52 protein-coding genes (2 of these 52 running past the window's edge) are annotated in these 57,193 nt (G+C 72.8%); 14 read left to right on the top strand and 38 right to left on the bottom strand.

Going from position 1 to position 57,193, the window contains the following annotated elements; all coding sequences use genetic code 11:
- Positions 1-167 carry the beginning of an aldehyde dehydrogenase family protein gene (locus OHS58_RS14360; protein ID WP_328648553.1) on the bottom strand. Its footprint begins 1,270 nt before the window's first position, so the window shows 167 of its 1,437 coding nt (coding positions 1-167); its start codon is at positions 165-167; its stop codon lies off the left edge, out of view.
- Positions 168-302: 135 nt separating this feature from the next.
- Between OHS58_RS14360 and OHS58_RS14355 the strand changes: the two genes are divergently transcribed.
- Positions 303-1,712, top strand: coding sequence for a GMC family oxidoreductase (locus tag OHS58_RS14355; protein ID WP_328648552.1), 1,410 nt, complete (start codon positions 303-305; stop codon positions 1,710-1,712).
- Here OHS58_RS14355 and OHS58_RS14350 read toward each other — a convergent pair.
- Genes OHS58_RS14350 through OHS58_RS14340 form a run of 3 tightly spaced genes read right to left on the bottom strand, consistent with a single transcriptional unit; the run spans position 1,696 to position 4,605 of the window.
- Complete coding sequence (locus OHS58_RS14350; RefSeq protein WP_328648551.1) at positions 1,696-2,547, bottom strand: alpha/beta hydrolase; 852 nt, start codon at positions 2,545-2,547, stop codon at positions 1,696-1,698. The two genes, OHS58_RS14355 and OHS58_RS14350, sit on opposite strands and share 17 nt — an antisense overlap.
- Positions 2,544-3,494, bottom strand: coding sequence for an aldo/keto reductase (locus tag OHS58_RS14345; protein WP_326953498.1), 951 nt, complete (start codon positions 3,492-3,494; stop codon positions 2,544-2,546). The genes OHS58_RS14350 and OHS58_RS14345 overlap by 4 nt, the downstream gene beginning before the upstream one ends.
- Before the next feature lie 10 nt (positions 3,495-3,504).
- On the bottom strand, positions 3,505-4,605 hold the full coding sequence (locus OHS58_RS14340) for a zinc-binding dehydrogenase (protein WP_328649808.1): 1,101 nt from the start codon (positions 4,603-4,605) through the stop codon (positions 3,505-3,507).
- Between the two features lie 23 nt (positions 4,606-4,628).
- On the opposite strand from OHS58_RS14340, the gene OHS58_RS14335 reads away from it, so the two are divergent.
- Entirely contained in the window at positions 4,629-5,954 is a 1,326-nt protein-coding gene (locus OHS58_RS14335; RefSeq protein WP_328648550.1) for an amidohydrolase, read from the top strand.
- Here OHS58_RS14335 and OHS58_RS14330 read toward each other — a convergent pair whose 3' ends face one another.
- Positions 5,955-6,677 carry an SDR family NAD(P)-dependent oxidoreductase gene (locus OHS58_RS14330; RefSeq protein ID WP_326949383.1) on the bottom strand — a complete coding sequence of 241 codons (723 nt, stop codon included), beginning with the start codon at positions 6,675-6,677 and terminating at the stop codon, positions 5,955-5,957.
- 46 nt (positions 6,678-6,723) lie between these two features.
- On the opposite strand from OHS58_RS14330, the gene OHS58_RS14325 reads away from it, so the two are divergent.
- Positions 6,724-7,638 carry an aldo/keto reductase gene (locus OHS58_RS14325; protein WP_328648549.1) on the top strand — a complete coding sequence of 305 codons (915 nt, stop codon included), beginning with the start codon at positions 6,724-6,726 and terminating at the stop codon, positions 7,636-7,638.
- Positions 7,639-7,693: 55 nt separating this feature from the next.
- On the opposite strand, the gene OHS58_RS14320 is transcribed toward OHS58_RS14325, so the two are convergent.
- From OHS58_RS14320 to OHS58_RS14300, 5 genes are read right to left on the bottom strand one after another with little or no spacing between them, the layout of a single operon-like run.
- Positions 7,694-8,416 (bottom strand): alpha/beta fold hydrolase, encoded by a 723-nt coding sequence (locus OHS58_RS14320; protein WP_442875534.1) that lies wholly within the window; start codon positions 8,414-8,416, stop codon positions 7,694-7,696.
- A 12-nt stretch (positions 8,417-8,428) separates the two neighbouring features.
- Positions 8,429-9,346 (bottom strand): ABC transporter permease, encoded by a 918-nt coding sequence (locus tag OHS58_RS14315; RefSeq protein WP_328648548.1) that lies wholly within the window; start codon positions 9,344-9,346, stop codon positions 8,429-8,431.
- Entirely contained in the window at positions 9,343-10,287 is a 945-nt protein-coding gene (locus tag OHS58_RS14310) for an ABC transporter permease (RefSeq protein ID WP_328648547.1), read from the bottom strand. The genes OHS58_RS14315 and OHS58_RS14310 overlap by 4 nt, the downstream gene beginning before the upstream one ends.
- Entirely contained in the window at positions 10,284-11,867 is a 1,584-nt protein-coding gene (locus OHS58_RS14305) for an ABC transporter substrate-binding protein (protein WP_328648546.1), read from the bottom strand. The genes OHS58_RS14310 and OHS58_RS14305 overlap by 4 nt, the downstream gene beginning before the upstream one ends.
- Positions 11,864-13,627, bottom strand: a complete 1,764-nt coding sequence (locus OHS58_RS14300) for an ABC transporter ATP-binding protein (protein ID WP_328648545.1) — start codon at positions 13,625-13,627, stop codon at positions 11,864-11,866. The genes OHS58_RS14305 and OHS58_RS14300 overlap by 4 nt, the downstream gene beginning before the upstream one ends.
- A gap of 227 nt (positions 13,628-13,854) precedes the next feature.
- Here OHS58_RS14300 and OHS58_RS14295 point away from each other — a divergent pair, with 227 nt between their 5' ends.
- Both OHS58_RS14295 and OHS58_RS14290 read left to right on the top strand, forming a co-directional pair.
- Positions 13,855-14,841: a methyltransferase domain-containing protein gene (locus tag OHS58_RS14295; RefSeq protein ID WP_328648544.1), complete on the top strand. Its 987-nt coding sequence runs from the start codon at positions 13,855-13,857 to the stop codon at positions 14,839-14,841.
- Positions 14,842-14,980: 139 nt separating this feature from the next.
- A complete protein-coding gene (locus tag OHS58_RS14290) occupies positions 14,981-15,901 on the top strand; it encodes an alpha/beta hydrolase (protein ID WP_328648543.1) in 921 nt (306 codons plus the stop codon).
- Positions 15,902-15,947: 46 nt separating this feature from the next.
- Here OHS58_RS14290 and OHS58_RS14285 read toward each other — a convergent pair whose 3' ends face one another.
- From OHS58_RS14285 to OHS58_RS14270, 4 genes are all read right to left on the bottom strand, one after another.
- The gene (locus OHS58_RS14285) at positions 15,948-16,535 is read right to left on the bottom strand and encodes a TetR/AcrR family transcriptional regulator (RefSeq protein ID WP_328648542.1); all 588 of its coding nucleotides are present in this window, start codon (positions 16,533-16,535) and stop codon (positions 15,948-15,950) included.
- 65 nt (positions 16,536-16,600) lie between these two features.
- Positions 16,601-18,211, bottom strand: coding sequence for an amidohydrolase (locus OHS58_RS14280; protein WP_328648541.1), 1,611 nt, complete (start codon positions 18,209-18,211; stop codon positions 16,601-16,603).
- 3 nt (positions 18,212-18,214) lie between these two features.
- The gene (locus OHS58_RS14275; protein WP_328648540.1) at positions 18,215-18,958 is read right to left on the bottom strand and encodes a MoaF C-terminal domain-containing protein; all 744 of its coding nucleotides are present in this window, start codon (positions 18,956-18,958) and stop codon (positions 18,215-18,217) included.
- A 7-nt stretch (positions 18,959-18,965) separates the two neighbouring features.
- The gene (locus OHS58_RS14270) at positions 18,966-20,831 is read right to left on the bottom strand and encodes a primary-amine oxidase (protein WP_328648539.1); all 1,866 of its coding nucleotides are present in this window, start codon (positions 20,829-20,831) and stop codon (positions 18,966-18,968) included.
- Between the two features lie 113 nt (positions 20,832-20,944).
- Between OHS58_RS14270 and OHS58_RS14265 the strand changes: the two genes are divergently transcribed.
- Positions 20,945-21,640 (top strand): SDR family NAD(P)-dependent oxidoreductase, encoded by a 696-nt coding sequence (locus OHS58_RS14265; RefSeq protein WP_328648538.1) that lies wholly within the window; start codon positions 20,945-20,947, stop codon positions 21,638-21,640.
- 13 nt (positions 21,641-21,653) lie between these two features.
- The gene (locus OHS58_RS14260) at positions 21,654-22,445 is read left to right on the top strand and encodes an SDR family NAD(P)-dependent oxidoreductase (RefSeq protein ID WP_328648537.1); all 792 of its coding nucleotides are present in this window, start codon (positions 21,654-21,656) and stop codon (positions 22,443-22,445) included.
- A gap of 62 nt (positions 22,446-22,507) precedes the next feature.
- Here OHS58_RS14260 and OHS58_RS14255 read toward each other — a convergent pair whose 3' ends face one another.
- The 8 genes from OHS58_RS14255 to OHS58_RS14220 all read right to left on the bottom strand — a co-directional run bounded on the left by OHS58_RS14255 (position 22,508) and on the right by OHS58_RS14220 (position 30,037).
- Positions 22,508-23,200 (bottom strand): ABC transporter ATP-binding protein, encoded by a 693-nt coding sequence (locus OHS58_RS14255; protein ID WP_328648536.1) that lies wholly within the window; start codon positions 23,198-23,200, stop codon positions 22,508-22,510.
- Positions 23,197-24,897: a branched-chain amino acid ABC transporter ATP-binding protein/permease gene (locus tag OHS58_RS14250; protein WP_328648535.1), complete on the bottom strand. Its 1,701-nt coding sequence runs from the start codon at positions 24,895-24,897 to the stop codon at positions 23,197-23,199. Before OHS58_RS14250 ends, OHS58_RS14255 begins: the two co-directional genes overlap by 4 nt.
- A complete protein-coding gene (locus OHS58_RS14245) occupies positions 24,884-25,744 on the bottom strand; it encodes a branched-chain amino acid ABC transporter permease (protein ID WP_328648534.1) in 861 nt (286 codons plus the stop codon). The genes OHS58_RS14250 and OHS58_RS14245 overlap by 14 nt, the downstream gene beginning before the upstream one ends.
- Positions 25,745-25,754: 10 nt before the next feature.
- Positions 25,755-26,927 (bottom strand): ABC transporter substrate-binding protein, encoded by a 1,173-nt coding sequence (locus OHS58_RS14240; RefSeq protein ID WP_328648533.1) that lies wholly within the window; start codon positions 26,925-26,927, stop codon positions 25,755-25,757.
- Positions 26,924-27,319: a nuclear transport factor 2 family protein gene (locus tag OHS58_RS14235; protein WP_328648532.1), complete on the bottom strand. Its 396-nt coding sequence runs from the start codon at positions 27,317-27,319 to the stop codon at positions 26,924-26,926. Before OHS58_RS14235 ends, OHS58_RS14240 begins: the two co-directional genes overlap by 4 nt.
- 11 nt (positions 27,320-27,330) lie before the next feature.
- Positions 27,331-28,098 carry a MoaF C-terminal domain-containing protein gene (locus tag OHS58_RS14230; RefSeq protein ID WP_328648531.1) on the bottom strand — a complete coding sequence of 256 codons (768 nt, stop codon included), beginning with the start codon at positions 28,096-28,098 and terminating at the stop codon, positions 27,331-27,333.
- 57 nt (positions 28,099-28,155) lie between these two features.
- A complete protein-coding gene (locus OHS58_RS14225; RefSeq protein WP_326949403.1) occupies positions 28,156-29,103 on the bottom strand; it encodes a helix-turn-helix domain-containing protein in 948 nt (315 codons plus the stop codon).
- Between the two features lie 82 nt (positions 29,104-29,185).
- The gene (locus OHS58_RS14220; protein WP_328648530.1) at positions 29,186-30,037 is read right to left on the bottom strand and encodes an ankyrin repeat domain-containing protein; all 852 of its coding nucleotides are present in this window, start codon (positions 30,035-30,037) and stop codon (positions 29,186-29,188) included.
- A gap of 114 nt (positions 30,038-30,151) precedes the next feature.
- Here OHS58_RS14220 and OHS58_RS14215 point away from each other — a divergent pair, with 114 nt between their 5' ends.
- From OHS58_RS14215 to OHS58_RS14205, 3 genes are all read left to right on the top strand, one after another.
- Positions 30,152-32,380: a helix-turn-helix domain-containing protein gene (locus OHS58_RS14215; protein WP_328648529.1), complete on the top strand. Its 2,229-nt coding sequence runs from the start codon at positions 30,152-30,154 to the stop codon at positions 32,378-32,380.
- Positions 32,381-33,079: 699 nt separating this feature from the next.
- The gene (locus OHS58_RS14210) at positions 33,080-37,630 is read left to right on the top strand and encodes a HAMP domain-containing protein (RefSeq protein WP_328648528.1); all 4,551 of its coding nucleotides are present in this window, start codon (positions 33,080-33,082) and stop codon (positions 37,628-37,630) included.
- Positions 37,631-37,643: 13 nt separating this feature from the next.
- Complete coding sequence (locus OHS58_RS14205) at positions 37,644-40,010, top strand: SpoIIE family protein phosphatase (protein ID WP_326953474.1); 2,367 nt, start codon at positions 37,644-37,646, stop codon at positions 40,008-40,010.
- Here OHS58_RS14205 and OHS58_RS14200 read toward each other — a convergent pair.
- The 9 genes from OHS58_RS14200 to OHS58_RS14160 all read right to left on the bottom strand — a co-directional run bounded on the left by OHS58_RS14200 (position 40,000) and on the right by OHS58_RS14160 (position 47,917).
- Positions 40,000-40,857, bottom strand: coding sequence for a cobalamin-binding protein (locus OHS58_RS14200; protein ID WP_328648527.1), 858 nt, complete (start codon positions 40,855-40,857; stop codon positions 40,000-40,002). The two genes, OHS58_RS14205 and OHS58_RS14200, sit on opposite strands and share 11 nt — an antisense overlap.
- Entirely contained in the window at positions 40,857-41,951 is a 1,095-nt protein-coding gene (locus OHS58_RS14195) for a calcium:proton antiporter (protein ID WP_326949409.1), read from the bottom strand. The genes OHS58_RS14200 and OHS58_RS14195 overlap by 1 nt, the downstream gene beginning before the upstream one ends.
- Positions 41,952-42,034: 83 nt before the next feature.
- Positions 42,035-43,216: a mycofactocin radical SAM maturase gene (mftC, locus tag OHS58_RS14190; RefSeq protein WP_328648526.1), complete on the bottom strand. Its 1,182-nt coding sequence runs from the start codon at positions 43,214-43,216 to the stop codon at positions 42,035-42,037.
- Positions 43,213-43,488: a mycofactocin biosynthesis chaperone MftB gene (gene mftB, locus OHS58_RS14185; RefSeq protein WP_328648525.1), complete on the bottom strand. Its 276-nt coding sequence runs from the start codon at positions 43,486-43,488 to the stop codon at positions 43,213-43,215. The genes mftC and mftB overlap by 4 nt, the downstream gene beginning before the upstream one ends.
- A gap of 10 nt (positions 43,489-43,498) precedes the next feature.
- The gene (gene mftA, locus OHS58_RS14180; protein ID WP_326949412.1) at positions 43,499-43,600 is read right to left on the bottom strand and encodes a mycofactocin precursor MftA; all 102 of its coding nucleotides are present in this window, start codon (positions 43,598-43,600) and stop codon (positions 43,499-43,501) included.
- A 23-nt stretch (positions 43,601-43,623) separates the two neighbouring features.
- Entirely contained in the window at positions 43,624-44,736 is a 1,113-nt protein-coding gene (locus OHS58_RS14175; protein WP_247051566.1) for an NDMA-dependent alcohol dehydrogenase, read from the bottom strand.
- 95 nt (positions 44,737-44,831) lie between these two features.
- Positions 44,832-46,445, bottom strand: a complete 1,614-nt coding sequence (locus OHS58_RS14170; RefSeq protein WP_328648524.1) for a sigma-54-dependent Fis family transcriptional regulator — start codon at positions 46,443-46,445, stop codon at positions 44,832-44,834.
- A gap of 103 nt (positions 46,446-46,548) precedes the next feature.
- Complete coding sequence (locus OHS58_RS14165) at positions 46,549-47,031, bottom strand: NUDIX hydrolase (protein WP_326949415.1); 483 nt, start codon at positions 47,029-47,031, stop codon at positions 46,549-46,551.
- A gap of 34 nt (positions 47,032-47,065) precedes the next feature.
- Complete coding sequence (locus OHS58_RS14160; RefSeq protein WP_328648523.1) at positions 47,066-47,917, bottom strand: urea carboxylase-associated family protein; 852 nt, start codon at positions 47,915-47,917, stop codon at positions 47,066-47,068.
- A gap of 156 nt (positions 47,918-48,073) precedes the next feature.
- On the opposite strand from OHS58_RS14160, the gene OHS58_RS14155 reads away from it, so the two are divergent.
- Both OHS58_RS14155 and OHS58_RS14150 read left to right on the top strand, forming a co-directional pair.
- Positions 48,074-49,030 (top strand): hypothetical protein, encoded by a 957-nt coding sequence (locus tag OHS58_RS14155; protein WP_328648522.1) that lies wholly within the window; start codon positions 48,074-48,076, stop codon positions 49,028-49,030.
- An 89-nt stretch (positions 49,031-49,119) separates the two neighbouring features.
- Positions 49,120-49,788: an HNH endonuclease family protein gene (locus OHS58_RS14150; protein WP_247051571.1), complete on the top strand. Its 669-nt coding sequence runs from the start codon at positions 49,120-49,122 to the stop codon at positions 49,786-49,788.
- On the opposite strand, the gene OHS58_RS14145 is transcribed toward OHS58_RS14150, so the two are convergent.
- Positions 49,785-50,546, bottom strand: coding sequence for a fructosamine kinase family protein (locus OHS58_RS14145; protein WP_328648521.1), 762 nt, complete (start codon positions 50,544-50,546; stop codon positions 49,785-49,787). The genes OHS58_RS14150 and OHS58_RS14145 overlap by 4 nt on opposite strands.
- Between OHS58_RS14145 and OHS58_RS14140 the strand changes: the two genes are divergently transcribed.
- Positions 50,545-50,925, top strand: a complete 381-nt coding sequence (locus tag OHS58_RS14140) for an MmcQ/YjbR family DNA-binding protein (RefSeq protein WP_326949419.1) — start codon at positions 50,545-50,547, stop codon at positions 50,923-50,925. The genes OHS58_RS14145 and OHS58_RS14140 overlap by 2 nt on opposite strands.
- Here OHS58_RS14140 and OHS58_RS14135 read toward each other — a convergent pair.
- The 5 genes from OHS58_RS14135 to OHS58_RS14115 all read right to left on the bottom strand — a co-directional run bounded on the left by OHS58_RS14135 (position 50,850) and on the right by OHS58_RS14115 (position 56,574).
- Complete coding sequence (locus tag OHS58_RS14135) at positions 50,850-51,707, bottom strand: GNAT family N-acetyltransferase (protein ID WP_328648520.1); 858 nt, start codon at positions 51,705-51,707, stop codon at positions 50,850-50,852. The two genes, OHS58_RS14140 and OHS58_RS14135, sit on opposite strands and share 76 nt — an antisense overlap.
- 41 nt (positions 51,708-51,748) lie before the next feature.
- A complete protein-coding gene (locus tag OHS58_RS14130; protein WP_328649806.1) occupies positions 51,749-53,824 on the bottom strand; it encodes a putative Ig domain-containing protein in 2,076 nt (691 codons plus the stop codon).
- Positions 53,825-53,931: 107 nt separating this feature from the next.
- The gene (locus OHS58_RS14125; protein WP_247051576.1) at positions 53,932-54,153 is read right to left on the bottom strand and encodes a hypothetical protein; all 222 of its coding nucleotides are present in this window, start codon (positions 54,151-54,153) and stop codon (positions 53,932-53,934) included.
- 212 nt (positions 54,154-54,365) lie between these two features.
- A complete protein-coding gene (locus tag OHS58_RS14120) occupies positions 54,366-55,940 on the bottom strand; it encodes an acyl-CoA synthetase (protein ID WP_328648519.1) in 1,575 nt (524 codons plus the stop codon).
- Positions 55,941-55,983: 43 nt separating this feature from the next.
- On the bottom strand, positions 55,984-56,574 hold the full coding sequence (locus OHS58_RS14115; protein ID WP_328648518.1) for a hypothetical protein: 591 nt from the start codon (positions 56,572-56,574) through the stop codon (positions 55,984-55,986).
- Between the two features lie 71 nt (positions 56,575-56,645).
- Here OHS58_RS14115 and OHS58_RS14110 point away from each other — a divergent pair, with 71 nt between their 5' ends.
- The gene (locus OHS58_RS14110; RefSeq protein ID WP_328648517.1) at positions 56,646-57,008 is read left to right on the top strand and encodes a DUF488 domain-containing protein; all 363 of its coding nucleotides are present in this window, start codon (positions 56,646-56,648) and stop codon (positions 57,006-57,008) included.
- Positions 57,009-57,019: 11 nt separating this feature from the next.
- On the opposite strand, the gene OHS58_RS14105 is transcribed toward OHS58_RS14110, so the two are convergent.
- On the bottom strand, positions 57,020-57,193 hold the final stretch of the coding sequence (locus OHS58_RS14105; protein WP_328648516.1) for a glycoside hydrolase family 2 protein. Its footprint extends 2,217 nt past the window's final position; the window shows 174 of its 2,391 coding nt (coding positions 2,218-2,391); its start codon lies off the right edge, out of view — the gene reads right to left on this strand; its stop codon occupies positions 57,020-57,022.

Raw genomic sequence — 57,193 nt, 5'->3', positions numbered from 1 at the left:
GCCGGCGCGGTCAGCGCGCGCCGGGCGGCCGCGACGGCGGCGTCGACGTCGGCCCGCGACGCGGTGCCGACCTCATCGAGCACGCGGCCGGTGGCCGGGTCGAGCGTGGGAAGGGCACCGCCGCCGGCCTCGGTCCACTGGCCGTCGATGCACAGGCGTGTCGCCATCCCGGGTTCCTCCTTCGTGGGGTGGACCGAGTATCGGGCGCGAGGCGGCCGGGGGTCTTGTCCGCTCACGCATGCCGGTTGACTGACGGCGAAGGGATCCGCGCCGGCGGCCGGGACGCGCGTCAGGCTGGGCCCATGGACGTGATCGTGGTGGGCGCGGGTTCGGCCGGGTGCGTGGTGGCCCGGCGGCTGGTCGACGCGGGTGCGGCGGTGACGCTGCTGGAGGCGGGCGGCCCGGACGTCAACCCCGCCGTCCACGACCCGGCGCGGGCCGGGGAGCTGTGGCACGGCCCGGAGGACTGGGACCACTACACGGTTCCGCAGCCGCACGCGGCGAACCGGCGGCTGCACCTGCCGCGGGGCAAGGTGCTCGGCGGTTCGCACGCGCTCAACGCGATGATCTGGGTCCGCGGCGCGCCCGCCGACTACGACGGCTGGGGTGTGCCGGGCTGGACCTGGGACGACGTCCGCCCGGTGTTCGAGCGCGTCGAGAAGGACCTTCTCGCGATCGCGCCGAACGAGCCGCTGCACCCGATCCAGCAGTCCATTGTGGACGCGGCGGTCTCGGTCGGCTTGCCGTTCAACCCGGACTACAACGGTGCCACGCAGGACGGCGTCTCGGTCGAGCGGATCACGGCTCGCGACGGCCGCCGTGTCACCACTTGGCGCGCCTACGCTTCGCCGGTGGCTTCCCGGATGACCGTCCACACGGGAGCACTGGTGCACCGGGTCGTGTTCAAGGGCTCGCGCGCCACCGGGGTGGTCGTCTCGATCGGTGGTGCGCTGCGGGAGCTGTCCGCCGATCTGGTCGTGCTGGCGGCGGGCGCGCTGGCGTCGCCGGCCATCCTGCTGCGCAGCGGCGTCGGCCCGGCGGACGAACTGAACGTTGACGTCGTCGCCGATCTGCCCGTCGGGCGCAACCTGCAAGATCACCTGCTCGCACCGGTGATCTTCGCGACGGATCGTCCTGTCGAGCCGCCAGTGGCGGGCCGGTCGGTCACGCAGGTCCACTGGTTCTGGCGCAGCCGTCCGGGCCTGGCCGTGCCGGACACCCAGCCGATCTGCTTCAGCGTGCCGATGTACGAGCCGTGGATGACCGGGCCGCCGACCGGGTTCTCGCTGATGGCGGGCATGGTGACGCCGGAAAGCCGCGGCAGCGTCCGGCTGTCACCGGACGGCGGGTTGCTGATCGACCTGGGCGCGCTGTCCGCGCCGGCGGACTTCGAGAGCCTGGTGGCGTCGGCGGAGCAGTGTCTCGCGGTCGGCCGAGCCCCGGCCCTGGCCGCCGGGTGGGGCGCGCGGCAGCTGTACCCGGCGCCGGGTGCCGACGTCGGGGAGTACGTCCGCCGGACGGCGATCACGTACCACCACCAGGTCGGCACCTGCGGCATAGGGACCGTGGTGAGCCCGGACCTGAAGGTGCACGGGCTGGAGAGGCTGCGGGTGGCGGACGCGTCGGTGCTGCCCCGGGTGCCGACGGGCAACACCAACGCGCCCGCGGTGCTGGTGGGGGAGCAGGCGGCGCGGTTCATCCTCGGCCCGTAGCGCCCAGCAGCCGCCGCAGCCACGACGACCGCGCCGTGAGGGCCGCGCGGGTCACCTCCGCGTCCGGGGCGAAGCGGTCGAAGCCGTGGTGGGCGCCGGCCCAGACGTGCAGTTCCGTCGGGACCCCGGCCCGGGCCAGCCGCTGGGCGTACGCGACGTCTTCGTCGCGGAAGATCTCCGCCCCGCCCACTTCGACGAACGCCGGGGGCAGGCCGCCCAGGTCCGTCATCCGGGCCGGCGCCGCGTAGGGCGACGTCTGCCCGGCCAGCAGGCTTCGCCAGCCGAAGTCGTTGGCCTCGCGGGTCCACACCGCGTCCGGGACGTCCACCGCCGTGCGGTCGTCGAGCATCGGGCACAGCAGCAGCTGCCCCGTCAGCGCCGGACCGCCGCGGTCGCGGGCCAGCAACGCGCACCCGGCGGCGAGCCCGCCGCCCGCGCTGCCACCCGCCACGACCAGGCGGTCGAGGCCCACCTCCGCGGCGAACCACACGAGGCCCGCGTAGCAGTCGTCGAGGGGCGCGGGGTGCGGGTGTTCCGGCGCCAGCCGGTACTCGACGGTCGCGGCCACGAACCCGAACTCCTCGATCAGCGCGACCAGCCGGGGCAGGTCGGCGAACCGGTCGTCCATGACCATGCCACCGCCGTGGATGCTGAACAGCGCGGCCTTCGGTTCGCGCGGCCGCAGCACGGTGACGACGACGCCGGTGCCGGGCACGACGTGGTCCGACCAGGTGATGTCCCGGTCGCCGACCGCCTCGGCGCAGGTCGGGTTGCGCATCGCCTCCCGGATCGCGGGCAGCGTCGACGCGGACAGCGGCAGCTGCGGGCCGGTCACGGCCCCTCCGGGTCGACGGCGTCGCGGTCGGCCCAGAACGGCTCCACGAGCGCCCGCAGCTCGGTGGCACCCACCCGCTCCAGGAGGCCGACCGCGGCCAGGTTGTCCTCCAGTTGCCGGACGCTGGTGGCGCCGAACAACGTCGTCGTGGTGGCCGGGTGGGTGAGGGTGAAGGCGAGGCACAGCTGGGCGGCCGTCGCACCGAGGCTTCCGGCGACCTTCCGGATGCCCTCGGCGGAGTCGGCGATGCGCTGCCGGACGTCACCCGGGTCGCGCCCGACCTGGCGGCCGCCCTTGCCGAGCAGCACGCCACCCTCGAAGACGTCCGACGCCTGGAGCGTGACGCCGAGGTCGTCGAACACCGCGGCGAACGGCGCACCGTCCGGAATGGACCGTCGCGCGACGCTGTACTTCAGCTGGGCGATGGCCGGCCCGGGCACGCCGTCGGCGAGCGCGAAGTCGTGCACCGCGCGGATCGTCGAAGCCGACCAGTTGTTGACACCCCACTGCCGGATCAGCCCGGCCTCGTGCAGCTCGGCCAGATCGCGGACGAGCGCGTGCAGGTCCGTGTCATCGCGGCGCAGGTCCCCGAGGATCACGAGGTCGGCGTGCTCGACGCCGGCGCGGAAGAACGCGTTCTCCAGCTGCTCCCGCAGGCTGTGCCCGGGATAACCCTCGAGCCACAGTTTCGAGGACAGCAGGTAGTCGTCGCGGCGCAGGCCCGCGGCGCGGACCATCGCGGAGAACAGCACGTCGGTGAACACCGGGTCGCTGCCGGGAAAGCCGTAGACGCCGACGTCGAACAGGGTGATCCCGGCGTCGACGGCGGTGCGCAGCAGCGTCACCGCCTCGCGGAAGTCCATCCGGTCGTAGGTGTGCCACGAGCCGAGCGACAGGACGCCGGTGTGCGGGCCGTCGCGGCCGATGCGGCGCTGGGGAATGCTCACGAAAACCCTCCTAGGGCAGTCGGGGGTCGATGACGGCTTTGAGCTCGCCGAGCCGGGACATCGACTCGACGGCGTCGGACGCGCCGGACAACCCGACGGGCGGGCTGAACAGCTCGTCCCACGGCATCCGCCCGGCGAAGGCGCGGAAGAACCCGACCGAGCGGTGGTAGTCGGCGATGTCGCCGTTGAGCGAGCCCACGATGGTCAGTTCCTTGCCCATCACCGTGCCCAGCGGCACGGGGGCGGGCGCCGGACCGGTCGACCCGACGATCGCGACCGTGCCGCGTTGCGCGGCGAAGGCGACCGCCTCCTCGCCGATCGTCGGGCCGCCGGCGAAGTCGAAGACGTGGTCCGCGCCGCGGCCGCCGGTCAGTTCCTTGACCCGCTCGATGCGTTCTTCGGCCGAGGTGTCGACGGGGATCGTCGCCGTGGCGCCGAAGCGCACTGCCGTCTCCAGGCGGCTCGCCGGGCCGCCGACGGTGAGCACCGTGCCCGCGCCGCACAGCCGCGCGACCGCCGTGGCGAACACGCCGAGCGCGCCGGCGCCTTGGACGACGACTGTCGCGTTGGGACGGATCCCGCCGGAGCGGGCGACGGCCCGCAGCACGGTCTTGCCCGCGCAGCCCGACATCGACGCCCAGGTGTCCGCGACGTCGTCGGGCAGCAGGAGCTTCGCCGCGCCGGGCGTGACGTAACAGTGCCGCGCGAGCCCGCCGGTCGCGTACGGGAACCGGTCGGACCGCTGGAGGAAGCCGTAACCACGGGACTCGCAGGCGACGGGCTCGCGCAGGATCGTGCAGCCGAAGCACTTCCCGCAGACCGACTCCGACCAGCCGATCCGGTCGCCCGGCTTGATCTCCCGGCCGAGCGTGTCGGTGGTGCCGGCTCCGGTGGCGACGACCTCGCCGACCATCTCGTGCCCGAGCACCATCGGGAGCATGCCGGGGAAGCTCATCTGCCCGGCCCACAGGTGGACGTCGGTGCCGCACAACGTGGTGCAGGTGAGCCGGACCAGCGCGGCGCCGGGTTCCGGTTCCGGCAGGGGGAGTTCGCGCAGTTCGAGGGGCGCGTGGTGGCCGGTGAGGACCGCGGCCTCGGTGCGGGTGGGCAGTGCCATCTTTTTAGTCTACAGTCGTGGAAGAAAAAGTCCAGATCCGGGAGGAAACCATGACGAGCCAACGGATCCACCCGGCGGAGCTGGTCGTGCGCGGCGGCACCGTGCACACCTTCGACCGGCTCGGCACGGTGGCGGACGGCCTCGCTGTCCACGGCGGCCGGATCGTCGCGGCCGGTGCCGACCTGACCGCCTGCATCGGACCGGACACCGAGGTCGTCGACCTCGCCGGGCGCACGGTGCTGCCCGGGATCAACGACGCCCACCTGCACGCGACCTGGCTGGGCGCCCGCTGGCCGCACCCGCTGCTCGGCCCGCCGCACGACGAGGCGCCGGTGACGACCTCGGCGGAGCGGCGGGCGGCGATCCTGCGCGCGGGCGACCTCTGCGCGTCGCTGGGCATCACCAGCTACACCGAACCCGGTCTCGGCCCCGGCGAAACCGGCTGCTTCTCGGCGGCGGTCCTCGACGAATACGCCGCTCTGCAGCGGGAAGGGTTGCTGCGGGCACGGGTCACCGTCCTGCGTCTGTTCGGGCTCTTGGACGGCGTCAGTTCGCTGCCGAACTTTAAGCGCGGTCTCGAAACGCCCGTGCCGCGGGCGGATCCGGAGTGGCTGGCCGTCACCGGCGTCAAGATCTTCGCCGACGGCATCCCGCCGATGGGCACGGCCTGGACACACCACTGCTACGCCGACGGCGGCCACGGCGCCCTGCTCGTCGACGGCCCGGACGACGACGCCCGCGTAGGCAACCTGGGCGCGATGATCAGTGCGGCGCACGATGCCGGCCTGGTTGTCGGCGTGCACGCAACGGGGGAGCGCAGCATCGAGACCGCGCTCACGCACCTGCGCCGCGGTGACCACCTCGTGCACGGCGACCTCGTCACGCCGGCGCAGCTGCGCCGGATGGCGGCCCGGGGTGTCGGCCTGACCACCCAGCCCGCCATCGCCACGGCCATGCGTCCGATGGTCGCGGCCGCGCTGGGGGCCGACGTCGCCGCGAACGCGTGGCCGCTGCGGGAGATCCTCGCGTCCGGCGTCCCGCTGACCCTGAGCAGCGACGCGCCGGTCGTCACCCCGGACTGGCGGGTGCACCTCGCCGCGGCCGGCGACCTGCTGGGGGCGCGTGGGGTGACGCCGGACCTGACGGCACGGTTGCTGCGCTGTTACACCACCGAAGCCGCGGTGCAGGACGGGTCCGCGAGCTGGAAGGGGACCCTCGCGCCCGGGATGGCCGCGGACTTCTGCGTCCTGGCGGCGGACCCCCTCGACGTCGCCCTGGCCGACCTGCCGGCGGTCGCGGTCGAGCTGACCGTGACCGCCGGCCGGATCGTCCACAAGGGATAGTCAGGTGAGCAGCTGGCCGCCGTCGACCGCCAGGCTCACCCCGGTGATGTGCCCGGCGGCGGGCGAGGCCAGGAACACCACCGCCGGCACGACGTCCTCGACGGAGGCGATGCGGCCCAGCGGGATCCGCGACTCCCAGGCCGCGCGGGCCGCGGTGTCGGCGGCGAACCCGGCGGTCATCGGCGTGAGCACCGGGCCGGGCGCGACGGCGTTGACCCGGATCCCGTGCGGTGCCAGTTCGAGGGCCGCGGACCGGGTCAGCGCGTCGACCGCGGCCTTGGTGGCCTCGTAGTGGCCCAGCCCGGGGGTCGGCTGGCGGGCGCCGATGGACGAGACGTTCACGATCGCGCCCCGCGTGCCCGCTTCGGTCATGTGCGCGCCGACCGCGCGTGTCATCAGGAAGGTGCCGCGGAAGTTGACGCGCACGCAACGGTCGAACACCTCGACGTCGAGTGCGGTCACCGGGCCGCCGCCACCCGCCAGCCCGGCGTTGTTGACCAGCACGTCGATCGGCCCGAACTGCCGCGTCACCAGCGAAACCGCCGCGTCGACGGACGCCGGGTCGGAGATGTCGAGCTCGACGTGGTCCCGGCCGGTGTCGTGGGCCGCGCGGGCGTCGACGTCGGCGACGATCACGCGGTCGCCCGCGGCGAGGAAGCCTTCGGTGACGCCCCGGCCGATCCCGCTCGCGCCGCCGGTCACCACCACGATTCGCTGTTTCATTCTACAATCGTAGACTAAAGATAGGTTGCCGGAGAAGGGAAACAGCATGATCGGCAGATCGGCCTTCGGGCTCGGCTCGTGGAACACCTGGGACCGGATGGACTTCGGCGACGCCGTCGCGCTGCTGCGGACGGCCGTCGACGCCGGCGTGACGTTGTTCGACGTCGCGCACTACGACATGGGCCCGCACGCCGAGGGTTCGGACACCGACGTGATCTTCGGGAAAGCCGTGCGGGAAGCGGGGATCGCCCGCGAGGACTACGTGCTGTGCGGGAAGCTCTGGCTGTGGGACCACCCGCGGACGGGGTTCGCGCGGCAGCTGGAGACGTCGCTCGGCCGGATCGGCACGGATCACGCGGACCTGGTCGTCGTGGGCGACTACCTCGACCGCCCGGACGTCCCGCGGCTCGTCACCGAGGTCGCCGAGCAGGTGCGGGCCGGGCGGATCGGCGGCTGGGGCGTCAACAACTGGCGGGCCGACGACCTGGATGCGGCCCTGGCCTTCGCGGACCGCGAAGGCCTGCCGGCGCCGGAGTTCGCCCAGCTGAAGTACTCGATCGCCCGCCGGTCCATGGCCGAAGGTCCGCACTACGGCAAGCACTGGGGCCGGCTCGCGCTGCAGGCGTCGGACGTCTTCGAAGGCGGCGTCCTGCTGGGCAACCACGCGCCCACCCGGAAGATCGGCGCGGACGTCGGCGGCATCCGGGCGTCCATTGTGGACGCTTCTGCCGAGCTGGCCACGATCGCCGCGGAGTTCGGCGCGACCCGGGCGCAGCTGGCCGTGGCGTTCTGCCTGGCCTACGAGCCGGTGGCGAACGTCCTGTTCGGCGCGAGCCGCGCGGAGCAGCTGACGGACAACCTCGGCGCCCTGGACCTGGCCCGCACCCACGGCACCGAGATCCGCGCGGCGGTCAACCACCTCCAAGCCGACCGAGGAGTAAGCCCCGACGGATCCTGGTGAGGCTTGTCGTGAGTGGTAATGAGGGTTCTAACCCGCATTACCACTCACGACCGGGTCAGGGCGTGTCGAGGAAGGTGAGCACCGCGGTCTTGAAGGCGGCGCCGCGCAGGGCGCCGCCGTGGTCGCCGGGCACCAGGAGCAGGTCGCTGCCCGGTACCAGCGGGACCAGGGTCTCGATGCCCTGGCTGATCGGGTCGTCCCGGCCCGCGACGAACCGCGTCGGCACGCCGATCGTGCCCACCTGGGGCGCGAACGGCTCCCGGCGCAGGCCCTCGACGCACCGGAGCAGGGCCGCGGGGTCGCGGCCCGGCGCGGTGATCATCCGGGCGATCGCCGCGGTCAGCGGGTCGGCCGGCAGCCGCCCGCCGTCGGCGAAGGCTCGCGCGGCCTCGACGTCGACCGAGCCGAACGGCTCGTGCGGGCTGATCCCGGCCAGCACCAGCCGCCGGACGGGCAGCAGCGCGGGCAGCTCCCAGGCCAGCCGCGCCCCCAGCGAGTAGCCGACGACGTCCACTTCGGACACGTCGCCGACCGCGAGGACGAGCTCCTCGGTGACGGCCTTCGGGGTGGCGTCGGCGAGTGCCGGACTCGAGCCGTGACCCGGCAGGTCCGGCACGACGACCGGGCGGCCCGCGGCCGTGAGGGCCGCGGGCCAGCCGGTGCCGATCCAGTCGGTCGGGCCGTCGGAGGCGAACCCGTGCAGGAGCAGCACCGGCGGACCGGCGGGCGCGCCGTCGGGGGCGAACCGGCGCACGGCCAGGGAAGTCGGGACGGTCAAGGAGATCCTCTCTCACGAACGGGCGGGACGGCGGACGCGCAGGCGCTGCAGCTCGCCGAGGGTGCGGGCGCGGGGGTCGACGGCGATCCGCAGCGCGGAGCCGATCAGGTTGAGCAGGAGCACGCAGAGCACGATCGTCACGCCCGGCACGAGCATCAGCCACGGCGCGACGACCAGGTACGAGCGGCCTTCGGCGATCATGTTCCCCCAGGTCGGCGTGGGCGGGGCGATGCCGAGGCCGAGGAAGCTCAGCGCGCCGTCAACCAGCATCGCGGCCGCGGCCAGGATGACGACCTGGACGAGCGCGAGCGGCAGCACGTTGGGGAACACGTGCACCAGCAGGATCTTGCCGCGGCTCATCCCGGACACCCGCGCGGCGCCGATGTACTGGCGCCCGGCGACGCCGAGCACGCGGCTGCGGATGACCCGGGCGGTGAACGGCGTGAAGATCACCGTCAGCGCGATCAGCTCGGTCCAGATGCTGGCGCCGAGCGCGATGGCCAGCGCCATGGCGAGGATGATCGCCGGGAAGGACATCCACGCGTCCATCAGCCGCATCAGCACCGCGCCCGCGGTCCGGTAGAAGCCGCTGACCAGGCCGATGACCATGCCGGAGAACGCCGCGCACAGCGTGATCAGCGCGGACAGCCCGAGTGACGCCCGCCCGCCGGACACCAGCCGCGCGAGGACGTCGCGGCCGTAGGAGTCCGTGCCGAGCAGATGCCCCGGCGACGGCGGCAGCAGCCGGTGCACCGGGTCGGTGGCGCTGACGCTCGGCAGGAAGACCGGCAGCACCACCACCGCCAGGACGATGAGCCCGAGCAGCACCGAGCAGACGACCAGCGTCCGGTTGCGGCGGAACACCCGGGCCACGCGCCGCGGCGGGGGAGTGGCCACCGCGGGCGCCTGGTCCACGAGGGCGAGGCTCATGCGACACGCACCTTCGGGTCGAGCAGCGCGTACGACAGGTCCACCAGCAGGTTGACCACGACGAACAGCACCGCGACGAACAACGTCACGCCCTGGATCAGCGGGAAGTCGCGGGTGGACACCGCGCCCATGAGCAGGTGGCCGAGCCCGGGCACGACGAAGATCGACTCGATGATCACGATCCCGCCGACCAGCATGGCGAAGTTGCTGCCCAGCTGGGTGATCAGCGGCATCAGCGCGTTCGGCAGCACGTGCTTCAGCAGCACCCGGCGTTCGGGCAGGCCCTTGACGCGCGCGGTGCGCAGGTAGGCCAGCGGCAGCTCGCCGAGCACGCTTTCGCGCAGGGTCAGCACGAACAACGCCGTCTGGCCGATGACGAGCACCGCCAGCGGCAGCACCAGCGCCGGCACCGCGCCGGCCGGGTCGGTCAGCAGGTCGTGGTAGCCGCTGGAGGGGAACCAGCGCAGCGTCACCGAGAACACCAGCACCAGGACCAGCGAGATCCAGAAGTCCGGCAGCGCCATGCCGAGCGACGAGAGCCGGTCGAGCGCGCGGGCCACCGGGTTGCGCGGCGACACCGCCTGCCACGCCGTGATCGCCACGGACAGGACGAAGCTGATGACCGTCGACAGCACGGCGAGCGTCAACGTCGGGACGATGTGGCCGGCGACCACGTCCAGCACCGGCTGGTGGTAGGTGATCGACGTCCCGAAGTCGCCGCGCAGCACGTGACCGGCCCAGGTCAGGTACTGCTGCCAGAGCGAGCCGTCGAGGCCCATGCTCGCCCGCAGCGCGGCGACGTCGGCCGGCCGCGCGGTCGGGCCCAGGATGGCCTGGGCCGGGTCGCCGGGGATGAGCCGGATGACGAAGAACATCATCGTGCCGACGATGACCAGGATGATCGCCAGGTCGCGCAGCCGGCGCAGCAGGACTCCGGTCATGCCGCCGCCAGCCAGGAGTTCCAGAAGATCCGGTAGAAGTCGCCGTAGCCCTTCAACCGCGGCGTGTAGGCCGCGTACAGCTTGGACTGGCTCAGCGTGATCACCGACAGCTGCTTCCACGTGTACGCCTGCAGCTTGTCGATCACGGCCTTGGCCTGCTCCGGCGTCGTGGCCGCGTTGAACTCGGTCAGCAACCCGTCCATCTCCGGCGACGACGACCCGTTGAGCGTGCCCAGGGTGAGCGCGGGCATCTGGGCGGGCGAGGACAGCGACGAGTCGAAGAACAACGTCGTGATGTCCCAGCCACCCGGGTCCTTGGTCAGCGTGCCGAGCATGGTGGCGAAGTCGTAGGTGTCGATCTTGGCGGTGAGCCCGATCTTCGACAGCTCGTCCTGGATGAGCACGGCCCACTTGCCGAACTCGGGGTAGGAGTTCGTGGTGACGATGTGGACGGTCGACCCGGCGGGGACGCCGGCCTCGGCGAGCAGCTGCCGCGCCTTCTCCGGGTCGTGCTGCCGGTAGACGTCGTCGCCGGCGGCCGAGTAGGACGCCTTGTTGTCCGGCGAGGCGAACGCGCCGGTCTCGATCGTGAGGTCCTTGCTGCCGCCGGTCGCCGCGTTGATCGCGGGCTTGTCGAGCAGCAGGTTCAGCGCCTGGCGCGCTCGCGGGTCGGCGAACTTCGAACCCGGGTTGAAGTTGGGGATGATGACGTTCTCGTTGCCGCCCGGCAGGTTGTGCACGACCAGGTTCGGGTTGGCCTTGAGCGTCTCGTACTGGTCGTTGGCCGGCATCGCGTGGTCCCACTGGCCGGTCTGCAGGCCGCTGATCAGCGCGTCCTGGTCGCCGACGATCTTGTAGGTGATCGTGTCGAGGTAGGCGTGCTTCGCGCCGGCCTGGCCGCCCCAGTTCTCCTCGGTGCGCGACTTGTAGCCGTCGTAGCGTTCCAGGACCAGCTGCTGGCCGATGTCCCAGCTCTTCAGCTTGTACGGCCCGGTGCCGATCGCCTTGTCCTGCCCGAACCCGGTCGCGGGCAGCCCGGTGAGGTTCTTCGCCTCGTAGATCTCGGTGCCCGCGCCGGCCAGCTCGTCGACGAGCGGGTAGCGCGGCCGCTTGAGGTGGATGCTCACGGTCGCCGCGTCCGGCGCGGTGATCGTGTCGATGTCCGGGGTGACGAGCTGGCCGGTCCGGTGGCTCTTCTGCCAGCGCTGCAGGCTCACGACGACGTCGTTGCCCGTGAGCGGGTTGCCGTCCTGGAAGGTGACGCCCTGGCGCAGCTTGAACGTGTAGGTGAGCCGGTCCGGGCTGGTCGTGAACGTGTCGACCAGCATCGGCCGCGCGACGAAGCCCTGGTCCACCTCGAACAGCTTCTCGTACATCATGTTGCCGATCTGGGCGGTCACCTGGCCGGGGTTGGCCACCATGTCCAGGGACTGCGGGTCGGTCGGGACGGCGACGGTCAGGTTGCCGCCGCGGACCGGTGGGCCGTCCGCCGCGGCACCACCGGTGGCGGTGGCGCCCATGCAGCCGGCGAGGAGCGCGCCCGCGGCGGCGAGGGCGGCGAGCAAAGGAGTTCGTTTCATGGGCGCGTCGATCCTGTGTGGGGGAGGGCGGGCAGGTCGGGGTTCGCGGCGAGGAGCCGCCGCGTGTAGTCGTGGCGCGGGGTGAGGCGGACGGCGTCGGGGTCGCCGACCTCGATGAGCTCGCCCCGGTACATCACGCCGACGCGGTCGGCGACCGACAGCACGAGGCTGAGGTTGTGGGTGATGAACAGCAGGCTGAGCGTGCGGGTGCGGCGCAGGTCGAGCAGCAGGTTCAGCACCTGGCCCTGCACCGAGACGTCGAGGGCCGACGTCGGCTCGTCGGCGACGATCAGCTCCGGCTCGGCGGCGATCGCGCGGGCGATCGACACCCGCTGCCGCTGCCCGCCGGACAGCTGCGACGGGAGCTTGCCCGCGGTGTCGCGGGGGAGGCCGACCTCGTCGATCAGGTCGGCGACGCGGCGGTCCAGCTCGGCGCCCCGCAGCCCGGTCAGCTCCTTCAGCGGCTCGGCGATGATCCGCGCGGCGGTGTGGCGCGGGTCGAGGGAGCTCTGCGGGTCCTGGAAGATCAGCTGGACGCGGCGGCGGAACGCGCGCTCACCGCCGTCGAGCCCGGACGCGGTGACGGTGTGCGGGCCGAAGGTGATCGTGCCCGACTCCGGCGGCTCCAAGGCCGTCACCAGGCGGCCGAGGGTGGTCTTGCCGGAGCCGGACTCGCCGACCAGCCCGAAGAACTCGCCCGGCGGGATGTCGAGTGAGACGTCCCGGACCGCGCGCACCTCGCTGCTCGCGCGGCCGAACCGTCCTTTTCGGCCGTACACTTTGGACACTCCGGCGATGCTGAGCGTGGCGCCTTCGTGGTCCTTCCGTGGCGACGGCTTCAGCGTCCGGGTTTCGACGGCTTCGGTCGTTTCGCCCGCCATGGCGGCGGCGAGCCGGGTGGCGGAGATGGTCGGGAAGCCGTCGCGCCGGCTGACGCCCAGCTGCGGCACGCAGCTCAGCAGCGCCCGGGTGTAGGGGTGCCGCGGGCGCGTCAGGACGTCGTCGCGCGAGCCCGTTTCGACCAGGCGGCCGCGGTACATCACCGCGATCCGGTCGGCCACCTGTGCGGCGACGCCCATGTCGTGGGTGATGAACACGCACGCCGTCCCGTGGTCGCGGCGCACGCGGTCGAACAGCGTCAGGATCTCCGCCTGCGTGGTGACGTCGAGCGCGGTGGTCGGCTCGTCGGCGATGAGCAGGTCCGGATCGGCCATCAGCGCCAGCGCGATCATCACCCGCTGCTGCATGCCGCCGGACATCTGGTGCGGGTAGAGCCGCAGGACCCGGTCGGTGTCGGTGAGGCCGACCTCGGTGAGCAGCTGGCGGGCCTTGGCCTCGGCCGTCCTGTGCAGCGGGCTGCCGCGCCGGGCCGCCTGGCCCGGCAGGGAACCGGGCTCGCGGTAGGCCTCGACCAGCTGCCCGCCCACCCGGCGGCCCGGGTTCAGCGAGTCCAGGGCTTCCTGGAAGATCATGCCGATCCGCGGGCCGCGGTAGGCGCGCATGGCGTCGGACGGCAGCTTCGTCACGTCCACGCCGTCGATCGCGATCTCGCCGCGCGTGCGGACCGGGGCGACGAACTCGAGCAGGCGGATGATCGACAGCGCGGTGACCGTCTTGCCGCTGCCGCTCTCGCCGACCACGCACAGTGTCCGTCCCTCGTCGAGATCGAAGGACAGCTCCCGCACGAGTTCGCGGTCGGCGTCTTCGGCGTCCTTGGTGACGACGCCGACGGTGAGGTCCCGGATTTCGAGCAGCGTCATGGGTTCCCCTTCCTCGCGCCCGCCGCGACGGGCGGGCCGGACTGCCGGTACCGGCAGGGGTAGTTCTACGCATGTTGACACTCCCGTCATGCGCTGTCAATGGTTTTATTCTACGAACGTAGGAAGTTGAAACACGACGGATTTCCCTTGCTGCGCGTGGGAAATCGGCGCTGGACTCTTTTATCTACGGATGTAGAGTGTCCCAGTCGAACAGAAGGAGGGTCACCGTGACCGGGACGGAAACACCAGCCACGCCCCAGCGCATCGTGGACGTCGCCGTGGGCTACATGGCCGCCGGGCAGTTGTTCGCCGCCAACCGCATCGGCCTGTTCCGCGCACTCGCGCCCGGGCCGCTCGACGCGGCGGAACTCGCGGAACGCACCGGCCGGCCGGAGAACATCACGCGCATCCTCGGTGACGCGCTGTCGTCACTGGGCCTGCTGTCGCGAGTGGACGGCCGGTACGCGCTGACGCCGGACACCGCCGCCTACCTCGGCGGGACGGGGGAGGAGCCGGACCTCGCGCCGTTCCTCACCTTCCTCGAAACCATCAGCTACCCCCACTGGCAGCAGTTCCCGCACACCGCCGACACCGGCGAACCCGGCGAGCTCGACCTCACCGGCGACCGCTGGACCACCTTCATCGGCGGGGTCATGGTGTATAACGCCCTACACGCTCGGGTTTTGGCGCAAGCGTTCGATTTCGGGTCGGCCAAGCGGTTGCTGGACCTGGGCGGCCTGTCGGCCGCCTTCGCCCTGGAAGCCCTGCGGGCCAACGACGTCCTGCACACGACGTTCGTCTACGACCCGCGGTCGGTGCCGTCGGTGACCGAGGCGGTGGCGGAGTTCGCGGACCGGACGCGGGTCGTGGGCGCGCCGACCCCGGAGGCCGAGCCCGACGGCGAGTACGACCTCGTCATGGTGAACCACGTCCTGCACCGGTTCGGCGTCGAGGAGAACCGCGCGATCCTGCGGCACGCGCGGGCCGCGGCGGCGCCGGGCGCGCGTCTCCTGCTGCTGGACTTCTTCCTGGACGACGACGCCGTGCCGCGGTCGCTCGACGCGCTGCACGCGGGGGAGTACCTGGTCATCGACGGCACGGTCGTCTACCCGGAGGCCGACGTCCGGGGCTGGCTGGCGGACGCGGGGTGGCGGCCGGTGGACCGGCTGACCCTGCCCGGATCGCCGCGCGTCCTCGTCGCCGAGGCGGTGTGAGCATGGCGGGTTCTCGTGGCCGAGGAGGTGCCCGCACGGCCTTCGCCTTCGCCGATCCTCGTCGCCGAAGCGGTTCCCTGGCGAATCTTGATCCGGCAGCGCTCGAGCTGCCCGGTCTTTCCACCAAGGCGGTGTCCGCATGACCCTCGACCCCGCGGTTCAGGAGCTGCTCGCCCTGGCCGCCGACGCGCCGGTGCCCGAACGGCCGCCGACGGCGGTGGAGCTGCGGGCCGCGTTCGCCGCGTCCCGGCCGGCGCCGGGGGCGGTGGCGCCGGTCGCGGCGGTGACCGAACGCCGGGTGGGCGACCTCCGGGTCCGGCTGTACCTGCCGGAGGCGGCCGGGCCGGTGCCGGTCTTCCTGTGGATCCACGGTGGTGGCTGGACGATCGGCTCGGTCGACGAGAACGAGGTCGCCTCCCGCGCGGTGTGCGCCGGGGCGTCGGTCGCGGTGGCCGCCGTCGAGTACCGGCTGGCGCCGGAAGACCCCTACCCGGCCGCGCCCGAGGACTGTTACGCCGTGCTGGAGTGGCTGGCCGCGGGCGGCGCGGGTCCGGCGGTCTCGCCGGAGCGGATCGCCGTCGGCGGTGAGAGCGCCGGCGGCAATCTGTCCACTGTGGTCTCTCTGATGGCCCGGGATCGGGGCGGGCCGTCGATTTCCGCGCAGGTGCTGATCTGCCCGGTGTTCGCCCACCCCGACGACGGCTTCGCGTCCTACGTGGACTTCGCGACGGGCTACGGCATGACGGCCGACGCGATGCGCTTCTTCTTCGCCCAGTACGCCCCGGACCCGGCCCGCCTGACCGACCCGTACCTGCTGCCGTCACGCTCGAAGGACCTGAAGAGCCTGCCCCCGGCCTTGATCCTGACAGCGGAGTACGACGTCTTGCGTGACGAGGGCGAAGCGTTCGCGCGGCAGCTGACCGACGCGGGCGTGGCCGTCGACCTCACCCGCTACGCGGGCCAGATCCACGGCTTCTACGGCCTGTACACGGACCTGCCCGCGTCCCCGAAGTCCCACGCGGAGGTGGCGGCCTACCTGCGCGGGATCTTCACCGCGTAGCGCATGAGGGGCACCTTCATGGCTCTTGACGCCCTGAAGGTGCCCCTCACGGCTTGGTGAGCCGGGCCAGGAACGACTCCAGGTGGCGGTGCTGCAGGGCGACCGTGGAGAACTCGCTCGCGACCAGGCTCATCACGTTCGCGCCCGCGTTGACCAGGATGACCTCGTCCACCAGTTGCTCGTCCGGCGTCTCGGTGACGATGTCGCCGTCCTCGCGGCCTTCGGCCAGGAAGCGGTGCAGGAGCCCGCGCCACTCGCGGACGTGCTCGAGGTACTTGTCGTGCATCCCCTGGTCCGACAGGGACATCTGCCAGAAGATCAGCAGCACGCGCCCGGCCGTGATGCGGGCTTCGTCGATCGGCATCGAGGACACGCACAGCTCGCGCAGCGCGGCCAGCCCGCGCAGGCCGTCGAGGGCCACGTACTCGCGCATCATGTCCAGCGCCCGCTCGTAGGTCGCCGCGATGATGTCTTCCTTGCCGGCGAAGTACAGCTTGAGCGCGCCGTTCGCGAACCCGGCCGCCGCGGCGATCTCGCGCATCGTGGCGGCTTCGATCCCGCCGCGCACGATCAGGTCCCAGGTGACGTCGACGATGTCCCTGCGCCGCTGGTCGTGGTCGATGATCTTGGGCACCGGCACCTCCCGCACTGGTTTTCTCTACCAGTGTAGGAGAAACTACCCGGAAGCACCGGATCGGGTCAGCGCCGGAACACCCGCCGTCCCGCGAACCAGGTCTCGGCGACCTGCGTGCCGGCCACGTCGGCGGTCCGGAACGGATCCCGGTCGAGGACCACGAAGTCGGCCGAGCGGCCCGGGGTCAGCGCCCCGGCGACGTCGTCGAGGCCGCACGCGCGGGCCCCGCCGAGGGTGAACACCTCGATCGCCTCGGCCAGGGTGATCGCCTGCTCCGGCCAGAGCGCGCCCGGCCGGCGACCGTGCGGGTCTTCGCGCGTGACCAGGCCCGCGATGCCCTCCCACGCGTTCGGCGACGCGCTGACCGGCCAGTCCGAACCGCCGGCCACGAGCGCGCCGCTGTCCAGCAGCGCGCGGTTCGGCTGCATCCGGGCCGCGCGGGCCGCGGGCAGCACCCCGGCGATGGCCTCCGGAATGACGCCGGGCACCCAGAGGAACGGCGAGATGTCCGCCGCGACACCCAGTTCGGCGAACCGCGGCAGGTCGTCGGGGTGCACGAACTGGCCGTGCGCCACCTGGAACCGCACGTCGGTGTACCCCTCGGCGCGCAGCTTCGAGACGGCGTCGAGCAGCAGCCGGACCGACGCGTCGCCGGTACAGTGCACCTTGGCCGACAGGCCCGCGGACGCCGCTGTGCGCAGCCAGCCCGTCAGCTCCTCGGCGGACATCGTCGTCGCGCCGTGGAAGCAGCCGCCGTGGACGTCGTCGGGCAGGTAGGGCTCGAGGAACGCGGCCGTGCGGGTCGGCGGGACACCGTCGAGGAAGATCTTCACGAAGTCGGGCCGGTGGTGCTCGGTCCGGTAGCGCCCGGCGACCTCCAGCAGCGGCGCGCCGACCGGGTCGAACCCGAAGATCGGGTCGTTGACCAGCAGCGACGACACCACCCAGGCGTCCAGCTCGCCCGCGTCGTCGAGGGACTTCAGTGCGCCGAGGATGTCGGTCGAGACGCCCGCGTCCTGGAACGCGGTGACGCCGAAGCCGTGCAGGATCTCGATCGCCCGCTGCGACGCCCGGCGGTGCTGCTGCGGCGTCAGACCGTCGGCGACGTACTCGACGAGCACCCCCGCGGCTTCCAGCAGCAGGCCGCTCGGCTCGCCGCCGTCCCGGTGGATCACCCCGCCCGGCGGGTCCGGGGTCGCCGCGGTGATCCCGGCCAGCTCCAGGGCCCGGGTGCTCACGAAGCGGTTGTGGCGGCTGTCGTCGGCCAGCGCGACCGGCCGTCCGCCCGCGGCGTCGTCGAGCGCGCGCCGCGCCGAGGTGTGCGACAGCGTCTCGACCAGCGTCGACGCCCAGGCGCCGCCGATCAGCCAGTCGTCCGGGCCGAGGTCACGCGCCCGCGCGCGGACGGCGTCGAGGATGTCCGCGAAACCCGCGTCCGCGCCGAAGGTGAGCTCGAACAGCTCGGCGCGGCCGGCCATCGCGTGGTGGTTGTGCACGTCCACCAGGCCGGGCAGGACGAACGCGCCGCCGAGGTCGAGCACCTCGGTCTTCGGCCCGCGGTCGACGTCTTCGAGAGCCAGGACCTTCCCGTCGGTGACGGCCAGCGAGGACGCCCACGGCCGCACCCGGTCCAGGGTGTACACGACGGCGTTGGTGAGGATCAGGTCGGCGGCCACGGCTCAGTGCTCCGCCGGGTCGAGGCCCGCGGGGTGCACGGTGGTGCTCAGCAGCCGCCCGTGCGCGCCGAACGTGAAGCACGTCGTGTCCTCACCGGTGTGGTCGAGTCCGAAGAGGACACCGTGGGAGCGCAGCGCGCGGGCGTTGCGGTGGTCGGCGATCGTCACCGACGCGCACGAGATCACCTTCTCGCGCCAGGCGAACACGTGGATCCCGGGCCGGACCCGGTACACGGAGTTCTCGTCGGTGTCGGCCAGCCCGCGCTCGGGCCCGGCCAGGCACTGCCAGGTGTACCAGTGCGGGCTGAGGTAGACGTGCTCGTAGGCGTGGTCTTCGCTGTACACCCACACCACGCGGCGCCCGATCAGCGCGGTGCTCGGCGCCATCGCCTCGCCGCGCACCTCGGCGCCGTCGATCGTGGCGGGCCGGAACTCCTGGGTGACGCGCGGGGTGCCGGCGTCGCCGATCCGGGTGGTGACGACCAGGGCGCGGCCGTCGCGGACGTCGAGGATCAGGGACACGGCCTCGCGCGCGGCGCCGGGGTGGGGCTGGACGTAGTACAGGCCGTCGTCGACGAGGAACGTCTCGGCTTCGGTGCCGTCCCAGGTGAAGCCCGGGCCGCCGGCGTCGTCGCGCAGCACGAACGCGCGGCCGTGGAGGTCGCCGGTGAGCGGGGCCTTGTTCGCGTCGAAACCCGGCGCGAGCCCGTCGAGCGGCAGCCAGGTCGAGGTGTCGGAGAGCGTCATGACGTCCTTAGGGTTCGCAGTGGTGGGCGCCGGCGGGCAGGTCGAGGGCCGGGTTGCGGTCGCAGAAGCCGTAGGGCCGCACCAGGAACCCGGATTTGTCGACCGGCATCACCGGCCAGTCCTCGGGGCGCGGCACGTGGGTCGGGCCGAACACGTGCCACAGCACGAGATCGGTGTCGGTCAGGTCGCGGTTCGCGGCGGTCCAGGCGGGCAGGCCCGCGCCGCCGGGGTGGGCGTTGGGCCGCTCGCCCGCCGGGAACCGCTCGTCGTCGCGGTACGGCGTCGCCCACAGGTGCTTCGTCGCGAAGGTCGCCCGGGCGTGCACGGACGCCTCGGGCTGCGCCAGCAGCGTCGCCGACGGCCGCGGCACGAGCTGGTAGGCCGTCGGCTTGCCGAGCCGGTTGACGCGGTCGGCGCTGCGGATCTCCCAGACCCGGGCGCGCGCCGGATCGGCCAGGCGCATCGCGTCGTGTTCGGTGCGCAGCGGCGTGCTGCGCCAGGTGAACGCGTTGCCGTACGGGTTTTCGGGGCCGGTCGGCACCCCCACGACGTCGATTTCGTGGAGGTTGTTGCGCTCGCCGTCGACCTCGACGTCCAGCCGGGCGCAGAACAGGTGCTGGTGCACCGGCGCGAAGAGGCCGGGCGCGATCTCGGTCGCGTGCGGCTGCTCCTGCCCCGGGGTGCCGGCGCCGCAGAAGACGACGCCGGTGGCTTTCGCCTCGAACTCGATGGTGCCGTCGAGGTAGAGGTACCAGTAGTGGCCGTAGTCGTAGTTGCCGATCGTCGAGATCGACGAGACGACCAGCCGCCGCGAGCGGCGCACTTCCGGGTGCCCGCCGAGATCGGTGTGCTTCCAGAGGATCCCGTCGTCCTCTTCGTGCAGGCAGATCGCCCGCGGGATCTCGACCGGCTCGCCGTGGTCGTCGGCGACCCAGGCCGGGAAGTAGCGGATGACGCCCAGGCAGTCGCAGCCGAGCCGCAGGTCGTTGCCGTTCTTGCCGAACTGGTACTCACCGGCGTCGAAGTAGCTGATCCAGAACCGGCCGGGCGCGACGTCGCCGTAGGGCACCACCATCTCGGGGACCGAGGCCCGGTACAGGACCGGTCGGTCCTGGAAGCCCACCTGGTGCAGCGTCAGGCCTTCGCGGGTGTTGAAGCCGACGCGCAGCCGCCAGCCTTCCCAGACCACCTCGGTGCCCTCGACCGTGAAGCTCGGCCCCTCGGGCTGGGTGATCTCGATCGGCTTCAGCGACGTCCGCGCCGGGACGTCGCCGTAGCGGCCGTGCTCGGGTGGGACGGGGACGTCACCTTCGTCCTCGACGCGCAGGACCCGCCGCGTCGTGAGGTCGAGGTGCACGACCAGCCCCTCGACGGGCCGCGCCCACGGGCTGTCGCCGTCGTCGTCGCGGAGGAAGGTCAGCGAGCGGATCACACGCCCCGTCTCGTCGGCGCGGCCGAAGTGGCCGGGCGCGAGCGGTGCGCAGAAGGCGTGCTCGACGTGGTCGGCGAGGCCGCGCCGGGCCATCGCGGCCCGCCAGCCGTCGGACGCCTTCGTCAACTGCTCGGCGAGGGCGTACTCCTCGAACAGGTATGACGGCTGCCCGTCGGCTTCGGCCCAGTCGTCCCAGGAGACGAGTTCGTGCGCGGTCACCGAGACGACGGCCTCCCCGGCCCGGCCGGTGGCGGTGTCGAGCAGCGTGTAGCGGATGCGCCGGTCGCCGGTGCCGGCGCGGACGTCCGCCTTGGCGGGTTCGACCGGCAGCACCTGCGGGAAGCGGATCGTCTCCCCGGTGAGTCCGGCGCCGGCGAGGATCGCGCGGCCGGCGGACAGTTCGGCGGCGGTCAGCGGGTCGAGGGGGTGCGGGGTGCTCACCCCGGTCAGTCTCGGCCCGCGCGGCGTCGTCCGCGACCGCGCGTGCGGGCGCGGACAACAGAACTGCGCTCTCGGCCAACCGCCCGGCGGGCGCCCGCGGTGAGGATGGGCGCATGCGAACCGATCTCGCCGGGAAGGCGGTCGTGGTGACCGGCGGGGCGTCCGGCATCGGACTGGCCTGCGCGCGGGCGTTCCGCGCCGAAGGCGCCCGGGTGGCGGTCATCGACCGGGCACCCGGCGCCGACGTCCGGGCCGACGTCACCGACGAAGCGGCCCTGGCCGCGGCGGTGGAGACCGTCGCCCGCGGGTTCGGCGGCCTCGACGTCGTCGTCGGCTGCGCCGGGATCTCCGGCCCGATCGGCACCCCGCTGGCCGCCATCACCGCCGCCGACGTCGCCGCGGTGCTCGCCGTCAACGTCACCGGGCAGTTACTGCTGGTCAAGCACGCGCGGCCGTGGCTGGCCGACGGCGGTGCCGTGGTGCTGCTCGGCAGCGACTCCGCCTTCACGGCCGCGCCGGGCATGGTGCCCTACTGCGCGTCCAAAGGCGCGGTCGTGGCGCTGACCCGGGCCCTGGCGGTCGAGCTGCCGGGGATCCGGGTCAACTGCGTGTGCCCGTCGGTCGTGGACACGCCGATGGCGCGCGCGGACCTCGGCGACGTGCTCGACGACCCGGCGTTCCCGGTGCAGGCCGCCGCCGACGTCGCCCGGCAGGTGCTGTTCCTCGCGTCCCCGGCTTCGCGGCCGGTCAACGGCCAGGCCCTGCTCGCCGACTTCGGCCTGTCGGCCCGTTCGGCGTTCCCCGCCTAGGAAAGGATCCACAGTGGACTCAGTTGTCGCCATCACCGGCGGAGGCACCGGCATCGGCGCCGCGGCCGCCCGCCGCTACGCGAGCGAAGGCGCCCGGGTCGTCGTGCTGGGCCGGCGTCGCGAACCCCTGGAGTCGGTGGCCGTCGAGATCGGTGCGCACGTCATCACCTGCGACGCGAGTGTGCGGGCGGACGCCGAGAACGCCGTCGCCGAGATCGTCGAGCGGTTCGGCCGGCTGGACGTCGTCGTCGCCAACGCCGGCGGCCACGGCCTTTCGTCGGTCACCGACACCGGCGACGAGGAGTGGGAACTCGCGCTGCGGTCGAACCTGTCGAGCGCGTTCGTGTTCTGCCGGGCCGCGCTGCCGTCGCTGGTCGAGACGGGCGGCCAGGTCGTCGTCGTGTCGTCGCTGGCCGGACTGTTCGCCGGGCCGAACGTCGCCGGCTACACCGTCGCCAAGCACGCGCTGATCGGCCTGACCCGCTCGATCGCCCGCGACTTCGGCCCCCGCGGCGTCCGCGCGAACGCCGTCTGCCCGGGCTGGGTCCGCACCCCGATGGCCGACGGCGAGATGGACCAGTTCGCCGCGGCGGCCGGCTTCGCGGGCGGCCACGACGAGGGCTACCGCCGCGTGACGGCCGACGTCCCGCTGCGCCGCCCGGCCGAGCCGGCGGAGATCGCGTCGATCATCCGGTTCCTGGGCTCGCCGGAGTCGTCGTACATCACGGGCGCGGTCCTGGTCGCCGACGGCGGCGCCCACTGCGTCGACCTCCCCACGCTGGCCTTCGAACGCGCCGGCATGTGACGCGTAAAGCCGTGAAGGCCTCCTTACCGGCCATAAGAGCCGGGAAGGAGGCCTTCACGGCTTTACGAGCCCAGGTAGGCGGCGTGCAGGGTGGTGGGGGAGTCCAGCAAGGGCTGGGCGTCGCCTGAGTACGTCACTCGGCCTGAGGAGACGACCAGGGCCTCTTGGGCGACGCCCAGTGCCAGGTGGGTGAACTGCTCCACCAGCAGGATCGCCGCGCCCTCGGCCGCGAAGCGCGTCACCACCGGCAGCAGGCGGGTGAAGACCACCGGTGCCAGGCCCAGCGACATCTCGTCGATGAGCAGGAACGCCGGGCGCGCCGCGAACGCGCGGGCCAGCACCACCATCTGCTGCTCGCCGCCGGACAGCAGCGCGGCGGGGGAGTCGCGGCGCTTGTCCAGCTCGGGGAACAGCTCCAGGACCTCGTCGACGCGGGCCGCGGGGCGGGCGATCAGGCGGAGGTTCTCCAGCACCGTCAGGCCCGGGAACACCGCGCGGCCCTGCTCGATGTGCGCCAGGCCGAGCCGTGCTCGCGCGACCCGCGAGTGCCGCGTGACGTTCACCCCGCCGAGGTGGACGCTCCCCGCGGCCGGCGCGACCACGCCCGAGACGGCTTCGAGGAGGCTGGTCTTCCCGGCGCCGTTCGGCCCGACCAGCGCCGTGATCCGGCCCGGCTCGAGGACGAGGTCGACGTCCCGGATCACCGGGCCCGCCCCGCGCCGGACCGTCAGGCCGTGCACCCGCAACGCGTTCACAGCAGCTCCGTTTCGCCCATGTACGCCTTCAGCACGGCCGGGTCGGCCAGCACGTCCGCCTGCGGCCCGCTCGCCAGGACCTGCCCGAAGTCGAGCACGGTCAGGCTGTCGCACACCGACCGCACGAGGTCCAGGTCGTGCTCGATGAGCAGCACCGACACCCCGAACCGCGCGGGCACCTGACGCAGCCGCCGCCCGAACGCGACGTGCTCCTCGTGCGGCAGGCCGGCCGCCGGCTCGTCGAGCAGCAGCACCCGCGGGCGCGCCAGCAGGTGCCCCGCGACCTCGACGAGCCGCCGCGCGCCGGCGTCCACCCGCGACAACGGCGTCCGCGCGGGCGGGCAGCCGAAGAACTCCAGCGCGTCGGCGACCTCGGCGGCCGTGGTCCGGCGGCGCGCGACGAACCGCACGTACGCGCCGACCGTCAGCCCGGGCGGGACGCGGTCCTGCTGGAACGTCCGCCGCAGCCCGGCGCGGGCCCGGCGTGTGGGGGAGCCGGCCAGCGGACGGCCGTCGAGCGTCACGGTCCCGGTGGCTCGTGGCAGAAACCCGCTGATGACGTCCACGAGCGTCGACTTCCCGGCGCCGTTCGGCCCGATCACGCCCAGCACGCCGTGTTCCGGCACCGAGATGTCCACATCGGACAGTGCGCGTACGTGTCCGAAGGAGACGCTCAGCCCGCGCACCTCCAGGACCGGGTCCCCGGGTGGCAGCGGTGCGACGTCGGCGACGTCGGTGAGGCCGACCCCGGCCGTGGTGCGGGACCGGCGGCGGTACCAGAGGTTGCGCCAGGCCGTGCCGAGGTTGCCGCGCCCGGCCAGGGCCTGGACGCCGAGCACGCCGAAGATGACGAAGCCCCAGTCCTGCGGCACGCCCCAGCGTTTCAGCAGCTCAGGCACGGCCACCCAGAGCAGCGCACCGAACACCGCCATGTCGATCAGGTGCGCGCCGGACATGATGGCCAGCACGTAGAGCGCGAGCGACTGGATCGCGGTGAAACTGGCCGGGAAGGCCAGCCCGACCTGCCCGGTGAGCAGGCCGCCGCTGATCCCGCCGAGGGCGGCGCTGACCGCGAACGCCGTCAGCTTCGACGTCCGCACCCCGGCGCCGACCGCCGCCGTGCCGCGCTCGGAGAAGGCGACCAGGTGCCAGCTGCTGCCCCAGCGCCCGCGGCGCAGGAAGTGCACGACCAGCCCGCAGGCGACGAGCACCAGCACCGCGAACAGGAAGTACGACCGGTCGTCGGCGAACGCGTCGGGCCGCTCGACCGCCGTGCCTTCGGTGGCGCCGGGGAACTGGATCTGCACCAGCGTCAGGTCGGCGGCCGCGGCCAGCCCGAGGGTGACGACGGCGAGCGTGATGCCGCGCAGCCGCAGCGCGGGCAGCCCGACGAGCACCCCGGCAACGGCGGCGGCCAGCCCGCCCAGGACCAGCCACACCACGAACCCGCCGGGCACCCCGGCGACGTTGCAGGCCGACACGACGAACGCCCCGACCGCGCCGAAGGTCAGCTGGCACAGGGAGATCATCCCGGCGGTACCGGTCACCACACCCAGGCCGAGCAGCGCGATGGCCGCGACGACGGCGCTGACACCGAGGTAGACGAAGTACCCGGCGAGCCCGACGCTCAGCGCGTACCCGACGCCGACGGCGGCGGTCGCGACGAGGACCGGCAGGAGTCGTTCAGCGAGCCGCATCCCACACCTCCTTGCGCTGTGTCCACAGCAGCAGCGCGACGATGACCAGGAACGGGAGGAAGTACCGCAGCACCGACAGCCGGTCGGACTGGGCGACCGCGCCCTGGGCCATGCCCAGTACCAGGCCGCCCGCCACGGCCAGGTCGAGCCGCCGGAAGCCGCCGAGCAGCGCCGCCGCGGCCGCCGGGACCACCAGCATCGCCAGCGACGTCGGGTCGTTCGATTGCGACGGCGCGACGATCGACACCGCGAGCGTCGCGATCACCCCGGTCGCCGTCCAGACGCCGACCGCCAGCGGGCGGGCCGGGATGCCCAGCAGCTCCGCCGTTGTCGGACGCTCGGACAACGCCCGCAGCCGGACGCCCAGCGTGGTGCGGGCCAGGACCGCGCGGCAGGTGAGCGCCACCACGATCGCCAGCGCGACCGTCACCACGGTGACCTGGCTGACCACCACCCCGCCGACGGTGAACGCCGGGCCGGCCAGCAGCGGGTGGAACGGCTGCGGCTTGTTCCCGAACAGGATGAACGCCAGCGAGATCAGCAGCAGGAGCACCGCGACCGTGACCGCCGAGCGCGTCCCGGTGTCGGCTTCGGCGAGCCAGGTGGACACGATCCAGCCGAGCACCGCGCTCAGCGCGCCACCGAGCACGATCCCGGCGAGCGTCGCCACCCACTCCGGGAGTCCTAAGTGGACCGAGAGGAAGACGGCGACGTAGCAGCCGAACATCCCGGTGGCGGACTGCGCGAAGTTGACCACCCGCACCAGCCGGGACATCAGGGTCAGGCAGACCGCGAGCACCGCGTACAGCCCGCCCGCGGCCAGCCCGGCCAGCGCACCTTGCAGCATCGACATCCTCCTACGAGCGAGGGATCCGGAGCCAGTCCTGCCCGGCCAGCTCCCACTTGTTCGTGCCGGTGGCGAGCTTGATCGGCCAGCCGGCGGTGTTGTCGTGGTGCGTCGCGGCCGGGCCGAAGACGTACGGCGTGCCGACCATCGGGTCGGTGACCGGCTTCATCTCGCGCAGCGCCTTCGTCGCCGACTCGCGGGTGACGTCCCCCTGGATCCCGCGGACGACGTCGAGGAAGTACTTCGCCGCCAGGTAACCGCCCTGGCTGAACGACGTCAGCGGGATCTTGTTCTTCGTCATCAGGTCACGCCAGTCCTTGGTCTGCGGGCTGCCGGCGTCGGTGAAGGGGTAGAACTCGGCGGGCACGTAGACCCCGGCGCCGGCGTCCGAGATCGCCTTGGCGTAGTTCTCGCTGTACACGCTGGTCAGCAGCAGCCACGTGACGTCGTTCCAGCCCTGCGCCTGCGCGGCCTTGAGCTGGCCGATCGAGTCGGGCTCGACCGGGTTGACCGTGATGGCCTTGCAGCCCGCGGCCCGCGCCTTGACGACGTAGGAGGTGTAGTCCGAGCCGCCGTAGGGCACGGTCGCGTCGAGGTACTTCAGCTTCTTGCCGGTGATCTTCGTCCACTCGTCGATCGCGGCCTGGTACGCCGGGAGCGTGTTGCCCGCGATCTCCAGCAGTGCGCAGATGTCGTTCAGCTTCAGCACTTCCGAGCCGTAGAGCAGGGTGAGCGTCATGTCGTGGAACGGGCCGACGTTGACCGGCGCGATGTTGGGGCTCGAGAAGCACGCCGGGTCGACGCCGATGCCCTGCACCGAAAGGATCTTCTGCTGCTCGTAGTACTTCGCGTTGATCTCGCACTCGATGAGGCTCGACGACCCGACGAGCGCGACGGCCTCGTCGCCGCCGACCACCTCGCGGGCGGCGGCCGCGGCGGCCGACGGGTCACCCTTGTCGTCGATCGCCTTGTACTCGATCTGCCGCCCGTTGACGCCGCCGGCCGCGTTGGCCGCGTCGAACACGGCCTTCGCGGCCTGGGAGGCCTCCGGGAAGGTGGCCGCGCCGCTCAGCGCGTTGACCGAGCCGACGACGATCGGCCCGTTCGTACCGGACCCGGCGCCGGCGCACCCGGCGGTGGCCAGCACCACGGCGATCGCCAGGGCGGGCAGGGTCTTTCTCATGAGTGCTCCCGGGTTGCGGCCACGACGGGCGCGGAGTCGACGATCTGCTCGAAACTCGCGACGGCACCCGCGGCGAACCGCCACACGTGGGCGACGCGGGCGGTGAAGGACTTCCCGGTGCCGCGGTGGGTGCCGGTGTAGGTGCCGACGCCGACGACGGTGTCGCCCGCGTCGAGGAGATCGGCGAGGGTGAAGCGGTAGCCGTCCCAGTCCCGGCCGATGGCCTCGAAGACGTGCCGTTGGACTTCGTCCGGGCCGGTGTAGGTGCCGGCATAAGGGAAACCGGCGGCCTCCGTCCACGTCGTGGCGGGGCCGAGCGGGGCCAGCATGCCGGGCAGGTCGCCGCGGTCGCTGGCGTCGTAGTGCGCGCGGATGACGTCCACAGGGGACACGGGAAGCTCCTTCAGACGGGCTGGGCGTCGGGGTAGGCGACCGAGCCGAGCGGGTAGACGTGGCCGCCGGCGCGGGAGTGCTCGGACCGGCCGTCGCCGGTGAGGCCGAGGAACACGCCGGTGGTGCGCAGCGCGTAACCGAGGTCGTGCAGCCACACGCTCGCCACGGCGATCCGGAACTCGCGGAAGCAGAACAGGTACAGGCCGTCCTGGAACTTCCACACGGTCGACAGGTCCATGTCGCCGTGGCCGCGCTGCACGCCTTCCAGGCACTGCCAGGCGTAGCGCTCGGACGAGACGTAGACGTGCTCGTAGAGGTGGTCGGGGCTGTAGCGGTAGAGGTTGCGCTTGCCGATCAGGTCCCGCGACGGCCCGGGCACGGCACCGGACGGCTCGCCGCCGCCGGTCGTCCCGGCCCGGAAGCTCTGGGACACCCGGGGAACGCCGTCGACGTCCTCCGCGCCGATCACCGACCGGACGGCGAGCGCGCGATGGGTCGACGTCGAGTAGACGACCGTCAGGGCTTCGCCTTCGACGCTGGTCAGCGGGAGGTTGACGAAGTACACGTCGTCGCGGACGGCCACCGCGTCGTAGGGATCCTTGACGCCGTTGAGGAGGACGTGGTCCGCGTCTTCGAAACTCAGCGCGAGCGAGGCGCCGTCGTCGAGGGTGATCGTGACCGAGTGGCCGGTGAGGTCGGCGTTCGGCTGGCGGTAGGTGGCGATCCCGGCGGCGAACTCGTCGTAGGTGCGCCAGCCGTCGGTGGGGGCTTCGGGCATGGGCTCATCGTCGAGCGGCGCCCGGCGGCGAGCGAGCGGTCACGCGCTGGGGGGCAACTACCGGTCGCTGACGGTCAACTCGCGGCGCAGCTCGCTCGGCGCGCGCCCGAACGCCGTCTTGAACACCCGGCTGAAGTGCGCGGCGTCGACGAACCCCCAGCGCGACGCGATGGCCGCGACCGGGCGGCCGGCGTGCACCGGGTCGAGCAGGTCACGGCGGCAGTGCTCGAGGCGCCGGGTGCGGATCCAGCCGGCGACCGTGGTGCCCTGCTCCTGGAACAGCCCGTGCAGGTGCCGCGTCGAGATGAAGTGCTCGGCGGCGATTCGCGCCGGGTTCAGCTCGGGGGAGTGCAGGTTGGCGTCGATGTGCGCGCGGATCCGGCGCATCAGCTCGTGGTGCGGGTCGGCGCCCGCGTGCGCGAGGTCGAGCTCGGTGGCGACCATCGTGCTCAGCAGGTCGACGGCGCTGTGCGCCAGCCGCGCGCCCGCCGGGCCGGCCAGCTGCTCGAGGTTGCTGCCGAGCTGGGCGAGGAACGGCACCACGACGTTGCCGACGCCTTCCTTGCCGGACATCCGCACCGCCGTCAGCCGCCCGACGAGCTCGGCGGGCAGGTCGATGAGCCGCTGCGGGAACATCACCACCAGGGTGCGGAAGTCCTCGGCGAACTCCAGCGAGTACGGCCGGTGCGTGTCGTAGAGCGCGACGTCGCCGGGCCGCAGGACGGCCTGCCGGTCGTCCTGCACCAGCAGCCCGGTGCCGGCCAGGATCAGGCTCAGCTTGTAGTACCGGCGTTCGCCGCGCGCGATCAGCTCCGGCGTGCGCCGGACGACGTGCGGCGACGCCGAGATCTCCGAGACCTGCACCTCGTCGGCCGTCGACGAGCGGATCCGGCCGCGGAAGGCCTCCCCGGCGCCGGCGGTGACGTGCAGCGGCACGAAGGACTGCGTGACGGCGGCGCGGAACTCGGTGAAGTCCCGGGCGATCAGGGTCGTGGGGGCGGGCACGGGTCACCTCGCAGCATCGGGAGTGTCGTATACGATAAGCGATACGATCTTGCCCGGCAATGCTCCCGCGGTACCATTCCGGTTACGCTGAGTGGTGCCAGTAGTCCCGCTTGGGCAGCACGAGCCAGGTGTCGGGCGGCCCGGTGATCGCCCGCGCGTCGACCGGCCGCAGCCCGGCGTACGCACAGGCGTAGGCCGCGGCGTTTCCCGGGTAGAGGTAGGAAAGCAGCACCTCCAAGGCCGAGGAGTCGACGTACGGCGCGCCGCCGGGGTGCAGGTCCGACCCTTCGGTGACGCCGTCGCGGACGATGCACCCCTGGTTGCCGCTCTTCGGGTTCGAGTACACGCCGTAACAGACCGTGCCCGCAGACAGGAGCCCGGTGACGACCGGGGTCTGCGGCAGGTAACCCCACGGCTGGGTGACGACGCAGCCGCCGGGCACGTCGGTGACCCCCACGATCTGGTTGGTGCCCTCGGGCGCCCACGGATCCGCGGACAGCGCCCGGCCGACCGCGGGATCGGCGGTGACGGCGTCGAGCCGCCGCGCCGCTTCCGCCGCGTCGACACCCGCGACACACGCGAGGCCGGTGCCTTCGAGCAGGCAGCCGTGCAGCGCGGCGCCGAGACCGGGCGCCGCCGCCACGATGACGGCCTCGGCGTCGCTGAGCACGACCCCGGCGGGCGCGGCGCCGAACAGGTCCGGGGTGGGCCCGGCCAGCGCGAGCCGCCCTGGCGGCCAGCCGGCCGGGTCCGGCCGCCACGGATCCGCGCCCGCGCCGGCCAGCACGCGGGCGTTCTCCGGCCGGCGGGCGTGCACCGCCCACCACAGCGCGGTGTGGCCCTCGGTTTCGGCGTCGACGTCGGCGGCCTGGCGCGCGAGCTCCGCCACCTGCTCCGGCGTGCCGCGTTCGGCGGCGTCCTGCAGCGCGGTCATCGGTTCCCCCTCGAATTCGGTTCGCGGCGACCGTAGCGGGCGGCACCGACGAATTCGACGGGTAGCGCGGCACGGAGCCCACGTGTGATGCTCGGTAGTGGAGGGGGAGGGGAGATGGACTCGTTCGGGGCGCGGTTGCGCCGTCTTCGGCGCGCACTGGGGCTGACCCAGGAGGCGCTGGCCGAGAAGTCGGGCCTCAGCGGGCAGGCCGTCGGCGCGCTCGAGCGCGGGGACCGGCGGTTCCCGCACCGCGCCACCCTCGACCGGCTCGCCGACGCCCTCGACCTCGACGGCGACGAGCGGGACGCCTTCGTCGCGGCCGCCGCCCGGCCCGGCACGCCGAAGCCGGAACCGGGCGTCGTCCCACGCGAGCTGCCGGGCGAGATCGCCGCGTTCACCGGGCGGGAAGCCGAGATCGAGCGCGTGCTGGCCTGCTTCGGCGAGGACCGGCCGGGGGTCGTGGTCGCCGTCGCCGGGATGGCCGGGATCGGGAAGACGGCGCTGGCCCTGCACGCCGGGCACCGGCTCGCGCGGCGCTTCCCCGACGGCTCCCTGCACCTGGACCTGCGCGGGCACGCGGCCGACCCGCCGGACCCGCTCGACCTGGTCGACCGCGTGATCCGGGAGCTCGGCGGCGAATCGCCGACGCCGCTCGCGCTCGACACCGCGACGGCGCGGTTGCGGTCGCTGCTCGCCGCGAAACGCGTGCTGCTCCTGCTCGACAACGCCCGGGACGCCGCGCACGTCGCGCCGCTGCTGCCCGGGGGCGGCGGCTCGGGGGCGATCGTCACCAGCCGCGCCGCGCTGCCCGACCTGCCGCAGGCGCACCAGGTCCTGCTCGACGTGCTGCCCGAGGCCGACGCGCTGCGGCTGCTGGCCGCGGAGATCGGCGCCGAGCGGGTCGCGGCCGAACCCGCGGCGGCGCGCGCGGTCGCCCGGTTGTGCGGGTACCTGCCGCTGGCCCTGCACCTCGCCGGGGCCCGGCTCGCGACCCGGCCGAACTGGCCCGTCGCCCACCTCGCGCACCGCCTCGACGACGAGCGCCGCCGCCTCGACGAAACCGGCGTCCGGACGAGCTTCGAGCTCGCGTTCGGCCGGCTGGAGGCCGGTGACCCGGCCGCCGCCCGCGCGTACCCGCTGCTGTCGCTGCTCGACGTCCCGGAGCTGTCGGTGGCCGTCGCGAGCCGGCTGCTCGACGCGCCCGAACGAGAGACCGAGGAGCTGCTGGAACGGCTCACCGACGAGCACCTGCTGACCACGCCCGCGCCCGGCTGGTACCGGCTGCACGACCTGCTCCGGCTCTACGCCCGCAAACACGCCGAGCGGCTGACCACGGCCGAGCGGGCCGGCGCGATCACCCGGGTCGTCGAGCTGTGCGCGGCGATGGCCTGGCGGAGCATGGCGCTGGTCGCGGCGGCCTCGCAGCGACACGACTGGGCCGCGGGCCGCTGGTCGGTCGAGCCGGCACCGGCGTCCACGGAAGAGGTGTTCGGCTGGCTCGACGCCCACCAGCCGCACCTGGTCACCGTCGTGCGGCAGGCCGCCGCGACGCCGGGGGTACCCACCGAGTCGATCGCCGCGATCGGGCTCGGCCTGTTCGAGTACCACCGGGCGCGGGCGCGGTGGCGCGACGCCGTCCACGTCGACGAGCTGGCCCTGGAGCTGGTCGACGGCGTCGACCGGGTGGCCGCCGCGACGCTGCGCAACGACCTCGGCGTCGCCGAGGCCGAGCTGGTCCACGGCGGTGAGGCGCCGGACTTCCGGCGGGCCCACGCGCACATGCGCCGCAGCCTCGCGGACTGGGAGGCGATCGGGGACCCGCGCCAGCTCGCGAGCAGCCTCAACAACCTCTGCTTCGTGTTCGGCCTCGGCGACGACCTGGACTCGGCCATCGAGTTCGGGGAGCGCGGCCTGGAGCTCAACCGGTCGCTGGGCCTGCGGCACGTCGAGACGCTGAACCTGGTCAACCTCGGCATCCTGTACGGGCGCCGGGGCGACCGGGAGCGCGAGCTGGTCTACGCGACCGACGCGGTGGCCGTCGCCGGCGACACCGGCGACGTGCGGGGCATGGCCTACGGCTGCATGCGGGCCGGCATCGTGCACCGCGAGGCGGGCCGGCCTGCCGAAGCCCTCGGGGAACTCCGCCGCAGCGCCGGGCTCTGGCGCGTCGCGGGTGTCCGGCTGTACGAGGCGATGGCGCTCGCCGAGCTGGGCCGCGCGCACCTGGAGGCGGGGGACCGCGAGCAGGCGCGGGACGTGCTCACGGAGGCGCTGGCGATGATGCGGGAGTACGGGGGCGAGGAGCGCGTCGCAGCGGTCCGAGCGGACCTGGAACGGCTGTAGCGCCGGCCCCGGCGACGAGCCCGGCGGTCAGGAACGGCCGCGGCCGGTGCACGGCGTGGCAGGCGAGGACGTCCTGAGATCCGCTGCCCCCGGTGGCGCAGGTCAGCAGGATCGTGTCGCGGACGCGCTGCACGTACAGCAGCCGCGTCTGTGGCGGCGCGGCGGCCGCCGCGGTTCCGGGCACGCCGGCGAGCGAGGTGGCCGCGAGCAGTGCGGCCGAAAGGAGCCTCCAGGAGGTCGTCACCGATGCCTTCCTCGTCCGGGACTTTCACGGCACGCCGATCTTCGCGGCGTGCCGCCGGACGCGACAGCGACAACCTCTACAAAGCACCTCTACAACTGTGGTTCTCCCCCGAGCACCCGCGGCCGGCCGGGCGGCGTCGCCGACCCTCCACAGTGGACGCACGGAGTGTCCACAATAGACTTACGCACCCGTGCGCGACGAAGCCCGCGACGTGTCCGGGGGGACGTCGCCGCGGCGTTCAGCCGAACGGGTCAACCGGGCCGGAAGGCCTGCGGGGGAAGGGAAAGGCTCGCGAGCACCGCCTCGACTGCGCATCCGGGTCCGGGCGCGGCTGGTTGCTCAACCGTTGCCGCTCAGCTTAGTGCCCCTGCACTATGCTGGACCATCCGGCGTGCGCCGGGCCCGGCGCACGGGGCGCCGGCAACCGGAGAAACGGGTGGCGGATGGGTGGGGCAATGGTCGAAGGCGTGCGCCCGGGTGCGGGGGCGGACGCTTCGGGCGTGGGCGAGGCGGGCGAGCAGGAGCTGCGCCGGCTGCTGGCCGGCCTGACCGCGGTGCGCGACGGCGACTTCGGCATCCGGCTGCCGGGCGAGACCGACGGCCTGCTCGGCGAGATCGCCACCGTCTTCAACGGCATGGCCGACCAGCTGTCCCTGTTCACCTCCGAGGTCACCCGCGTCGCGCGCGAGGTCGGCAGCGAGGGCCAGCTCGGCGGGCAGGCGAAGGTCCCCGGCGTGTCCGGCACCTGGAAGGACCTCACCGACTCGGTCAACGCCATGGCCGGCAACCTCACCACCCAGGTCCGCGACATCGCCCAGGTGGCGACCGCCGTCGCGAAGGGCGACCTGTCGCAGAAGATCGACGTCGACGCCCGCGGCGAGATCCTGGAGCTGAAGGACACCGTCAACACGATGGTGGACCAGCTGTCGTCGTTCGCGGACGAGGTCACCCGCGTCGCCCGCGAGGTCGGCAGCGAAGGCCGGCTCGGCGGGCAGGCGCAGGTCCCCGGCGTCGGCGGCGTCTGGCGCGACCTCACCGACTCGGTCAACTTCATGGCCGGCAACCTGACCGACCAGGTCCGCAACGTCGCCCAGGTGACGACGGCGGTCGCGAAGGGTGACCTGTCGCAGAAGATCACGGTCGACGCCCGGGGCGAGATCCTCGAGCTCAAGAGCACGATCAACACGATGGTCGACCAGCTGTCGTCGTTCGCGGACGAGGTCACGCGCGTCGCCCGCGAGGTCGGCACGGAAGGCCGCCTCGGCGGCCAGGCGGACGTCAAGGGCGTCTCCGGCACCTGGCGCGACCTCACCGACTCGGTCAACTTCATGGCCGGCAACCTGACCGACCAGGTCCGCAACATCGCCCAGGTCGCGACGGCCGTGGCCAAGGGCGACCTGTCGCAGAAGATCCGGGTCGACGCCCGCGGCGAGGTCCTGGAGCTGAAGGACACCATCAACACGATGGTGGACCAGCTGTCCGCGTTCGCGGACGAGGTCACGAGAGTGGCCCGCGAGGTGGGCACCGAGGGCCGGCTGGGCGGGCAGGCGGACGTCAAGGGCGTCTCCGGCACCTGGAAGGACCTCACCGAGTCGGTCAACGTCATGGGCGACAACCTGACCGCGCAGGTCCGCTCGATCGCCCAGGTCACCACCGCCGTCGCCCGCGGCGACCTGTCCCAGAAGATCCGGGTCGACGCCCGCGGCGAGATCCTGGAGCTGAAGGACACCATCAACACGATGGTGGACCAGCTGTCCGCGTTCGCGGACGAGGTCACGCGCGTCGCGCGCGAGGTCGGCACCGAGGGCAACCTCGGCGGCCAGGCCACGGTCCGCGGCGTCTCGGGGACCTGGAAGAACCTCACCGACAACGTCAACGTGATGGCGTCCAACCTGACCGGCCAGGTCCGTTCGATCGCCCAGGTCGCGACGGCGGTCGCCCGCGGCGACCTGTCCCGCAAGATCACCGTCGAGGCCAAGGGCGAGGTCGCGGCGCTGGCCGACGTCATCAACACGATGGTCGACACGCTGTCCGCGTTCGCCGACGAGGTCACCCGCGTCGCCCGCGAGGTCGGCACCGAAGGGATGCTCGGCGGGCAGGCGCGCGTGCCGAACGTCGCGGGCACCTGGAAGGACCTCACCGACAACGTCAACTCGATGGCGAACAACCTCACCGGGCAGGTCCGCAACATCGCCCAGGTGACCACCGCCGTCGCGCAGGGCGACCTGACCCGCAAGATCGACGTCGACGCCCGCGGCGAGATCCTGGAGCTCAAGACCACGATCAACACGATGGTCGACCAGCTCTCCGCGTTCGCCGCGGAGGTCACCCGCGTCGCGCGCGAGGTCGGCAGCGAAGGCCGGCTCGGCGGGCAGGCCGAGGTCGAAGGCGTGTCGGGCACCTGGAAGCGGCTGACCGAGAACGTCAACGAGCTGGCCGGGAACCTCACCCGCCAGGTCCGCGCGATCGCCGAGGTGACCAGCGCCGTCGCCGAGGGCGACCTGACCCGCTCGATCACCGTCGACGCCTCCGGCGAGGTCGCCGAGCTGAAGGACAACATCAACTCGATGGTCGAGTCGCTGCGCGAGACGACGCGGGCGAACCAGGAGCAGGACTGGCTCAAGTCCAACCTGGCCACGATCACCGGGCTGATGCAGGGCCGCCGCGACCTCGCCGTCGTCGCGGCCGCGGTGATGGACGAGCTCGTCCCGCTGGTCAACGCCCAGTACGGCGCGTTCTACCTCGCCGACGACACGGCCGAGATCCCCGAGCTGCGGCTCGTCGGCGCGTACGGCCACCCGGACGACGGTGCCGGCCCCGTGGTGCGGTTCCGGGTCGGCCAGTCGCTGGTCGGGCAGGCCGCGCGCAGCCGCCGCCCGATCGCGGTCGACGACGTCCCGCCGGGCTACGCCACGATCTCCTCGGGCCTCGGCCGGACCGCGCCGGCCAGCCTGATCGTGCTGCCGATCGTCGTCGAGGACCAGGTGCTCGGCGTGCTGGAACTGGCCTCGATGCACGGCTTCACCGTGGCGCACCGGGCGTTCCTCGAGCTGCTCATGGAGCAGATCGGCGTCAACGTCAACAGCATCGTCGCCAACGCCCGGACCGACGAGCTGCTCGGCGAGTCGCAGCGGCTGACCGCGGAGCTGCAGGCCCGGTCCGAGGAGCTGCAGGCCCGGCAGGAAGAACTCCAGTCGTCCAACGCCGAGCTGGAGGAGAAGGCCGCGCTGCTGGTCACGCAGAACCGCGACATCGAGACGAAGAACCTGGAGATCGAGCAGGCCCGCCAGGAGCTGGAAGCGCGCGCCCAGCAGCTGACCCTGGCGTCGAAGTACAAGTCGGAGTTCCTGGCCAACATGAGCCACGAGCTGCGGACCCCGCTCAACAGCCTGCTCATCCTCGCCCAGCTGCTCGCGCAGAACCCGACCCGCAACCTCACCGCGAAGCAGGTCGAGTACGCCGGCATCATCCACTCCGCCGGGTCGGACCTGCTGCAGCTGATCAACGACATCCTCGACCTGTCCAAGGTCGAGGCCGGGAAGATGGACGTCAGCCCGGAACAAGTGTCACTGCGTGGGCTGCTGGACTACGTCGAGGCGACGTTCCGGCCGATGACGTCGCAGCGCAACCTGGACTTCCGGATCACCGTCGCGCCCGGCTCGCCCACCGAGCTGCTCACCGACGACTCCCGGCTGCGGCAGGTGCTGCGCAACCTGCTGTCCAACGCCGTCAAGTTCACCGAGGTCGGCGTGATCGAGCTGCACATCGAGCGGGTGGAGCCCGACCGGCTGCCCCGGCCGCTGCGCGCGCACGGGCCCGCCGTCGCCTTCCGCGTCGCCGACACCGGCATCGGCATCGCCGAGCACCAGCTGGAGTCGATCTTCGGCGCGTTCCAGCAGGCCGACGGCACCACCAGCCGCAAGTACGGCGGCACCGGGCTCGGCCTGTCGATCAGCCGTGAGATCGCCCAGCTGCTCGGCGGGTTCATCACCGCGGAGAGCACGCCCGGCGAGGGCAGCACGTTCACCTTCTCGCTGCCGGTCGCGCGGCCGGACTTCGAGACGCGCCCGCCGGGCGAGGAGACCCGGGCGGCGGTGACGGCCGGGGACACCGGCGCCGGGCTCGTGGTGCCGGCGGCCCGCACCCACCGCCGGCTGCTGGTGGTCGAGGAGCGCCAGCACGGCCTGCTGACGCTCGTGGCCGAGAGCGCCGCCGCGGACCTCGCCGACAGCCGTGACATCGGCATCTCGCCCGCCGAGGTCGAGGTCGTCACCGCGGTCGGCACCCAGGAGGCCGCGGCCGCACTGGCCACCGACGCCTACCACTGCGTGGTGCTGGACCTGGACCTGCCCGAGCGGGCCGCGTTCGGCTTCCTCGACGCGATGCAGGGCGACGCCGCGCTGCGGCTCGTCCCGGTGCTGGCGCACAACAGCCGCCGCCTCGACACCGAGCTGGAGCAGCTGCTGCAGTCCCGGTCGGACGTCCACGCCCTGGAGGTCCTGTCCGGCCTCGACGAGCTGCGGGAGCGGATCGCGCTGCACCTGTCGGCGGAGAAGCCCGGCGCGGTGCTGCCGCTGGTCCGCGCGGACGAGCCGGCCGCACCGGTGGCGGCGCGCGAGGTGGACACCACGCTGGCCGGGCGCACGGTGCTGATCGTCGACGACGACCCGCGCAACGTCTACGCGCTCACCGGGATCCTGGAGCTGCACGGGATGCAGGTGCTGCACGCCGAAGACGGCCGCAAGGGCGTCGAGACGGTCGCGGCGCACCCCGGCATCGACCTGATCCTGATGGACGTGATGATGCCGGAGATGGACGGCTACACCGCGACCGCGAAGATCCGCGCGATGCCGGAGCACGCCACGATCCCGATCGTGGCGGTGACGGCGAAGGCGATGCCGGGAGACCGCGAGAAGAGCCTCGCGTCGGGCGCCACCGACTACGTGACCAAGCCCGTCGACGCGGACGACCTGGTCGCCCGCATCAAACGGCACCTGACGGCCTGATCGGGGAGCCCGCTTGCCTTCCGAAGAACCGGGCGTGCCCGTGCTGGCGCCGCCCGCCGAGGTGTCGGCGAACCTCGCCCGGCTCGCCGACACCGTCGCCCGCCTGCGGGCCGAGGTCGACCACGCGCACGCCGTCGCCGACGGCCGGGCGCTGATCGAGCTGGCCAAGGGCGTCCTGATGGAACGCCTGCACTGCTCGCCCGCCGACGCCGCGAAGCAGCTGGAGTCGCTCGCGCAGCGGTCCGGGCTGACGCCACTGGAGTTCGCGGCGGACGTCGTCGGCGAGGCCGCCGAGGACCGCATCACCGACGTGGCGCAGGACTTCCTCGCCCGCACGGAAGCGGACTCCGTCGCGGTTCGCTTGCGCACGGCGGAAAGCGGCGCACTGGCGGCGGGGGACACCCAGCGTGTCGCGGAGTCGATCCTGGAGCACGCGCTGCGGCCGCTCGGCGCGACCGCCGTCGCGGTCTGGCTCGCCGGGCCCGACGGCTCGCTGACGCTGGCCGGCTCGGCCGGGTTCTCGGCCGAGGAAGCCGCGCGCTGGCGCTACGTCCCGCCCGGCGTCGCGACGCCGGCGCGCAGCGCGCTGATCGAGCGCGACACGGAATGGTTCACCACGCTCGCGTCGTCCGGGCTGCCGTCGATCGGGCAGCACACCCTCGCCGGCGGCGGCCGGGTCGCGGTGCCCACCGGCACCGGCGGGCGGATCATCGGCGTCGTCGAGATGTGCTGGCCGGAACCGCTGCCCGCCGAGCCCGGGCGCGAACGCCGTCAGCTGGAGGCCCTGGCCGAGCTGTGCGCGCACACCCTCGACACCTGGGACGGCGTCGTCGCGCCGCCGGCCACCGGCGGCGCCGGTGACCTGCTGGGCGAGCTGGTGGACTTCGTCGACGGCCTGCACGACCCGGCCGTGCTGCTCTCGCCGTGCCTCGACGGCGGCGACCGGCTCAGCGACTTCCGCATCCACCACGCGAACGTCCGGTTCGCCGACCCGGGCGGCCGGCCGCGCAGCCTGCTCGTCGGGTCGAGGCTGCTGGAGGCGTACCCGCTCGCGGCCGAGGAAAGCGGGCTGCTGGACAAGATCCGGCGCGTCTACGCCACCGGCGAGCCGTTCCGCGCCGACAACATGGCCGTCACGACGCTGGTCGACCAGGTGCCGCTGACCGTGCTCACCGACGTCAGCATCACCCGCTTCGCCGGCAACGTGCTGCTCATCCTGCGCATCCAGGACGACGCCGCGAAGCTCGCGGTGCTGCTGCAGCACGCCCAGCGCCTCGGGCGCATCGGCGGCTTCGAGGAGAACGTCGTCACCGGGGCGATCACCTGGAACACCGAGCTGTTCGCGCTCTACGGCCTGCCGCCCACCGCCTCGCCGCTGTCGCTGCACCAGCTGACCGGGTACGCGCACCCCGACGACGCCCAGGCGATCGGCCGGTTCCTGCGCACGGTCCTGCACCACAAGCGCCCGGGGTCGACGGCGTTCCGGCTGCAGCGCTCCGACGGCGTCGCCCGGCACATCCGGGTGGTCGCCGAGCCGGTGGTCGACGGCCGCGGCGAGCTGGTCGCGGTGCGCGGGGCGTACCAGGACGTCTCGTCGCAGCACTGGACCGAGGTCGCGCTGGCCGCGACCCGCGACAGGCTGGCCGAGACCGAGCAGGAGGCGATCGAGCGCAACCGGCTCACGCTGCAGCTGCAGCACGCGATCATGCCGCCCGCGAAGGGCCCGCTCGACATGCTGGGCCTGCGCGCCGCCGTCCGCTACCGGCCCGCGGAGAAGGAACACCTGGTCGGTGGCGACTGGTACGACGCCGTCGCGCTGCCGACCGGCGAGATCCTGCTGTGCGTGGGCGACGTCGCCGGGCACGGCATCGACGCCGCCACCGGCATGGTCAGCCTGCGCAACGCCCTGCGCGGCCTCGCGGCCACCGGCGCCGGGCCGGCGCAGCTGCTGACCTGGCTCAACCTGGTGGCCTACCACCTCACCGACCACGTCACGGCGACCGCGGTCGCGGCCGTGTTCGACCCGGCGACCCGGAAGCTGCGCTGGGCGCGGGCCGGGCACCTGCCGCCGATCGTGCGGCACCGCGACGGCACGGCGACGACGTTGCCGCTGATCCGCGGCTCGCTGCTCGGCGCGCTCCGCGACGTCGTCTACCAGGAGGAAACCGTCCAGCTGGCCGACGGCGACATCCTGCTGATCTACACCGACGGCCTGATCGAGCGCCGCGACGCGCCCGTGCAGGAGTCGGTGGCGCGGCTGGTCACGCTGGTCGAGGGCCACGAAGGCGGGCTGGAGCACCAGCTCGACACGCTGCTCACCTACAGCACGGCCGACACCGACGACGACACCTGCGTGGTCGGCATCGAGGTCACCGGCTGAAGACGTCGGCGAGGATCTCGGCGCCGTCGACGACCCGCGGCCCGGGACGGTTGAAGTAGGCGGGCCCGTCGAGGACGTGGACCCGGCCGTGCCGCACGGCGGGCAGCTCCGCCCAGCCCGGCCGCTTCGCCAGCTGGGGGAGTTCCGCGCGGGTGCGCTCCGGGGTGAAGCCGCAGGGGAGCAGGAGCAGCACGTCGGGCTGGGCGTTGACGACGGCGTCCCACGCGATCGGCCGCGTGTGCTCCCCGGCCTTCGCCAGCAGCGGCTCGCCGCCGGCGAGGGCGATCTGCTCGGGCACCCAGTGCCCGGCCGGCCAGATCGGGTCGAGCCACTCCAAGGCGGCCACGCGCGGCTTTGCGGGGGCTTGCCGGACGGCGTCGAGGCGGTTCCGCAGCCCGGTGATCTCGGCTTCGGCCCGCTCCGGGACGCCGAGGACGTCCCCGACGCGGCGGAGGCAGTCGAGGACGCCGTCGATCGTCGCCGGTTCGAGGCTGACGACGAGCGGCCCGGTGTCGAGGGTCCGCACCGCTTCGGACACCCGCTCGTAGGAGACCGCGCAGACGTCGCAGAGGTCCTGGGTGAGGATGACGTCGGGGTTCGCCGCGGCCAGCGTGTCGCCGTCGAGGGTGTAGAGCGCCGAGCCGCTGTGCCGCGCGCCGCCGACGGCTTCGGAGATCTCGCGGCTGGACAGCGCGTCCGGATCGAACTCCGCCCGCGTCACGACCGGGATGTGCTCGACCTCGCCGGGCGGCCAGTCGCACTCGTGGGTGCGGCCGACGAGGTCGGGCAGCAGGCCGAGCGTCGCGACGATGTCGGTCGCGGCGGGCAGCAGCGAGACGATCCGCATCAGGGGTTCACGGCCAGCACCAGGAAGCCGGCCAGCAGGACCAGGTGGACGCCGCCCTGCAGGCGGGTCGCGCGGCCGGGGACGACCGTCAGGACGCTGACCACCACGGTCAGGGCCAGCAGCACGATCTGCGTCGAGCCGAGGCCGAGCAGCAGCTCACCCGGCAGCCAGATCGACGCCAGGGCGATCGCCGGGATCGTCAGGCCGATGCTCGCGATGGCCGAGCCGTAGGCCAGGTTGAGGCTGATCTGCATCCGGTCGCGCTGGGCCGCGCGGGTCGCCGCGAGGGTCTCCGGGAGCAGCACCAGCAACGCGATCACGACGCCGACGAACGACTGCGGGAACCCGGCCGCGCGCACGCCCGCCTCGATCGCCGGGGACTCCACCTTGGCCAGGCCGACCACCGCGACCAGCGCCACCAGCAGCAACGCGAGACTGCCGAGCGCGGCCTTGCTCGTCGGCGGGTCGGCGTGGTCGTCCTCCTTGACCTCGCCGTCGGCGGCCACCGGGAGGAAGAAGTCGCGGTGCCGGACGGTCTGGGTCAGCACGAACATCCCGTAGAGCACCAGCGACGCGAGCGCGGCGAAGGTCAGCTGGGCGCTCGAGAACGCCGGGCCGGGCGTGCTCGAGGTGAACGACGGCAGCACCAGGCTCAGCGTGGCCAGCGTCGCGACCGTGGCCATCGCCGCGCCGCTGCCTTCGGGGTTGAACAGCGTCGAGCCGTAGCGGCGCGCGCCGACGAGCAGCGAGATGCCGACGATGCCGTTGGTCGTGATCATCACCGCGGCGAACACGGTGTCGCGCGCCAGCGACGTCGCGTCCGGGCCGCCGGAGACCATCATCGTGACGATCAGCGCGACCTCGATGACGGTCACCGCGACCGCCAGCACCAGCGACCCGAACGGTTCACCCACCCGGTGGGCGACGACCTCCGCGTGGTGCACCGCCGAGAGCACGGTAGCGCCGAGCGCGATCGCGACGACGGCCACGAAGACCGGCCCGAGGTCGCGACCCCAGGCCACGACCAGCACGAGCACCCCCAGCACCGGGGTGACGGAGGTCCAGGACGTCAGGAAGGATCTCAGGGCGGCCATGCCTCCACCCTGTCACACCACCGGTCACTTTGCGTGGTCGTAAGGCCATTCTCACATTTCCGGCGGCCGTCCAGTGTGGACGGTCAGCGGCGGCCGGCCAGCGGGCTGGTGTCGCACGCCCGGTCCGGGATCCGCACCGCCGGCAGGCCGAGCAGGACGCTCTTGCGCTTCCCGGTGCGGGAGTGGTCCTGGCCCGCCTTCGGCAGCCCGGCAGTGTCGCGTGTGGACAGTGCGTGTTCGCCGTGGCCCTTGACGCACTCGGGATCCGGGCCGTCCAGGGGCAGGCCGGTGAAGAACTTCGCCGCCATGCAGCCGCCCTGGCAGCTGTCGTAGGCCGCGCACGAGGAGCACGCGCCACCCGTCTGCGGCCGGCGCAGGTCGGCGAACAGCGCCGAGTCCCGCCACACCGGGCCGAACCCGGCGCCGCGGACGTTGCCGGCCTTGAACGCGTCGTGGATGGCGAACGGGCAGGCGTAGACGTCGCCGATGGGGTCGATCAAGCAGACGACCCGGCCCGCGCCGCACAGGTTCAGCCCGGGCAGGGGCGTGGAGCCGAGCGCGTTGAGGTGGAAGAACGAGTCGCCGGTCAGCACACCCTCGCCGTGGGCCACCAGCCAGTCGTACAGCTCGAGCTGCTGCTCGGCGGCCGGGTGCAGGTCGTCCCAGACGTCGGCGCCGCGCCCGGACGGGCGCAGCCGGGTGATCCGCAGCTGCGCGCCGAAGTCGTCCGCGATGCGCTTGAACGCGTCGAGCTGCGAGACGTTGTGCCGGGTCATGACGACGGAGATCTTGAAGTCCTTCATCCCGGCGTCGGCCAGGTTGCGCAGCGCCCGCATCGCCATGTCGTAGGAGCCCGGGCCGCGCACGGCGTCGTTGACCTCGCGGGTGGCGCCGTCGAGCGAGATCTGGACGTCGACGTAGTCCGTGCTCGCCAGCTGTTCCGCCCGCGCCGGGGTGATCTTGACGCCGTTGGTGGAGAACTTGATCCCGACGTGGTGGGCGATCGCGTAGTCCAGCAGCTCCCAGAAGTCGCTCCGGACGGTCGGTTCGCCGCCGCCGACGTTGACGTAGAAGACCTGCATCCGCTCCAGCTCGTCGATCACCGCCTTGATCTCGGCGGTCGACAGCTCGCGCGGGTCGCGCCGGCCCGAGGACGAGAGGCAGTGCTCGCACGCCAGGTTGCAGGCGTAGGTCCATTCCCAGGTCAGGCAGATCGGTGCCGTGAGGCCGTACTTGAACTGGTCGACCAGGGCCGGGACGCTCACGGGTCCTCCACGATCATGTCGGTGGCGACGAGGGATTCGAGGGCGGTGAGAAAGCTCGCCCGGCGGGCTTCCCCGAGCTCGGCCGCGTCGAGCGCGTCGCGCAGGCTGGCGTGGGTCGCCAGCTCGCGGACGAACGCGACGAGGTCCGGGGACTTGAGGAACGACAGCTTGCGGTTCCCGAAGTGGTAGGCGAGCGCCCCGAACGGTTCGGGGCGCAGCGCCACCTGCGGGTTGAGCCGGTACGCGGCGTCGAGGTTCAGCTGCGAGTCCATTGTGGACGTTTTAGTAGACACCGCACATACCGTCGATCGAGACTTCTTCGACGAGCAGCTCTTCGACAGGCTCCTCGATCGGCTCCTGGATGTCCGGGGTTTGCTCGGCCATGCTGTCCTCCTCCGGTCGGGTGGTCACTGGGCGTGGACGATGACGCCGCGGATGTTCTTGCCGTCGCGCAGGTCCTGGTAGCCCTCGTTGACCTGGTCGAGGGTGTACTTGCGGGTCACCAGCTCGTCGAGCTTGAGCTTCCCGGCGTCGTAGAGCCGCAGCAGGCGGACGATGTCGTACTGCGGGTTCGCCGAGCCGAACAGCGTGCCCTTGATCGTCTTCTCGAACAGCGTCATCACGCCGCCGGAGACGTGCACGGTGAGCTTCTCCGGGTTGGCGAGCCCGGTGATGACGACGGTGCCGCCCTTGCCGACGACGTCGAAGGCCTGGCTGACGACGTCCTCCTCGACGGTGCCGACGGTGATCAGCGCCTGGTCGGCCAGCTGGCCCCAGGTGAGCTCGTTGACCTTCTCCGCGGCTTCGGCGGCGGTGGCGAAGGCGTGGGTGGCGCCGAACTTGAGCGCGGCCTCCCGCTTGAACTCCACCGGGTCCACGGCGACGACGTACTTCGCGCCGGCGTGCGCGGCGCCCTGCACGGCGTTGATGCCGATGCCGCCGATGCCGTAGACGACGGTCGTGTCGCCCGCCCGGACGCCGCCCGCGTAGTTGGCCGTGGCCCACCCGGTGGGCACCCCGCACCCGACGAGCACGGCGGTCTCCAGCGGCAGCCAGTCGTCGACCTTGACGACCGAGTGCTGCGAGATGGTGGCGCGCTCGGAGAACGTGCCGAGCATGCACATCGCGCCGAAGTCCTGGCCGCCGGCGTGGAAGCGGAAGGTGCCGTCCGGCATGTGGCCGTCGAGGATGGTGGCGCCCATGTCGCACAGGTTCTGGCGGCCGGTGGAGCAGTAGCGGCAGGTGCCGCAGTTCGGGATGAAGCTGCACACGACGTGGTCGCCGGGCTGCACTTTCGTGACGCCGGGGCCGACGTCCTCGATGATCCCGGCGCCCTCGTGCCCGCCGATGATCGGGAACCGCGGCACGAGGTCGTTGTCGATCAGGTGCAGATCCGAGTGGCACAACCCGGCGGCGGTGTACTTGATCAGCACCTCGCCCGGCCCGGGCCCGTCGAGGTCGAGCTCCATCAGCTCGAACGGCTTCCCGGCATCGAACAACACGGCTGCCTTGGTCTTCACGGCCATCTCCTCAACGTGCGGCGGTGCACCCCTACGCAGCCGATTGTGTGCAGCGGGAAGGGCCGCGAAGTGTCCGATTCCCGGACAGTGCGTGGTCAGCGGACCCGCAGCGCGCGCATCCGGTTGTAGAGCGTGGAGCGGCTGATGCCCAGCTGCTTGGCCGCGTGGACCTTGTTGCCGCCGCACGCTCTCAGCGTCCGGACGATGACGTCGTACTCCGCCTGCTCCCAGCCGCTCAGGGCCGCGCCCGGGGCGGTCGACGCGCAGCCCGGGGCGACGTCCTCCGCGGTCAGGTCGCCCGCCGAGCGGCGGTCGGCGGCCGCCGAGAGGACTCCGGCCAGCTCGCGGAGGTTGCCCGGCCACTGCTGCGAGCCCAGCAGCTCCAGCGCGCCCGGCGTCAGCCGCAGCGACGCGCCGGAGTCCCGCAGCAACGCGCGGGCGATCGACGGGATCTCGTCGCGGCGCTCCCGCAGCGGCGGCAGCTCGATGCGCCGGTGCACGCGTGCCGCGAGGGTCGCCTGCTCACCGTGCAGCTCCGACGCCGGGCCGCTGACCAGGGCGAACCACGCCGCGGTCGTGTCCAGGAGCCGGGACAGGCGCACCGCGGCCAAGGGGGGCAGCAGCTGGATGCCGTCGATCACCAGCAGGCCGGGCGTACCGGCCGCGGCCTCCACGCCGGCGCACCACGACGCCGCTCCGGAGACGACGTCCGAGGCGTCGAACTCGACCACCGGTGCGTCGCCGGCGACGACCCGCGCCGCCGTGCTGCGGCCGGCGCCCGGCTCGCCGCAGATCAGGACCCGGCGGCGGGCGCGGCCGGCGTTGCGGAGGCGGTCCTCCACCGCCGTCGGGAACAGCTCGCGCGTGCCGCGCGGGCGGGACACCACCGGGCTCGCCGGGCGGACCGGGGCCAGCTCGAACAGCAGCCCGGCGTTCGCCGACACCGCCTCGACCCGGACCTCGACCGGCGTGCCCGAGGTCAGCCGGATCCGCCGGACCCCGCGCCGGGTGCGGCCGAGCTCCTGCAGCAGCCGGTGGTCGGCGGTGTCGACCAGCTCGGTCGCCGCGGTGTTGGCCAGCACGACGTTCTGGCCGAGGGCCAGCACCGCGCCCGCCCGGTGCTGCACCGACTGGAACGCCGCCAGCAGCTGCTGCTCGGCGAGCTTCGCGCCGTCGAGCAGCCGCCGTTCGATGTCGGACACCGCGCGCCGCAGGAACGGCCCGAGCAGCGGGTTCGCGTCGCCGGCCGGGCCGGTGATGTCGAGGACGCCGGCCAGGCGCCGGGTCGCCGGGTGCGTCACCGGGTGGCCGTAACAGGTGAACTGCTTCATCGCCTCGAGGAAGTGCTCACCGCCGTCGACCGCGACGCCGCGGCGGGTCTCGAACGGCGTCGCGAGGGCGTTCGTCCCGGTCCGCTCCTCCAGGAACTGGCAGCCGGGCACCGCGCTGATGTCCTCCAGGGCCAGCTCCACCGACCGCTCGGTGAACCGCCGCGCGACGATCCGGCACTCGTGGTCGGCCAGCACGACGCAGAACCGGGTGCCGGCCAGCTGCCGGGCCAGCTCGTCGAGCACCGGCGACGCGGCACGCAGCAGCCGGCTGCGGCTGTCGACGTCGGTGACGTCCAGCCGGTCGACGGCCGCCCCGGGGGAGAGCCCGGACAGCTCGGCCCGCCGCCACGACTGCGCGATCTCGGTCCGCAGGTCCACCTTCGCACTCCTCGTCGAGCCGATCGGGTACCCGCCGCCCATCATCACACGGACCGCGCGCGGGGTGAACCGCTCAAACCGTTCCCGCCCAAGGGTTCGGTGATCATCGGACCGGGTGGCCGTCTTCACACAGGAGCAGCTCGCCCGATCGGACGGCGGCCAGCGCGGCGGCGACCCGACGGGCGAGGACCGGCTGGAGTCCGGGTGTCGCGTCAGCGAGCGAGAGCAGGTGGGCCGAGACGATCTCGGCGTCGGTGAACGTCAGGCGGGCGACGTCGTCCTCGGTCACCAGGCCGCCGTCGAAGACGAAGTTGAGGCCCTCGGGCAGCCGGCCCGCCGGCTGGTGGTCGAGCACCAGGAGGCGTCCCGCCGGCCGGTCGAGCCCGAGTTCTTCGCGCAGTTCACGCACAGCCGTGTGCCACGGGGCCTCACCCGCCTCGCCGGCGCCGCCCGGGATTTCCCAGAACGGCTGGTACGACGGCCGGACGAACAGCACACGATCCGCCGTGTCGCGCAGAAGCACCCCGGCCGCCGTCCGCTTGCGGTCGAGGGAGCGGACGTACTCGTCGAAGGGCAGTAGTTCCACCCGGGCAACGTAACCCGGCCCCGTCGCCCCCGGTCTAGGTCGAGCCCGGTTCACCCCATTCCGGCTGCCGGACGCCGTGCAGGCCGCTATAAGCCGCCCGCGGCGGGGACGACCAGCCTTCGAGCAGGTGCGACGGTGGAGCGAAGACCTCGACGCCGATCGGGCGGCAGACCTCCAGCGGGTCGCGGGCGTCCGGGCCCCACAGCGGGATCGACAGGTCGCCGCCCGGGCACGTCGAGAGCGCGCACAGCAGGTCGACTTCGGCGAAGAACTCGAAGTGGTCGCCCGGGCGGGCCGGGCAGGCCTTCATGAAGTACCGGTCGTCCTCGGTGAGGCCGGTGCACTGGAAGACGTTCAGCACGTCGTGCACGTCGAACTCGGTGAGCCCGAACGGCGCCACCGCCCGGACCAGGTTCGAGTGGCAGTGGAAGTCGAAGTCCTCGCCGGTGAGCATCCGGTTGACGTACGGGTCGCAGCGGGTGCCGAGCAGGTCGTGCACCCGGCCGCCCGCACCGTCGACGCCGTAGTCCGCCAGCGTGTCGGACGTGATGGTGGCCAGCGGGCGCAGGAACGGCAGCGTCGACCACAGCCGGTCGAACGTGCTGACGTGCGCGCGTTGCAACTGCCGGGTGCGCGCGGCCCAGAAACGCTCGCGCGGGTCGTCGGCGTTCCACAGGTTGAGGTCGCCGACCTGCGGGCCGTCGATGGTCCGCAGCCGGCACAGGTGCCCGCGCGGCACCCGCCACGCGCGTCCCGAGCGGATCGGGACCTCGAGGCCGGCGACCAGCTCGCGCCCGGTTTCGCCGGCGAGCCGCTGGTAGAAGGGCCGGTCGACGTCGAGCGCGCCGCCGGCGGTGGCCCGGTAGGCGGGTGGCGGTGAACCCATCGGCGATCTCCCTGGTCGGCTTCGGGGTGTCCGTCCAGCATGCCCCGCTACGGACGGTGCCCGGTTCGTCGCAATCGACCACTCGTTCGGCGCCTGGGAGGAAAGCGGTCCGCCTCCTACCGTCGAGGGACCGTTCGCCGTTCTCGTCATGGAGGTGTGACCGGCGTGCTCGTCGCGCAGCAGCGCACCGGCGACCAGGGCCTGCCCGTCGCCGCGGAGCATCTCGTGGGGTTGCTGCGGTCCTGGGGCCCGGACCAGCTGCGGGGCCTGGCGTTGGCGGGGATCAGCGTGCCGAGCCGCGCCGGACCCCGGTTCATCGACGCGCTGGTGTTCACGCGCAGCGGCGTGGTCGTGCTCGCGGCGCACGAGCCGGGCCTGGTGACGGGCGCCGAGCCGGGACCGCAGGTGGGCGTGGCGGTCGCGGCCGTGAAAGGTGCGCTGGGCGCGCTCGGCGGGGGCGAGTACGTGACCGGGCTCGTCGTGGTGGTGCCGCCGGCGCGGCAGCTGGATTCCCCCTGGGCCGCAACCGAAGCCGCCGCCGACGTCGAACCGCGGCGGCCCGAGCTGGTGGCACCCGGCCATGGCACGTTCCCCGGTGAGCGGACGCTGCCCGCCCCGCCACCACCGGCGGGCCTCCCGGGCATCCGGCACGCGTGGCCGTTGCTGCCGATGCACGAACCCGAAGCGGGCGTCGCCACCGTGCTCGCCGATCCGCGCGGGCTGCGGCGGATCATCGCGCAGCACAACCGGTGGCGGACCGTCTGGACTGCCGACGACGTGCTCGAAGCCTGCTACGCCCTGTCCCTCGCCCACCTCGCGCCGCCGCGGGCCGCGCTGCTGGCCGAACGGTTCCCGCTGCGGCTGCCCACCGCGGCCCGGGTCCTGCAGCCGGTCCCGGAGCTGCGGGAGGTGGCCGCCGAGGTGGTGGTGCCGCCCGAGCCCGAGGTCGAAGAGCCCGCGCCGCTCCGGCCGCGAGGCCCGGTCTCCGCCGTGTTCCCCCGGCAGCGGCCGATCCGGCAGGTGCCGTGGGGGCTCGTCGTGGTGCTGAGCCTGCTCGTGACGATCGGTCTCGTCGCCGCGGTGTTCGTCGCGCAGGTCTTCCACGGCGGCTGACGCGCTCGGTTCGCGCCAACTAGGCCGATTGCACCGTTTCCCCGGCGCGTCTCCTGGGCATCACCCGGTAGACGTGAAAGGGGCTCACGATGTCGCGCACCAAAGCGCTCTCCTTGGTCCTGCTGGCCGCCGTGGCGGGCAGCGCGCTGACCGGGTGCAAGCCGGAAGACCTGGCCGCCGGGGGCCAGGGCAGCCAACCCGGCGGGACGGCCGCCGCGGCGCCGGTCGCGCCCGCCGAGGCCCGCACCGAGCTGAACGCGCTGCAGGTCGCCGTCCGCGGCACCATGGACGGCTACTCCCGCGACGAGTTCCCGCACTGGGACAAGGTCGACGGCGCCTGCGACACCCGCGAACAGGTCCTCAAGCGGGACGGCAAGAACGTGTCGGTGGACGCCCAGTGCGCCGCGAAGTCCGGCACCTGGGTCAGCGCCTACGACGGCCAGACCTGGACGAAGGCGTCCGATGTGGACATCGACCACATGGTGCCGCTCGGGCAGGCCTGGATCAGCGGCGCCAAGAAGTGGACGAAGGAACGCCGCGAGCAGTTCGCGAACGACCTGGTCCGGCCGCAGCTGCACGCGGTGACCGACAACCTCAACGAGCAGAAGAGCGACAAGGCGCCGGACGCCTGGAAGCCGCCGCTCGTGTCGTACTGGTGCACCTACGCCACCGACTGGATCGTCGTGAAGCGCAACTACGGCCTCACGATCACCGTGCCGGAGAAGACCGCCCTGGAGACCATGCTCGCCAAGTGTTAACCGAGTGACCGGGCCGCGGCGAGGGCCTGCGCGGCGTAGGACTGTCCGAACAGGACGGTGTGCACCAGCAGCGGGAACAGCTGGTGCATGCCGATCCGATCGCGCAGGCCTTCGGCCAGCGGTGCGGTCTCGTCGTACGCGGCGACGATCCGGTCCAGGTGCGGGCAGCCGAACAGGTGCAGCATCGCCAGGTCCGTCTCGCGGTGGCCGCCGTGCGCCGCCGGGTCGATCAGCCACGCGTCGCGGCCGTCCCACAGGACGTTGCCGTTCCACAGGTCACCGTGCAGCCGCGCCGGTGGCTCGTCGGGCGCGGCGAACCGGGCGCACGCGCGCTCGAAAGGCGCGGCTTCGAGCAGTCCGGCGTCGACGGCCTGCCGGACGTAGGGCAGGACGCGGTGCGCCGCGTACCACGACGGCCAGTCCTCACCCGGGACGTTCGCCATCGGTGCCAGGCCGATCCAGGCGTCGGCCGGCCCACCCGGGGGAGCGGCGCCGAACGCGGGCGCGCCGGCCGCGTGCAGGCGGGCCAGCCCGCGGCCGAACCGCTCGGCGGCTCCCGCGTCCGGACGTCCGGCGGGGACGCGGTCGATGACGAGCTGGTCGTCGTCGTGGCTGTGCACTTCCGGCACCGGGACCGCGCCCGCCGCGGCCAGCCAGCGCAGGCCCGCCACCTCGGCCGCCGTCGCGCGCGGCCCGGCGCCGCGTTTGACCACGACGGCGCGGCCGTCGTCGAGTACGGCCTCGGTCAGGTCGCTCATGACCCGCACGGTACCGGCGCGCTACGGTGGGCCGGTGCAGGACTTCGAACGGGTGCTCGGCGCGCTGGCGGACGTGGAACGCTCCGAGGCGCGCGACTACTCGTCGTTCAGCGTGCGCGGGAAGCGGTTCGGGTACTACTGGCCGCGGACGCGGACCGTCGGCCTCAAGCAGACGATCTCCGAGCAGCTGGCCCTCGTCGCCGAGCGCCCGGACGTCTTCGAGGTCCAGTTCACCATGGGCGGCTTCGGCTGGGTCGTCGTCCACCTGGACGGCATCGAGGCCGACGAGCTGGCCGAGCTGATCTACGAGGCCTGGCGGCTGTCGGCGCCCGAAGAGCTGGTCGCCGAGGTGCCCTTCACCAGGATCGCCCGGGTGTAGAGCAGGTCGAATCCCTGCCGCTGCGCGTTCTGGTGCGACTTCGACCCCGGCTGCGTGGTGACGACGGCGACGTCGCACCCGGCTTCGGTGGCCGCGGCGAGCCGGGCCCGCAGCAACGCCGTCTGGACGCCACGCCGGCGGTGCGCGGGCAGCGTGGCCGCGCCGGTGAACTGCGCGATCCCGTCCGTGACGCGGAAACTGGCGCCGCCCGCGAACTCGCCGTCGCGCACCGCGACGTACCGCCGGACCCCGGCCATGTCCCGCAACGCGCGGACCAGCGCCTCCCGCGGGAAGTCCTCGTGCGAGGGCAGCCCCTCGGTGTCGGCGACGGCGCTGGCCTCGGCGACCACGGCCAGCCACCGCTCCAGCTCGTCGTCGCGGCACAGCCGGACGTCCTCGGGGACGTCCGTGTCGCCGAGCCGCCGCCCGAGGACGTTCTCGAACGACTCCAGCCGGTAGCCGCGCTCGGTGAGGAACACGCCGACCGCGGAATCGGCCAGCTGGCACAGCTCGACCTGGACCGGCGCGCCCAGCTCCGCGAAGGCCTGCTCGACCTCGGCCAGCTCGGCGGTGTCAGGCAGGCCGTCGAAACCGAGTGCGGCGATCTTGGTGAACGGCGAGTCCGCTTCGGCGAGGCTCGCGACCCCGCCGGCCAGTGGGCGCGCGAACCCGGCGCCGCGCCGTGCGCGTCCGGCCTCGTTGCACGCCTCGATCAGCCGCGCCTCGGCGCGTTCGATCCGCGCCGCCAGCGCGACGTCACAGAAAAGCCGGTCCCCGCCCATGCGCCCAGCGTGCCGGACGCACGGGCGGGGAACCAACCGATTTAGCCTTCCACCCGATGCGACGCCCAGAACGACGTCAGGTCGGTCGACCCGGCCGCCGCCTGCGCCGCGGCCTTGAACTCGGCCGTCGTCGACACCCCGTACCAGTGCGACTGCGCGTACGACTTCAGCAGGTTCGCCATCGGCGTGTCGCCGATGAGCCGCCGCAGGTCGTGCAGGGTGCACTTGCCGTAGTTGTAGACCACGGTGGAGTACCGCGACGAATGCGCGTCCCAGTACGCCATCGAGTTGGTCAGCTTCTCCGCGCTCGACTGCCACGTGATGCCGCAGCCGCTGCCGGTGATGCCGCGGTAGAGGTCGGTGGCGTAGTCGGTGAAGCTCTCGTCGAGCCACGGCGAGTTGTACTCGTCGTCGCCGACGATCCCGTAGAACCACTGGTGGGCCAGCTCGTGCGGGAGCGCCGTGGTCGACACGAGGTCCATCACGAAGCCCGGGTACTCCATGCCGCCGAACCAGAAGTTGTTGTCCAGCACCACGTCCACCTCGCCGTACGGGTAGTCGCCGAAGCGGCCCGAGTGGACGTCGATGGAGTCGGCGGCCAGGCTCAGCATCTGGTTCGCGCTGCTCGTGGAGATCCCGCTGACCGAGTAGACGTTGACCCGCACGCCCTTGCCGGACGTCGTGCTGATCTTCGCGAACGGCCCGGCGCCCCAGGCGAAGTCACGCACCTTGTTCGCGACGGCGTGGGTGGTCGTCGTGCTGCCGCTGGTCGTCTCGGTCGACGTGCCGGTGGCCGGCGTGAGCACCGACGTCGGGTGCACGAGGGTGACGTCGAAGTCGCTGATCAGGCTGTAGAACGCCTCGCCGTTGTTGGTGTACGGGTCGAGGTGCCAGCCCGCGCCGTCGCGGACCGCCAGGATCGGCAGGGCGTTGCCGATCATGTTGAACGCGCCGTCGTGGCCGAACCGGTCGGCACCGCTGGGCACGACGATCTTCAGGTCGAAGCCGATCGACGCCGACTGGCCCTGGGCCAGCGGCGAGGGCAGCGTGATCTTCAGCGCGGTGCAGTTCACGCTGAGCGCCGACGCCGTGCCGCCGGTGACGTTCGTGACCGTGATCGGCGTCGTCGGGCAGGTGCCGTGGTAGTTGTCCCAGAGCCGCAGGTAGACCTCGGGCAGCGCGGTCGGCGAGCCGTTGGTGAAGCTGACGGACTGGTGCCCGTTCCAGGTGTCGCCGGCGGTGTTCGACGTCAGGTTCACGGTGTAGGCCGGGTTGATCGGCGTGCGCGTCGAGTCGGCGGGGGCCGAGCCGATCGTCCACGAGAACGTGGCGCTGCCGCTGTTGCCGCCCGGGTCCTTGGCCGTGACGGTGACCGACGACGTGCCGGCGGCGGTCGGCGTGCCGGTGATCTTCCCGGTGCTCGCGCCGATGGCCAGCCCGGCGGGCAGGCCGGTCGCGGTCCAGGTCAGCGCGTCGTTCTGCGGGTCGGTGGCCTGGACCTGCAGCGACACCGCCTGGCCGGCGGCGGTGGTCTGGCTGCCGGGCGAGGTGACGACCGGGGACTGCGGGTTCGACGTGCCGGTCGTGGTCAGGGCGAAGTCGTCGAGGAGGAAGTTGGTGGCCAGGCTCGAGTCCTCGGTGCCGGTGACCTTCAGCGTCACGGTCTGCCCGAGGTAGCGCGAGACGTCCACGGTGCGCTGGACGTAGCCGGTGTTCTTGTCGAGGTTCGAGTAGCTCGCGAGGGTGTCGGTCCCGGCCTGCACCACGAGCTTGTCGTAGGCGGTGGTCGTCGACGTCTCCTTGGTGTCGACGTGCGACCACCAGGTCAGGCTGGCCGTCGCGCAGCCGGCCGGGAGCGTCAGGGCCTGGGACAGGGTGTCGGTGTGGGTGGTGCCGTAGCCGTCCAGCCAGGCGTCCATCGTCCCGCCGTGGGCCGGTTCCGCGGTGGTCGCCGCGGAGATGACACCACTGGTCTGGGTCCACGGCGTGGTGCCGCTCTCGAACCCGCCGTTGCCGACGAGCTGGTCGCCGCAGACCGCGGCGGCGGCTTGCGCCGGCGCGGCGACGGCGACTGTGCCCAGCAGGCCTGCGGCCACACCGAGCGCAGCGGAAAGCACCCTCGATCTCATGAGGTCGTCCTTTCGCGGCCCCGCACCTCGGAGCCTTGGAAAGCGTCCTCTGCGGGTCCGGTGGCAACAACCCGCCATGAGTCGGGTTCGTGCGGTTACGCCTGCTGGAGCACGTTGAGCAGGATGACGAGCAGCGCGACGGCGCCGATCACCGCGATGCCGGCGGCGACGACGCTGCGGATCATCTCCCCGAAGCCCTTGGCCGTCCGGGCGCGGTAGGCGGAGTAGTTGGAGCGGGCCTCCCTGGCGTGGTGGACCCGGCCGCCGACGAGCAGCCCGGCGCCCAGCGCGAGCAGGACGGCGATGAAAACGGACACGATCTGTACCTCTTCCTCTCGGGTTCCGCCGCCGGAAACGACGACGGCCTCATTACTAGACCCGACGGACGGGCCGCGCCACGGCTTTTGGACATCCCGGTCCCGGGCCGGTCGGCCCTGGTGGACGGTCGGGCTGGTGTTCCCGGGCGCCGACGCGTTCTTGTACAGCGTTAACCGTGGCTTTCCTTGCCACTCAAGAGGAATTCGGTCGTTCAGTCCTGCTTGGCCAGTCCGGCGTGTCGCTCCCGCAGTTCGCGCTTCACGATCTTTCCGCTGGGGTTCTTGGGAAGCCGGTCCGCGAACACGACGTACTTGGGACATTTGTAACCGGCCAGCCGCGTGCGGGCGTGGTCGATCACCTGCGCCGCCGTCAGTTCGACGTTTTCGCGTGGCACCACCACCGCGGTGACGGCTTCGATCCAGTGTGGATGGCCGATCCCGAACACCGCGACCTCGGCGACGCCGTCCAGCAGGTACAGGGCTTCTTCGACCTCGCGGCTCGCGACGTTCTCGCCGCCGGTCTTGATCATGTCCTTCTTGCGGTCCACGACGGACAGGTAGCCGTCCTCGTCGACGACGCCCAGGTCGCCGGAGTGGAACCAGCCCGCGCGGAACGCCTCCGCCGTCTTCTCCTCGTCCCGGTAGTAGCCGAGGGTGGCGTGCGGGCTGCGGTGCACGATCTCGCCGACGACGCCCGGCGCCACCGGGACGTCCTCGTCGTCGACGATGCGCGTCTCGACGTTGAGCGACGCCCGCCCGGCCGAGCCGGCGTGGGGGAGCTGCTCGTCCGGGCGCAGGATCGTGGCCAGCGGCGCCATTTCCGTCTGGCCGTAGAAGTTCCAGAACGCGACGTCCGGCAGCCGTCGTTGCAGCTCGCGCAGGACCTCGACCGGCATCGCCGACGCGCCGTAGTACCCTTTTCGCAGGCTCGACAGGTCGGTGCGGTCGAAGTTTTCGTGACGCAGCAAGGAGATCCACACGGTCGGCGGGGCGAACAGCTTCGTCGCCCGCTCCCGTTCGACGGCCGCGAGCAGCGCCGCGGGGTCCGGGCCGGGCAGGATGACGCTCGTGGCGCCGAGGTAGACGTCGACGGAGAAGAAGCAGTCCAGCTGCGCGCAGTGGTAGAGCGGGAGCGAGTGCACCTCGACGTCGTCGGCGCTCATCCCGCCGTCGATCACGCACGAGACGTACTGCGCGATCAGGGACCGGCTCGACAACAGCACGCCCTTCGGCCGCGACTCGGTGCCGGAGGTGTACATCAGCCGCAGCGGGTCGTCGTCGGCGACGAAGACGTCCGGGGCGTGATCGTCTCCTTCGGACAGCCAGGTGCCGATGTCCTCCCAGCTGCCGCCGGGGCCGATGCGGCCGCGGACGACGCCGTCCAGTCCCGACAGTTCGAGGGCCTCGGCGGCGGTCGCTTCGAGGGCGTCCTCGGTGACGAAGGCGGCGGCTTCGGCGTGGCGGAGGATGTAGGCGACCTCGTCGGCGCCGAGCATGAAGTTGACCGGGACCAGGAGCACGCCGAGTTTCGCGGTGGCGAAGGCCAGCACGCCGTACTGCCAGCAGTTGTGGCTCAGCAGCGCGAGCCGGTCGCCCTTGCGGAGGCCGCGCGCGGCGAGGGCGTGGGCGCAGCGGTTGGCGGCGGCTTCGAACTCGGCGAAGGTGTGCCGGGTGTCCCCGGAGACGACGGCGAGCTTGTCCGGCAGCCGCAGCGCGGTGCGGCGGAGGAGATCGCCCAGCGCGTGCTGCCGGGCGCGGTCGACGAGGGCGGCGGTGACCTGATCCATCCCGGCAGTCTCGGTCGGGACGGTCCGGCCCGCAAGCCTCGGTTCAGCGCGCGGTGTCGTCGATCTGCACGGGGTAACCGGCACGCAGCACGGCGATCGTCGCCGGGGGAGTGAGCACGGGGACGGTCCCGGTGGTGGGACGCGGCCGCCGGGTGCCGTACCCCGTGGCCGTCCACTCCGTGAGGTGATCGCCGAGGACGAGTTCCGGGTCGTCGCCACGGCGGACGAAGACGCCGTCCGGGAGGCCGGTCCATGGCAGCTCGTGGAGGCGGCGGCGGTGGGTGCCGCGGTGGAGGCGTTCGCGGTGCAGCTGCCGGTTCATCGCCGTCGCGGACGGCTCGCCGCCCCAGGCATCGCGGTAGGCGGTGTAGCCGGCGCGGCGGCACTCGCCGCACGGCCGGTGCCCGGCGGCGAACGAGACGGCCTCGTCGTGGAAGTACAGGTGCGTGTAGCGGCCCGGCAGCCACTGCTCGCGCCAGCGACCGCGGAACTCGAGCACGCAGGTGATCCACAGGTCACCGGCGTGGAAGCGGACGATGTCGTGACCCTCGTGCAGCACTCCGCGATTGCCGGTCCACGCGCCGCGCAGGGGGACGTCGACGATCCCGCCGGTCGGCGTCACGCGGTTGCGCACGGCGTTGTCCCAGGTCTCGGGTGGTGGCGTCCGGAGTGGCGGAGCGGGCGGGCGCGACGCAGAATGCGCGCATGCACCCCACGCCGGTCCGCGTGGCGCGCCTGACCGACCCGGCCGGGCCCGCCGACGGTACCCGTGTGCTCGTGGAACGGCTTTGGCCGCGCGGCGCGTCCCGGGCGGTCGAGCTGGACGGCTGGTACCGCCAGCTGGCGCCCTCGGACGAGCTGCGCACCTGGTACGGCCACGACCCGGCCCGCTTCCCCGAGTTCGCGCAGCGCTACCGCGCGGAACTGCGCGAGCCGGACCGGCTGGCGGCCTTGGCGAGGCTGGTGGACCTCGCGGCGGGCGGCCCCCTGACGCTGCTGACGGCCAGCACGACGTTGCCCCTCAGCCAGGTCGCCGTCCTCGCCGCCGTGCTCACCGGCGAGGCCTGACCCGCGGGCCGTCATGGGCGGGTGGCGGTGGTGGGGGGCGCGCCCGGGGCGCGGGTCGTCACCGTGGCCGTCGTGGTGCCCAGCGTGTCGTGGCGGGCCGTCAGCGTGAGCGTTCCCGCCGGTCCCGCGAACGGGCGCAGCCACACCGCCGCCGCGCCGCCGGTCGCGGCGAGGTCCAGCGTGGT

Source organism: Amycolatopsis sp. NBC_00348, assembly GCF_036114655.1.
Classification (GTDB): domain Bacteria; phylum Actinomycetota; class Actinomycetes; order Mycobacteriales; family Pseudonocardiaceae; genus Amycolatopsis.
This window is presented reverse-complemented; position numbering and strand designations above follow the sequence as displayed.

Bases quoted from the DNA above. Each gene is read 5' to 3' on its own strand.
- OHS58_RS14330 (WP_326949383.1), bottom strand. From the start codon at position 6,677: ATGAAACAGCGAATCGTGGTGGTGACCGGCGGCGCGAGCGGGATCGGC.
- OHS58_RS14275 (WP_328648540.1), bottom strand. From the start codon at position 18,958: ATGACGCTCTCCGACACCTCGACCTGGCTGCCGCTCGACGGGCTCGCG.
- OHS58_RS14200 (WP_328648527.1), bottom strand. From the start codon at position 40,857: ATGCGGATCGTCTCGCTGCTGCCCGCCGCGACCGACATCGTCGCGACG.
- OHS58_RS14310 (WP_328648547.1), bottom strand. From the start codon at position 10,287: ATGACCGGAGTCCTGCTGCGCCGGCTGCGCGACCTGGCGATCATCCTG.
- OHS58_RS14215 (WP_328648529.1), top strand. From the start codon at position 30,152: ATGGACTCGTTCGGGGCGCGGTTGCGCCGTCTTCGGCGCGCACTGGGG.
- OHS58_RS14110 (WP_328648517.1), top strand. From the start codon at position 56,646: ATGCACCCCACGCCGGTCCGCGTGGCGCGCCTGACCGACCCGGCCGGG.
- OHS58_RS14145 (WP_328648521.1), bottom strand. From the start codon at position 50,546: ATGAGCGACCTGACCGAGGCCGTACTCGACGACGGCCGCGCCGTCGTG.
- OHS58_RS14210 (WP_328648528.1), top strand. From the start codon at position 33,080: ATGGTCGAAGGCGTGCGCCCGGGTGCGGGGGCGGACGCTTCGGGCGTG.
- OHS58_RS14195 (WP_326949409.1), bottom strand. From the start codon at position 41,951: ATGGCCGCCCTGAGATCCTTCCTGACGTCCTGGACCTCCGTCACCCCG.
- OHS58_RS14135 (WP_328648520.1), bottom strand. From the start codon at position 51,707: ATGGGCGGGGACCGGCTTTTCTGTGACGTCGCGCTGGCGGCGCGGATC.
- OHS58_RS14240 (WP_328648533.1), bottom strand. From the start codon at position 26,927: ATGAGAAAGACCCTGCCCGCCCTGGCGATCGCCGTGGTGCTGGCCACC.
- OHS58_RS14230 (WP_328648531.1), bottom strand. From the start codon at position 28,098: ATGCCCGAAGCCCCCACCGACGGCTGGCGCACCTACGACGAGTTCGCC.
- OHS58_RS14150 (WP_247051571.1), top strand. From the start codon at position 49,120: ATGTCGCGCACCAAAGCGCTCTCCTTGGTCCTGCTGGCCGCCGTGGCG.
- OHS58_RS14120 (WP_328648519.1), bottom strand. From the start codon at position 55,940: ATGGATCAGGTCACCGCCGCCCTCGTCGACCGCGCCCGGCAGCACGCG.
- OHS58_RS14305 (WP_328648546.1), bottom strand. From the start codon at position 11,867: ATGAAACGAACTCCTTTGCTCGCCGCCCTCGCCGCCGCGGGCGCGCTC.
- OHS58_RS14300 (WP_328648545.1), bottom strand. From the start codon at position 13,627: ATGACGCTGCTCGAAATCCGGGACCTCACCGTCGGCGTCGTCACCAAG.
- OHS58_RS14160 (WP_328648523.1), bottom strand. From the start codon at position 47,917: ATGGGTTCACCGCCACCCGCCTACCGGGCCACCGCCGGCGGCGCGCTC.
- OHS58_RS14250 (WP_328648535.1), bottom strand. From the start codon at position 24,897: ATGCGGCTCGCTGAACGACTCCTGCCGGTCCTCGTCGCGACCGCCGCC.
- OHS58_RS14290 (WP_328648543.1), top strand. From the start codon at position 14,981: ATGACCCTCGACCCCGCGGTTCAGGAGCTGCTCGCCCTGGCCGCCGAC.
- OHS58_RS14325 (WP_328648549.1), top strand. From the start codon at position 6,724: ATGATCGGCAGATCGGCCTTCGGGCTCGGCTCGTGGAACACCTGGGAC.
- mftA (WP_326949412.1), bottom strand. From the start codon at position 43,600: ATGGCCGAGCAAACCCCGGACATCCAGGAGCCGATCGAGGAGCCTGTC.
- mftB (WP_328648525.1), bottom strand. From the start codon at position 43,488: ATGGACTCGCAGCTGAACCTCGACGCCGCGTACCGGCTCAACCCGCAG.
- OHS58_RS14220 (WP_328648530.1), bottom strand. From the start codon at position 30,037: ATGACCGCGCTGCAGGACGCCGCCGAACGCGGCACGCCGGAGCAGGTG.
- OHS58_RS14265 (WP_328648538.1), top strand. From the start codon at position 20,945: ATGCGAACCGATCTCGCCGGGAAGGCGGTCGTGGTGACCGGCGGGGCG.
- OHS58_RS14140 (WP_326949419.1), top strand. From the start codon at position 50,545: ATGACCCGCACGGTACCGGCGCGCTACGGTGGGCCGGTGCAGGACTTC.
- OHS58_RS14355 (WP_328648552.1), top strand. From the start codon at position 303: ATGGACGTGATCGTGGTGGGCGCGGGTTCGGCCGGGTGCGTGGTGGCC.
- OHS58_RS14245 (WP_328648534.1), bottom strand. From the start codon at position 25,744: ATGCTGCAAGGTGCGCTGGCCGGGCTGGCCGCGGGCGGGCTGTACGCG.
- OHS58_RS14315 (WP_328648548.1), bottom strand. From the start codon at position 9,346: ATGAGCCTCGCCCTCGTGGACCAGGCGCCCGCGGTGGCCACTCCCCCG.